Genomic DNA, 53,974 nt, shown 5'->3' with positions numbered 1-53,974 from the left:
GCCGCAGCCCTTGACGGGCGGAAGCAGTCTGCGCCGCAAGCGGTTCCGTAAAATCTGCGGGATTTTCTGCGGTAGCCTCATCCTTTTTTTACGTCTTGCAGCCCTTCTTGATGGAAATGGCAGCCGGCTGTGCGGTGTCGGCCTGTGCGCTCCAGGCGCCCAGGCCCGCCGCAGCGGCAGCCGGGCGGCCGGCCTGTCCGGTCCCGGCACGGGCTGTCGGCAAAAGACGTGAGTGAAAGCATGACTTCGAAGAAAAACGCCCTGGCGAAACGCAGGTTCCGGCTGTTTTCGAGCATCGGCGCCAAGATCACGCTGATCCTGATGGCGATGGGGGCAACGGCGGCTGTCGGCGGTGTTCTTGTCACCCTGGTTTTTGCCCAGACCGGCCGCCAGATGGAGGTGCTGACCGGCGAAAAGGTCCCGCAGCTTGAACTCAGCACTCGCATGGTCAACGCCGCAAGCCAGGCCAAGAACGCAATGATCGGCGTCCTGCAGGCCGGTTCGGTCGAGGAGCTGGCCGTGGCCGAGGAAGCCGCGGCAGCTGCCCTGGCGACGCTGGGCGGCAGCGTTTCGGAACTGCCCGCCGCAGAGCAGGCGGTGTTTGCACCGGAGGCGGACGCCGCAGCTGAGCGGCTCAGCAATTTGCTTGCCGCGCGCAAGGCCGCGTTCCGCAACCAGGCCTGGATCGACACGCAGACCGCCGACCTGCAGACCCTCAGCCAGACGGTGCAGGAAAAGCTCGTGCAGGTCGCCGCCGAGGCGCGCGACAGCCTGATGGATGGCGGCGAAGAGACAATCATCCAGGTCGACGAGGTGCTGAACAACCTGGTGGAACAGCAGTTCGGCAGCCTGCAGACCTTGCTGGAGGCGCGCGCCGATATCAGCATCCTCTCCGGCGCTGCGCTGGCGCTGGGGCATGTGCGTGATGTGCCCACCAAACGGGCGCTCAAAAAGATGGCAAATAACGCCCTGAAACGGCTGGAACCGGTGATGGGCCGCCTGGAGGATCTGGGCCTGGATGCGTTCCGCGCCAAGAAGGTACAGGAAGGGGTCGAGCTGTTCCGCTACACCCTGACCGCCAGCCGCAAGGAGCTGAAAGACAGCCGCAAGGAGGTGCTGAGCGCCCGCAACGCAAGCGTGCGCCCGCTGACCCAGGCGATGGAGCGGATGGTGTTCACCCTGTCAGTTGCCGCCACCCAGGCCAGCGCCGACAACCGCACCGCCATTCAGGGGCTGCTGGACAATCAGGTCGGTGTGCTGCTGCGGCTTCTGGAAATCAACAGCTGGATCAGCGCCTTCCAGGTGGCCGCGCTGGACATGGCGGCGGCGCATGGCATCGAGGCTGCCAATGCCGCTTCCGCACCGCTGCAGGAGGCCGCCGCCGCGCTGAAGGGCTTTGCCGGGTTCGGCGGCGGCGTATTCGCGCAGGAGCTGGAGGGCATGATCGCGCTGGCCGATCCAGCGCAGGGACTGCCCGCCTTCAAGGTCGCTTCGCTGGAGGCTGCTGCCGAGGCCGCAGCCGCGTCCGGGGCAACGGTGGCAGCGGTGCTGCAATTCGCCGGCCGCGCAACCGGGCTGGGCAACCAGAGCCAGCTAGAAATCGCGTCGATTGCCGACGGGCTGGCCGGTGACGTGACGGCGGCTCAGCGGCAGCTGCAGATCCTGGCGGCGGTGTCCGCCGGCGTGTTCGTCGCCGCCTTGATCCTGACCCGGATCTTGATCCTGCGGCCGCTGGCCAGCATCAGCGGCACAACCGAGCGCCTGGCCGCAGGCGACCTGCAGCCGGTCACCGGCTATGACCGCTCCAGCGACGAAATCCGCCGTATTGCCAATGCCTTGTCGGTGTTCCGCGACGGGCTGGTGGAAAAGGCGGAGGTCGAGGCCGCTGCGGCGGAGGAGCGCGATGCGCGGCTTGCCGAACAGGCCGCCGCGGTGACTGCGATCGGCGCCGGGCTGGAGCGGCTCTCGCAGGGCGATCTGACAGCACGCATCCGCGAGGAGATGGGCGAGGGCTATGCCAAGCTGCGCGACGATTTCAATGCGGCGCTGGAAAAGCTCGAGGCCTCGGTCCGCAGCCTGAGCGCCAACGGCCAGTCCATCGCCGGCGTCAGCAGCGAAATCTCCGCCGCCTCCCGCGACCTGTCGGAGCGCTCCGAGCGCACCGCGCAGACCCTGGCGGGCACCGCCGCTGCGGTGAACCAGCTCTCGGTCTCGATCACTGGCACTGCCCAGGCCTCGGGGGAGGCGTCCGCCTCGGTCGAGGCGGCACGGCGGAATGCCAGCGGCAGCATCGAAGTGGTCAAGCGGACCTATGGCGCCATGGAGGCGATCAAGGAAAGCTCCGAGAAAATTTCCCGCATAATCGGCATGATCGAGGCGATTGCCCAGCAAACCAACCTGCTGGCGCTGAATGCCGGCGTCGAAGCGGCCCGCGCCGGCACTGTCGGCAAGGGGTTTGCGGTGGTGGCTTCCGAGGTCCGCACCCTGGCGCACCGATCCAAGGAGGCCGCGACTGAGATTGCCGCGCTGGTGGATGAGGCCGGCCAGAATGTCGAGCTGGGCGCCGACCTGGTGGAGCAGACCCGCGCTGCCATCGGCGAGATTTCCGAGTCAGTCGCCAGCGCGGCCGATCTGATGAAAACCATTTCCCAGGCCTCCACCGAGCAGTCCGGCAGCCTGCAGGAGATCAACACGGCAATGGCCAACCTTGACGATGCCACCACCCGCAACGCCGGCCTGTTCGAAGAAGTCACCTCTTCCAGTCACGGGCTGTCCAAGGAGGCCCAGGCCATGGCCGGCGCGCTCGGCGCCTTCCGCACCAATGCGGCAGAGCCGGAGGCGTTTTCGGACGGCGGTTTCGAGCAGGACGAGCCTTGGCGCCTGCAGGCCTGACGGGCCTGCCCGCAGCTGCCCTGCGGGGCGGCTGGCACGGGCGCATGCAGGCTGGTGCAGCTGTTAAACGCTGCGTTTCAAAGCGGATTGTCGCGGCGCAACGCTGCCAGTGGCTGGCCTGTGCGGAACTGTTCAAGTGAAGATTTGGTGGACCGAATGGGAAAAGCTCGAACAAGCTTTTCAAGTTCTGGAAGCGCGGCAACGCCGTCCCGCATCCCTGAATGTTAAACGTCTGGGGGCGATAACGAGAATTCGCGCCATAACTTCAGCAAGATAGATGAGCCGGAGGCGGGTCAGCCGAAGCATCCGCCGCCTTTCTCGCTGCGCCTGACGTATGAGGAACCGGCGCGTCTGGATGCGGATCGGAACGATAAGTCCCTCGATGCATACGTCCGCCAGCGTTTTTTCGGCGATGATGCCTATCGCGTAAGAAGCGCAGCAATAGCCAAAACCTCGGTAAAGAAGCTCTTGGCCGCTCGGCAGGGGCATTCGGTCAGTCGCGCCTGATTTCGAAACTGAACCAGCTTGCCACGGCTGTGAATGAAAGCTCCCTGCCGCTCACGCCGGAGACTGAACAAAAAGCCACTCCGCTTCGATCAAATTAATAGAATATTATCAGAGACCCGTAAGTATCTGCGAAAAACAGTGTGTGCCGGTCCTGTCCAGTCGAAGACTGGGTGTGCGCGAAAGAAGGTAGGAGCCTCTTTTAATGAGCAGATATGAGAACATTCCTCGTTTAGGTGCCAACAAACACATCGGGGATCATGCGTTTCTTGCTGCTCCTGACCTTCCCTTGGAGCAACCGGGTTTCGAGCGTGTCGTGTCGAAGATCACTGCAGGAACTCCGTTTCTTTACTGTACGCTCCCCCCTGTCTTTTGGACGGAATTGGCTAAGAACCAACTGCCGCCTGCCACTCCTTCGCGCTTGAGCGGGGCGGATTGCAAAGAGAAGAGCGTGTTGCAAACTGTGCCGCTCGCTGGATTTTCCGAGCGTGATTTTGCCCGTGATATTCTGGATTGGTTCCAACGAACAGACGCGATCGATGACAGCCAGATTATCGTTCCCAACCGTGCCCCATGCCTGGGTTTGAAAGAGGCGGCCGCAACCTCATGGGAGGCCGCCCGCGTCTGCGAGGCGTTTGTTGCCCCGCGTTACATCCAACAGCTTGCATCGCTCGGATTCTCTGGCCATGAAATGACCGTTGCGATGATCACCGGCAAAATGCGCAAAATTCTGGACGCTTTGCGCCGCCGGACTGTGATAACCGTCACAGAGACCGGGCACGCTGCTTTTGTAAACGCCATCACCTGCGAAAATCACATCTCCATTCTCGTTGATGCGCCTGAAACAAATCATTCGGCAGATCTCGTTAAAGATCGCTTGCTTGAGGCTGTTTTTCGCTGTGAGCAAACGGACCGGCTGCCGCCCGTGGTCTTGTCGAGTGCTGGCGGAGCTCTTGCGACATGGCTAGGAGTGCAAGTTTGGAACAGCGGCGCCGATGTTCAGTACATCGATTTGGGAGAGGCGCTGCATCCATTTCAGAGCAAAACACAGTCCGCTGATTGGATAGTGCTGTTTCAACAGGAGCTGAGCAAAGGCCTGGCAAGGATCTTGGGCCCGGATCACGATGCAACCCGGTCTCTGCGCAGCACGACAGGTATTCGGCAGCCTGATTTTGTCTCATTGGCTGCGGCGCACGGCGTTCCGTTGCCGGTATCTGTCGACGAAATACCGGCCCCTATGCCTGAGCGCCCGGTTCCGTTTATCGAGAACAAAATCTACGATCATTCGCGGATCGATGATTACTTGTCGGTTTCCGTGAAGCGGAACCATCATGCAAATGGCGGACCGGTGTCCGCAGTCTTGGAGGAGATGGTAGCCGCTGCAATTAGTCTTCCCGAAAACCGGGAGGTCGTAGCTGTTTCAAATGGCACTTCCGCGCTCCAATTGGCGGCTGCAACACACGGGATGCACAAGCCGCAAATGCGCTGGGTTTCAAGCGCATTTAACTTCTTTTCCTGCGGTATTGGCCACCTCGCGAACACCCAGATCATTGATTGTGACGTTAACGGGCGTTTCGATTTGGATGCACTCAAGGCATTGCCGGAAGCATCCTATGACGGGGTGATTTACACGAACGTTTTTGCGCAGCAAACTGACTGGGATGCCGTCGCAGATTTTTGCAGAGATAATGGCAAAGCTTTTGTGGTCGACAACGCAACAGGTCTCCTTGACCGCCCTTCCAGTGCGTTAAGAAGTGACGCGCCGATCGAAGCGATTTCTGCCCACCACACGAAGCCCTGGGGGGTTGGCGAAGGAGGTTTTGTTATATGCAACAAAGAACAAGCGCACCTCATTCGCAAACTTGCGAACTTTGGCGCTTCTCTCTCTGCCGAAGCAACACCTTGGGCGGCAAACGCGAAACTGAGCGATCTCGCCGCTGCTGCTATCCTTGATCGGCTTGAGCGCTGTGAATATTGGTCGCGGTTTTACAAATACCAAGAGCGCAGAATGCACTTTATTGCCGAGGCATCAAATCGTGGGATTACAGAATTTGGTGACCCAACGCCTGTTCTCTCGCCAAGAGCGCATACGCCGTTTCTTGCACCGCACCCTGTCGATGTTTTGCACCCTAATGCAACCGGGCCGGTGACAATTGCAAAATACTACAAACCGATGCGGACGAATAAATCCAGTGCGGTGTCGACCCCAAATGCGGATGACCTATTCGCGCGAGTGTTCTGCCTGTCTAACGCTCCGGAAATGCGGACCGTTTCAAACGGGGAGATCATTGAACAGGTGCGCAGGCTGATAGATGCATTTTGATGTCGTGAGTGCGGTGAAATCTCTCAGCTCCTGGCTGAAATTTACAGCGCAAGCACATCGTTAAGGGCGTCTGCCTGCAATCTCAGTGAGTGTAACTGTCCAGCATCCCTTGAGATCAAATCCAGACGCAGTGGTAGCTCAGGGCAGGCTTCAACCAACGACTGCAGACTTGGGGTGGTCAAGCGTCGTTCACCATATCTTAAAAGCGAACATGCACAATTGAATAAAATCTCACTGCTTCACTAGGAAGGCTCATGCAACCTCCACGTCCTCATGAGAAAAACAGCGACCTCAACCAACGGTATTCCGCCCAGCGTTGTTTGCCGGTCCAGGCTCTTCCCCTGTCCAGCGCCAGCCGCTGTGCTGCAACCGGTCATAACCAAGTGGGTCTGAATTAGAAAATGGTATCTCGCTTTTCAGTTGCCGCCGATATGGGCATTTCAGGAAACCGCATCGCCTTTCTCATTCCGGGAGAGGTTACAGACGGTTTTCTTTCACAAGTTGCGATGTTCAATGTGACACTGCGCAGTCAAAAAGCTCCGTTATGCGATGCGCGGCTTATCGCATATCTGGGCTGCGAAGATGGTGTCGAAGTGCCTGAACGTTGGCGGCGTCATTTGAAGGACGTGGAATTTCGCTTGATCCGCAGACCTGAAAGCGAACGTCAAAAAATGGTTCAGGCTCCAATGCGTTTCATGATCGACGATCCTGATCTGGATTACGTTTTCTTGTGTGACGCGGATACTTTGCTGACGGGTGATTTGAGGGAAGTCCTTGCTCAGCTGGCCTGTGGGTTCCCTGTCGCCGGCGCGCTTGCTCACCTTCCTCCAAGGGGGATGGAGACGGCGGAAAGCTGGCAGGCATTGTCCACAGCAACGACGGGTCGGCCGATAGAGCTACGCTACAAATACACTCTGACACACCCGAATATCCCCCTTCGTGCGCCTTTCTATTTGAACCACGGTTTTATCGCCTTCAGAACCGATGCCTTGCGTGAGTTCCAGCAGCTCTACCCGGAGCTGCGCCAGAAAGCGGCGGACGTTCTCGAAATGCCCAACTTCGCCGGTCAAGTTGGCTTGTCTCTTACTGTCAACGCGCTGGGCTGGGAAGGCAGCGTGTTGCCACTGCGGTTCAATTTTCCCAACGACATAAGAGCTTACGCAATGCATCCCTACGAGGGATCAGACATTCGCCTCCTTCACTACCTGCGCGAGAATGCCTTCCGCAGATCGACGCTGTTTGCTGACAAATCAGCCTTTGATGCGTTTATGGGCGCTGCCCCGCAACAAAGCGACCAGCATTTTCATCAAGCGCTGATGAATTTAACAAACGGAGAGTATCCCTTTGCCACAGATGTCACCTAACTATTTCGTTGTGACTTGCCATGGCTGGAGCGCAAGCAATTGGCTGGCCCATGCCTTGCATAAACACAAGGACGTAACCTGTGCACATAGCAGCGCACTTATTCCTGCAAAAAATGCAAGCGTTTTTAATGGTCAGGGGCTGCAAAAACATATCCCTGATCTCCGAAAGGGATATGTTGAACGGCAAACACGTTCTCTGATGGACACATACGCTGACTTTTCAAAAGATCAGCAAACTGAATTCGTCGGCTCGGTGCACAGTTACAGACTGCGGGATCTGCCTGCTCAGACGAGATTGATTGGTACGACCGAGACAACAATTCCCGTTGTCAACCTGGTTCGCCACCCGTTGGATTTGGTCGTATCGGGGTATGGGCAATTCAAAGATCTCTTCCCGATCGACCTGAATGAGTTTTCCTGGACTTTGCGAAAGATTGTCGACCAAGGCCTGGACATCGCGGAAACCGTTTGCAAGCGGCACAGTATCAACCCAGGCGATTTTGACACGGTGTGTTTTCTGGGCGCCTGTGTCGTTTTAGGCAGCTTGCGCATGGATCTCGATGCGCTCAACGAGGTGTCTGAAAGCGATGCCGGTCCTTGGGATTACCGCGGTATTGTCCGCATGGAAGAGGTGACCAGAGACCGGAAAACATATGCTGAGTTGCTTGACCGGTTGAGCAACCACAAGCTTCAGGCAGACACGGAATATCTCGAATCTGTCTTTGAGGAAAAACGTGTGAATGTGCACAACCGCTCGGCTCCAGAAGGAACTGCGGCCAGGTGGCGGGCTTTGCAGCCATGGCAGCGGGAGGCTTTCAAAGCTTACCTAGCCTTATTCCAGCTGCAATCCGCATATGAAATCAACGGATACGACTTTAGCTTCCTGGAGGAGACGTAATGGCTGATGTGGTTCTATTTGGTGTCGGGCAATTTGCCGAGGTCGCACGGTTCTATCTTGAATGGGAGGGAAGCCACAATATCGTGGCGCATACCGTGAACCGGGAATATCTGACCACTGGTGAAAAAGACAATTTGCCCATTGTCGCATGGGAGGATCTGGAACAAGAATACCCGCCGGGCCAAGTTTCTCTCTTCTGCCCGCTCAGTTACCGTGGCATGAATTCTCACCGGCAGGAGATTTTCGAAGAGGGTCTGCGGCGCGGGTATGATTTCATTAGTTTTATCCACCCCAAGGCGGAATACTACGGAACGCCCGTGGGCAGAAACTGCATGATCCTGGAATCCAACGTGATCCAGCCTCATGTTGAAATTGGTGACAACTGCATTCTTTGGAGCGGCAACCATATTGGCCACCATACGCGTATAGAGTCACACTGCTTCTTGGCTTCTCATGTTGTGGTGTCAGGCAGCGTCACAATTGGGGAACGCAGCTTCTTGGGGGTAAATGCCACGATCCGCGACAACGTTGAGCTGGGCAAAGCCGTGGTGGTCGGAGCTGGTGCTCTTGTGACCAAAAGCTTGGAGGATTTCACCGTTGTTCCGGGTCCCAAATCGGCCGCCTCAAAGTTAAAGAGCCATCAACTGAAAGGCATCTAGCCAATGTCGAGCACCCCATTCCCATCGGTACCCGTTTGGCAACGCCAGGGGGTTATACTGCCTCCTGGGCTGCCGGGTGCCGGTTGGTCAAACCATTGCCAAATGCCAACGCCGCACCTGCTGCCAGGTGGTGAGATAATGCGAATGTTTTTTTGTGCACGCGATGAGAATAATCGCAGTCACGTTTTTTTCGTCGATCTCATGGCGCGGCCGCCTTGGACGCTGGTGAGCAAAAAGGCAACGCTTGTGCTAAGCCCGGGCCTGCCCGGAACTTTCGACGCCGTAGGCGTGATGCCGACATCCTTGGTTCGGCAGGGCAATGAGCTTTGGATGTACTACATCGGGTGGTCGCAGCGTTTGGATGTCCCTTATCATAATGCAATTGGGGTTGCCCGAAGCCTTGATAATGGTGCCACTTTTGAACGCTTTTTGCCCGGGCCGGTCGTCGGGACCGGCATCTACGAGCCCTATTTTTGCGGCACGGCAGATGTCGAACGGCGCACACAGGATGATTGGGTGATGTGGTATATGTCGGCGACAGAGTGGCGAATGGATGGGGAGCGCCCTGAGCCGCGTTACAACTTAAAACGCGCTGTTTCCCAGGATGGACTTCATTGGGACCATGGCCAAGAGGTGGCTATTGATTATCTGAATGAAGACGAGGGTGGTATCGCGCGCGCCACGGTTTTGCAAAAAGATGGAAGCCATTGGATGTGGTTCTGCTACCGTGGGGCGAAAGGTTATCGTGGCGAGGGCTCACAAGCGTACCGTCTTGGTGTCGCCTGGAGCCAAGACGGAGACACATGGGAGCGCCTTCCGGACCAGCCGGTTTTTGAATCTCAGCCAGGAGAGCAGGACTTTGACGCGCATATGCAATGCTATCCTATCGTGTTCGGAGCAGGCGCGGAGAGTTACCTATTCTACAATGGCTCCGATTTCGGCCAGACCGGCATAGGAGTGGCGCGTCTTGCTTGCTGATCCTGGCTTATCAGAGGGCGGGGGGCTCTGCGCATTTGGCTGCAGATGCTGGTTTGCAGCCTCCCGGGGCGTGCTGTTCCTGCCCTCCAAATCTTGTCTGAATACTGGATCTAAAGAACGGCGTGCCGCGTCGGCAGGGCAGGCGGGGCGATGAAAACCATCTGTGCGATGCAACCGTATCTGTTCCCCTACCTCCCATATTTTCAGCTGGCGAAGGAAGTTGAGACATTCTGGGTCTTGGATGATGTCCAATTTATCCGCAGGGGATGGATGAACAGAAACCGCATCCTGTTGAACGGCAATCCGCATCAGGTGACATTTCCTTTGGCGAAAGCGCCAAGGGATGCATTGGTAAGTGATATGCGTCTTGCCGATCAGTTCCACGAGACAATGGGGCGTTTGGGGCGCACTGTGGAGCACGCATATGGCAGCACCATTGGTTACAGCCGGGTCAAAGAACTGCTGGAGCCGCTTAAAAACCCTGCAAGCGACAGTTTTCTCGACGTGACGCTCCACAGCCTTCAAGCTTGCTTTGACATTTTGGGTCTCTCAACCAAACTCAGGCTGAGTTCGGAGCTCAATTTAAGCACGGAATTGCGCGGGCAGGACCGAATTGTGGAAATTTGCCAATCCGTAAAGGCGACCCGTTACGTGAACCCAATTGGCGGGCAATCACTTTATGATGCAGAAGCCTTTGCCGAGAAAGGTATTGAGCTGTTCTTCCTGAAAGGTGCGTTGGCACCTTATCCTCAAGTCGGATGTTCAGAGTTTCAGCCCGGACTGTCGATTCTGGACGTGTTCGCGCATCTCAAACCCAATGAAATCAGCTTAATGATGGACAGCTATGAGTTGATCACAAAGGGCAATCAACCCGTCTGCAATGAACCGCGGCCGCCTGAAACCTGCCGCGTAGTATGCTGAGGCCTCAAAACCAGCAGATGGCAGGAGCGGCGGGGGAGGTGGCTGACAGGAGGACCTTTGTGGACGTGCCGCGGTTTGAAGCTGATCCATTTGGCCCGCTTCACTCTATACCCCCTTAAACCTGCTCGCGCCCTGAAGGGCATGATGTGCGACCCAACGTGCACGTAGCTGTCAGCGATGTCTTTGGGGATGGCCGCATGGCGTTAGCAGGTGGCTCCACGGCGGAAAAGGCGGCGTGTTTGGGTGTGTCATCTGATGCCGCCACTGTAACACCTCACTGAAACAGTCCCGAGAAGCACCGCAATGATCTCTGGCGTGTGAAGCGAGATCAACGTGTTTTGGAGATTTGGTGGAGCCTAGCGGGATCGAACCGCTGACCTCCTGCATGCCATGCAGGCGCTCTCCCAGCTGAGCTAAGGCCCCAAACCTGTCCGCTTTTCAGTGTCCGTTCCGTTTCCGGTGCGGCCCGTCTCGCGGTGTGAGCGTCGTTTACGGGACGGCGGCGCGGGCTGCAAGCGGAAAATGCGCCGGGGTCCAATTTTTTTCCGGCACCTGCCGGAGCGCTGTCCGGGGAAGGCACAAGGCTTCCCCGAACAGCTTGAACTGCCTTAGGAATCGTCGTCCGGCGACGACATGTCGGCAATGTCGTCCAGCGAGACGTTGTCGTCATCATCGTCATCATCCAGGACATCATCGCCCAGATCGACATCGACGTCGTCGTCATCATCCAGGACCACGTCATCCGCGTCCAGGTTCTCTTTGGCCTTCAGGGTGGCCGCGTCTTCGGCATCTGCTTCGATCATCCGGGTCTTGCCGGTATCCAGCTCGACGACCTCGCCCGTGTAGGGGCTGACGATCGGGTCCTTGTTCAGGTCATAAAAGCGCTTGCCAGTGGTGGGGCAGACGCGCTTTACACCCCATTCTTCCTTGGGCATGTGGATCCCCTTGATTTACTGGTGAGTCGTATCGACGATTCCGGTGCCTTGCCATATGAGGGGGGCACTGTCAAAGCCAAAGCCTGGAAAGGGGCGCGCATGGCCGACTATCACCTGCCCGGAGACCCGCCGGTGCCGCTGACCCTGCGCCGGTCTGCGCGGGCGCGGCGGATCAGCCTGCGGATTTCCTCGCTGGACGGGCGGGTGACGCTGACCCTGCCGCAAAGCCTGCCGGAACGGACCGCTTTGGCCTTTGCCGAGGAAAAGGCGGACTGGATCCGCGCGCATTTGCAGAAGCATCCGCAGGCGGTTGAGGCGGCTTATGGCTCGGTGCTGCCCATCGACGGCCAGGACCGGGTGATCGAACGCGCAGAGGGGCGGCGCATCCAGCTGGATGCCGGCCGCGTCGCGGTGCCGGGGCCCAGCCCGGGGCGGCCGCTGCAGCGGTACTTGAAGGAGCTGGCGCGCAACCGGCTGGCCGAGGCGTCGGATTTCTATGCCGCCCGGTTGGGCCGGGGCTACAGCCGTCTGACCTTGCGCGACACCCGCTCGCGCTGGGGCTCTTGCACCGCCGACGGCGGGCTGATGTATTCCTGGCGGCTGATCCTGGCGCCGCCCGCGGTGCTGCGCTATGTCGCCGCCCACGAGGTGGCGCATCTTCAGGAAATGAACCACTCGCAAGCCTTCTGGGACACGGTGGAGCGCATCCATGGCCGCTGGCAGGACCAGCGCGCCTGGCTGCGCGAAAACGGCGCCAGCCTGCACCGCTACCGTTTCGGCGAATAGAATCAGTGCTTTGACCCTGCGGATGCCCGGGCTAAGCTGGCGCCAGTAGCTGTTGCCAGTTTCCCGGTCCAGAGGCCCGCCCCGTGTCAGACAAGCCGCAAAGACGCCTTGCCGCCATTTTCATGCTGGATGTCGCCGGCTTCAGCCGCATGATGGCCGAGGATGAGGCCGGCACGCTGAACCAGGTGCTGGCCCAGCAGCAGAGCCTGATCACCCCTGCCATCCGCAGCCACGGCGGCCGCATCATCAAGCTGATGGGCGACGGGGTGCTGGCGCTGTTTCCCAGTGTGATTTCTGCGGTGGAGGCGGCGGCGCATATCCAGGCGGACGCCGCGCGCACCCGGCATCTGCGGCTGCGGATCGGCATCAATCTGGGCGAGGTTCTGATCGCCCAGGGCGATGTGTTCGGCGACGAGGTGAATATCGCCGCCCGGCTCGAAAACCTTGCCCGTCCTGGCGGCGTGGCGCTGTCCGCTTCCGCCTATGACCAGGTCCGCAACCGCATCCCCTATGACTTCGAGGATTTCGGCCAGCATGAGGTCAAGAATATTCCGGACCCGGTGCAGGTCTATTTCCTGGGCGACGAGCTGACCTCGCTTCCATCCCTGCGCCGCAGTAGCCAGCCGCCGAAAGTGACAAAGCCCGCACCGTCCAGGGGCACGCGGCCTGCGGTGCTGCTGCTGGCGGTCTGCCTCGCAGCCGCCGCCGCGGGTGTCGGGCTTTGGGGCTGGCACTACGCCGCCCGCCAGTCCACTGCCGCTGCCCCGGGACCGGGCCGGCCTGCCGCCGCCGCGTTCGAGGGCAGCCCGGTGATTGCGGTTTTGCCCTTCACCGCGGCTGAGCTGCCGCCGGAAACCGCCGCCGCCCTGTCCGAGGAGGTGATCCGCAGCCTCGCAGCGGCCAGCGGTGTCCGCATCATCGCCCCCGCCAGCGCCCGCGCAGCGGCCGGCCTGCTGCCTGAGGAGGCGGCGGCGCTGCTGGGTGCGGACTTCGTGGTTGCCGGCCATCTGCCCGGGCCGCTGCAGCAGGGGGTGCGGCTGGACATCCTGCAGACCGGCCCCGGCGGCGGCAGCCAGGGCGGGGCGGAGCCGCACAGCATCCTGCCGCCGCAGCCGCAAGAGACCCTCTCCGGCGCCGCAGCCGGCCTGGCAGACCGCATCCTCCGCTACTTCGGCAAGCCGCCGCCGGAACCTGCCCGCCCGGAAATCGGTGACGGCGCCGTGCTGCAGCTGTCCGCCGCCCGCAGCCTGATGGCGCAGGGCAACCGCAACGGTGCGCAAGCGGCGCTGCGGCGGGCGCAAAAGCTGGCGCCGGGCTGGCCTGAGGCGCAGGCGCTTGCGGCCTGGTGGGAACTGGACCTGGTGACCGGCCCGGTGGCTGGCCTGCCGGGCCGGGCGGCGCAGGCCGCAGAGATGGCCGAGGGCCTGCCGCCGCAGCCCTTGGTGCTGCAGCTGCGGGCGCTGGCGGCGCAATTCGGCGGCCGCGCCGCCGAGGCGCAGCAGCTGGCCGGGGCGCTGGCCTCGGCGGCGCCTAACGATGCCCCGGCCCAGCTCATGCGCGCCTGGCTGCTGCATCTGGCCGGGCAGGGCGGGGCCGCCGAACAGGTGCTTGCCCATGTTCGCGTGCTTGAACCGGTGCCGCAGCCGATGGTCCTGACCGTGCAATCGGCTCTCCACCTGGCAGCCGGCCGCGAGGCGGAAGCCGCCGCCGCCGCCGCCGAGGCGCTGGCGCTCGAGCCCGGGGCGCAGCTGGCCTTGGTGCTGCACTGCGCCAGCCTGGCCGCACTGGGCGATTTCGACGCTGCTGCCGCTGCCTGCGCCCGGCTCGATGGGGCGCCGCTGACGGTGGATCAGGCCGCCGCGGGCTTTCCCTATTCCGCCTCCGCGCCGCTCAGGGGCCTGCGCACCGGCCTCAGCCTGGCGGGGCTTGCCGGCCGCCCCTGAGGGCGCGCGCAAATGCGCGGTTGACCGTGGCGGGATTTGTGATCACATGCCGGTATGACCGTTACAGCCCGCCCCGCCCAGGAAACCGCCGCCGCTCCGGCCCATGACCGCGTCTACCGGGCCTTGCGCACCCGTATCATGCATGGCGAAATCGCCCCCGGCGCCGCGCTCACCCTGCGCGGCATCGGCAGCGAATTTGCCGTTTCGATGACCCCCGCGCGCGAAGCGGTGCGCCGCCTGGCGGCAGAGGGCGCGCTGTTCCTGTCCTCCTCGGGCCGGGTGACCACGCCGGAGCTGACCAACGAGCGGATCGAGGAGCTGGCCGCCCTGCGCGCGCTCTTGGAGGTGGAACTGGCCAGCCGCGCCCTGCCGCGCGCCCACATGGCGCTGATCGACCGGCTGCAGACGATCAACTCCAACGTCGCTGAGATGGTCTCGAAACGCGACGCGGTGGGCTATATCCGCACCAACCTGGAGTTCCACCGCACCCTCTACCTGCGCGCCCAGGCGCCGGCCATGCTGGCAATGGCGGAAACCGTCTGGCTGCAGCTTGGCCCCACCATGCGCGCGCTTTACGGCCGCCTGCGCCGCACCGACCCGCCGCAAAACCACCGCCTGATCATTGCCGCGCTCAAGGCCGGCGACGAGCCCGGCCTGCGCCTGGCGGTGCGCTCTGACGTGACCCAGGGGCTGCGGCTGCTGGCGGGGTAGCGCCGGATTTGAATCAGGTTCCCAGGCGGCCGCGGAACTGGTACACTCCAAGCCTATGAAAAGCCGCTCAAATCGCCGCCTGGCAGCGATCCTGGCCGCTGACGTGGCGGGTTATTCCCGGCTGACCGCAGCGGATGAGGAGGGCACGGTGGCGGCGCTCCGCGCCATCCGCAGCGAAGTGGTGGAGCCGCTGACGGAGCGGCACGGCGGCCGGATCGCCAATACCGCGGGCGACAGTTTCCTGATCGAATTCCGCAGCGCCGTCGATGCGCTGCGCGCCGCGCTCAGCATCCAGGAGCGGCTGCTGGCCCGCAATGCCGGGGTTGAGGCGGACCGCGCCATCCTGCTGCGAATCGGCCTCAACGTCGGTGATGTCATCTCCAACGGCGATGACATCCTGGGCGACGGCGTCAATGTGGCGGCCCGGCTGGAGACCCTGGCGGAACCCGGCGGCATCACCGCCTCCCAGGCCGCCGTCAGCTATGCCCGCCGCAGCATTGCCGCGGACTACATCCCGATGGGGCCGCAGAAGGTCAAGAACATCCCGGAGCCGGTGAAGGCCTACCGCGTCCGCAAGGCAGGGGGGAAGCAGGGGCTGACCGCCCGCGCCACCGGCCCGCGGGTGCGGCTGGCGATTGCGTTTGGCGCCTTTGTTGCCGCAGCCGCCATTGGGGCGTTCCTGTGGACCGGGCCGCGGCCGCGGCTGCCGGATCTGGCCCCGAACCCGGAACAGGCGGTGCAGGCGCGCATGGCCTTTCCGCTGCCGGATCTGCCCTCCGTTGCGGTGCTGCCGATTGCCGATTCCACCGGCGACAGCGGCAACGCCATGCTGGCGGACGGCTTCTCAGAGGATCTGATCACCGACCTGTCGCGGATATCGGGCCTGTTCGTGATCTCCGGCAACAGCTCCTTTGCCTACCAGGGGCAGGAAATCACCGCCGCGCAATTCGCCGAGGAGCTGGGCGTGCGCTACGTGGTCGACGGCAGCCTGCGCCGCACCGGCGAGGCCTTCCGGGCCAATATCCGGCTAACTGACACCGCCAGCGGCCAGCTGGTCTGGGCGGAACGGTTCGACGGCGCGCTGGAGGACATCTTCTCGGTCCAGAACCGCATCGCTCTGGCCATCGCCCAGGCGCTGGAGCTGCCGCTGGACGCAGAAGAGCGCACCGGGATCGAGAAGCTGGACACCGCCACCATCGCCGCGCGCGAGGCTTTCCAGCAGGGCTGGGAACTCTACGCGCAGTTCAATGAGCAGGACAATCTGGCCGCGATTCCGTATTTCGAGCACGCGGTGGGTCTGGATCCCGGCTATGGCCGCGCCTGGGCTTTCCTGGCGATGGCGCATCTGCGCCCGCATATCCTCCACCACTGGCAAGGCTACACCGCAGAGACCGGCCAGACGCATATCGGTCATTTCTACAAATACCTGCGCGAGGCTTCCCGGCACGACACGCCGCTCAACCATGTTGTCCGGGCGATGGTGCTGCTGAACCTGCCGGACTGGGAGGGGGCGTACGGCGGCAGCCGGGGCACCAATGAGGCCCGGCAGGCGGCGGCCAAGGCGATTTCACTCCAGCCCAGCGACCCTGAGGCGCATCTGACCATGGGCTGGGCGCTGATTGCCGCGGGGGAGCCGGAGCAGGGACTGGCCTTTGTCCGCGCCGCCATGCGGCTCGATCCCAAGCATCCTAGCCACTATGCGCTGTTCGAAGCGGCGGCCCTTTTCGCGATGGAGGACCTGCCGCAGGCTTCCGCGGTTCTGCAGGCCGAGCTGAAGCGCAATCCCCAGGCCAAGGAGCTGATGCCGGTTGCGGCCTCGATCCTGGCGCTCAGTGGGGATCTTCGGGCCGCGCGCGCCATGGTCGAGCGCTGGCACAGCGGCAACAGCACCGCTGCGCTTCCGGCCGCGGTGCAGGATTATTTTTTCATCCTGCGCTGGACCGGCGCCAGCCAGCATCTGAACCGGCGGCTGACGGACGGGCTGCGGCTTGCGGCGCTGCCGCCGGGGACAACAGTGGCGGGCCTCAGGGCAGAGCTGTCGCTTGCCGACGCCAGCACCCAGCGGCAGGCCGCAAAGGCGCTCGGGCTGTTCGGCGCCGCCGCGGCCCCCGCGGTGCCTGAGCTGACCGCCCTGCTGGACAGCCCCTCGGCGTTTGTGCGCAAGGAGGCCGCCAACGCCCTGGGCAGCATCGGAGCTGCCGCGGCAGCGGCCCTGCCAGCGCTCGAGGCCCGGGCCGATGGATCCCTGGCCGGAAAAATCGCGGCCCGCGCCATCGGACAGATCCGCACGGAACTGGCGGAGCAGTGAAACCTGCCGCGCCGCCGCCCGTCCGCTGACGCCGCCTCGCGGCGGCCAGCGGCAGCGTCCGGCCCGCCGCTCAGGCGCCGCTGGCGGGATAATAGGGCGAGTTCATCGCCCGGCTGGCGGTCTCGGTGACCGAGGCGTCAAACACCCTTGTGTAAAAGGCGCAGCCCAAGTCTGCGGCGGCTTCCGGAAACATGTTTACCGCAAAATCCAGCGCATGATCCAACGTGTCAAAAGCATCGAAGCCGCCCAGCGTCTGCGTCTGCAGCCCGCTCAGCCAGACCTTGTTTTGCAGCCCCGGCAGCATCTTCAGCGCCTTGTTCCGGGCCTGCCAAGGCGCATCCTCGAACGGCGCCGACAATTGCAGTTCGGTATAGACAAAGGCGCCGGGCACCGCCGCCGCGCCACCGTATTGGACCGCGCCCATGTCCCGGCTGGCGGCCTCGGTCGCCTGCGCATCAAACACCCGTGTGTTGTGCGCCACGCCAAAGGCCCGAGGCTCCGACGGGAAATAGCCCGTCACGAATTTGCGTGCGTTTTCAATGCTGTCAAAGCCATAGAAGCCGCCCAGCGAGTTGTTGCCGTGGCCCGACAGCCAGGTCTTGTTCAGGAACCCGGGTTGCTGCCGGATCGCCTCGTTGATTTCCTGCCAGGGTGCCTGATCAAACGGAACGGAGATGGCAACTTCGGTATAGACAAAGGCTTTGGGGGTCATGGCAGGTTCCTGTGCTTTGGGAAGGGAGGGCAGCAGCAGCGCGCCCGCTGAGGCGGCCAGCAGCTGGCGGCGAGACAGCCGCGATCGTTCGCGGAACTCCGCGTTCTTGAGGGTATCAGTCATGGTCACTCCTGTAATGCTTGCGTTTTGCAAGTGGTTTAATGGCTTGCACGAGGACTTGCATTTTGCAAGTGAAAACTTTACGCAAGGGACATGACTCTATCGCGCAGCAAATACGACTCCGGATGTCCCGTTGCCTATGCGCTGGACATCTTCGGCGACCGCTGGAGCCTCCTGGTGATCCGCGACATGGCGGTGAAGGGCGCCCGCACCTATGGCGAGCTGCTGGCGGGGTGGGAGGGGATCTCCACCAACATCCTGGCGCAGCGGCTGAAGCAGCTGGAGGCGGCGGGCATCGTCACCAAGGCCAAGGACCCGGACAATGGCCGCAGCTATGTCTATGCGCTGACAGAAAAGGGCCGCGACCTGGCGCCGGTGCTGATCGAAATCGCCCTGTGGAGCGGGCGGCACAACCCCGCCGCCCATGCCATGACCGGATTCCTCGACAAGATCGAAGCCGACCGGCAAGGCGCCGAGGCCAGGATGCGGGCAGGGGAGCTGCCTTAGGAGCATGCCCGCTGGTGCGCGTTACAACGCCGGGGTTTAGTAATGCGCGCAGCGTGTTTCCTGGCGGCGTCTATGACACACCGCGCTGCAATTTGCGCAAGCGTCAGCCTTGGGCCCGGCTTTCATCCTGACGTGCTGATGCATCTTCAAGGCGCTCCCGAAGGCGGCCAATAACCCGTTGAGCTGTAGCGAGTTCTTCTGGTGAAAGACCGTTGGAAAGCTCGTTCACCCAGGGGATCTGCCTCGCAATAGCAGCATCATACAGGTCTTTTCCCTTCGGCGTCATGACAACCAGCTGAGCGCGCTTGTGGTGCGGATTTGGCCGGAACTCAACGATGCCTTCTTTCTCGAGTTCGTTGACGATCCTTTGAATGCCCTGCCTGTGGACCCCCATGGTCCGGGCATGCCAGGCGACAGACTCCGCATTGTCCGCATATGCAATGGCTCCAAGTATCTGCCATCGCGCACTTGTCAGCCCAAGTTCGGAAACCAGGCGGTCACCGGCAAGCTGCAACCGGCCATTGAGCCGGAACACATCCAGTATCAGCGCTGTCACCGCTTCTCCCGCTTCGCTTCGTTGTTTGTCTGGCATGCTGGCTCCTCTAAAAATTGACAATACGTTGTCAATGTGGTTTGTAACCCCATATATGACAACATGGCACCAAATTGAACGAACCTTCAAGGAGCATCCCTATGGTCAATTTCAAACCGCTCGATCCCGCGTTTCCCATCGACCAGCAATTGGGTGTGGAGGCCGGGCCAGTCGTTCTGGTCAATCTCTTCACGGTCGACCCCGCTGAGCAGGGCGCATTAGTTGGAGCGTGGAGAAATGACGCCCTCTGGATGAAGAAGCAGCCGGGTTACATCAGCACCCAGCTCCACAAGGCCGTCGGCGATGGCAGCATGTATATGAATTATGCCGTCTGGGATTCCGTTGCGGACTTCCGCGCGGCGTTCTCCAATCCGGAGTTTCAGCAGCAACTCAGCCACTACCCGTCCAGTGCTGTGGCGGCTCCCCATCTGTTCGAAAAAGTCGCCGTGCCTGATTGCTGCACATCCTGACGAACTTCAAAACGGCAAGACAAACTGGGAAAACACAATGAAAACAAGGGTTCATGCCTTCGCAGGCGGCATCGGGTTCCTGATGATCCTCCTATTCTGGACATCAACGGCCTTCAGTGAATTATTTGCAAGCCATGAGGCTATCGCGGCGGTCAAGGCGTTGATCCTGCGGGGCATGTTTGTCCTCATCCCGGCGATGATCATTGTTGGCGGCTCTGGTATGGCGATGGGGCGGCGGCGCAAGGATGCGCCGGCGAGAGCCAAGAAGAAACGCATGCCGGTTATCGCGCTGAATGGTTTGCTGATCCTCGTTCCGGCGGCATGGTTCCTGGCTGGAAAGGCTGCTGCCGGTGAATTTGATGGCACCTTTTATGCGGTCCAGGTGGTCGAGTTGATCGCCGGCGCAGGAAACCTGGCCATGATGGGAATGAATATACGGGATGGCCTGAAGATGACCGGCAGAATCCGGTGTTCCCGCTGAAGCGGCTGCAGACTTTCGAACCGGCCGGCTTCCGCATTTTCTTTTCAGGAGATGGCGGGAAGGACGCGTTGAACTCTCCGGTTGCTCCTAGTCCTGCCGCAAAGCGTTTTCAGTTGTCGGGCGCTCCGCTCAATACAAAAAAACCCGGCCTCTCAGCCGGGTTTTCCTGTCTTGTGCCAATGCCGAGGCTTACGCAGCCAGACCCTTGGAGCCGATCGCCAGGAACTTCTGGCGCCGGTCCTTGACCAGCGCAGCGGCGTCCATGTCCTTCAGCTCGTCCAGCATGTCCTGGATCGCGCCGCTGACCGATTTGATCGCCGCCTTGGGGTCGCGGTGGGCGCCGCCCAGCGGCTCCGGGATGATCCGGTCGTTGACGCCCAGCTTGTTCAGGTCCTGCGCGGTCAGGCGCAGCGCTTCCGCTGCCTCGCGCATCTTCTCGGCGTCCTTCCACAGGATCGAGGCGCAGCCCTCGGGGGAAATCACCGAATAGATCGAATGCTCCAGCATCGCCACACGGTTGGCAGTGGCAAAGGCCACCGCGCCGCCGGAGCCGCCTTCGCCGATGATCACCGAGATCAGCGGCACGCCGATCTTCAGGCACATCTCGGTCGAGCGCGCGATCGCCTCGGACTGGCCGCGCTCCTCGGCGCCCTTGCCGGGGTAGGCGCCTGCGGTGTCCACCAGGGTGATCACCGGCAGCTTGAAGCGGCTGGCCATTTCCATCAGCCGGATCGCCTTGCGGTAGCCCTCGGGGCGCGCCATGCCGAAGTTGCGCTCGATACGCGACTTGGTGTCCGAACCCTTCTCATGGCCGATCACCACCACAGGCTGGTCGTTGAAGCGGGCCAGGCCGCCCATCACCGCCAGGTCATCGGCAAAGTTCCGGTCGCCGGCCAGCGGCGTGTACTCGGTGAACAGCGCCTCGATATAGTCCTTGCAGTGGGGGCGCTCAGGATGGCGTGCCACCTGGCATTTGCGCCAGGGTGTCAGATTCTTGTAGAGGTCCTTCAGCAGCTGCTCCGCCTTGGCGTCCAGCGCCTTGGCCTCATCCGCCACATCCATTTCCTCATTCGCGCGCGCCAGCGCCCGCAGCTCCTCCGCCTTGCCCTCGATTTCGGCCAGCGGTTTTTCGAATTCCAGATACTGGGTCATGTTGCCTCTGCTCTGCAGGTTTGCAGCTATATGGCCTTAGCGGCGCCAAGATGCAACTCAGCAAGATTTGTGATCTAGGCTTATGCCATCACCTGAGGGCAGAGAGACACGAAGGAGACGCCGCAAATGGCCGCCAGCTACGAAGACCGGATCCTGCGGGTTCTGGCCTATATCCACGACAACACTGACGGCGACCTGTCGCTGGACAGGCTTGCCGATGTGGCGGCGATGTCGCGGTTCCACTGGCACCGGGTGTTCCGCGCCCTGACCGGTGAAACCTGCGCGCAAGCCGTGCGCCGGATCCGGCTGCACCGCGCCGCGGTCTGGCTGGTGATGGCGGACATGCCCATCGCTCAGGTGGCCGCCCGCGCAGGCTACCCGAACCAGAACAGCTTCTCCCGCGCGTTCTCTGAGTCCTATGGCAGCAGCCCAGCGGCCTTCCGCCGCGACGGCCAGGTGCGGCTGCCGAACCCAACCCTCAGAACAGGAAGCTATCCCATGTATGACGTGATCACCCGCACCGACCCCGCCCGCCGCCTGGCCGGCCTGCCGCACAAGGGCGCTTACCACGAGATCGGCAAGAGCTTTGAAGCCCTCGGGGCGATCTGCGAGAGCCGCCAGCTTTGGCCGCAGCTGGGCGCGGTGCTCGGGGTCTATTTCGACAGCCCGGACGAGGTGGACGAGGCCGAGCTGCGCAGCTTTGCAGGTGCGGAGTTCACCGGCGAGGCGCTGCCCGAGGGCATGGAAGAGGTAAGCCTGCCTGGCGGCCGTGCCGCGGTGCTCACCTACAAGGGGCCGTATTCCGGAATCCACGCTGCCTATCACAGCCTGTTCGGCAACTGGCTGCCTGCGTCGGGGGAGGAGCCGGCCGACCAGCCTTGCTATGAGGTCTATCTCAACAATCCCCGCGACACCGCGCCGGAGGATCTTCTGACAGAGATCTGCTTGCCGCTGAAATGATTTCCCGCCCGGCCCCTTGCGCGGGGGCGGGAGCTCAGCCCCTGCAGGCCGGGAGTGCAGCTTGCGTTATTGCGGCCAGATCACCGGATAGAGCGAGGCCACCAGCAGCGCCGCCATGGTCCAGTTGAACAGCACCAGACGCCGCGGGCTGGTCAGGAACCGCGCCATCTGCTGGCCCAGCACCGTCCAGGACCCGACCGAGGGCAGGTTGATCGCCCCGAAAATAACCCCCACCAGCAGGATCGCCACCAGCGTCTGATCCGGCGTGTAGGCGCTGATCGCCGTGAGGGCCATCGCCCAGGCCTTGGGGTTCACCCATTGAAACGCGGCGGCCTGCAAAAACGTCATCGGGTGCCCCTCAGCCCCCTTGGCCTGCACCGGCGCGGCATTGGCGATCTTCCAGGCCAGCCACAGCAGATACACAACCGACACCGCCTTCAGCACCGTGTAGCTGGCCGGGAAGGCATCAAACACCTGCACCAGCCCGGCGCCGACCAGCAGCACCATGAACACAAACCCCAAAGCCACCCCCAGCATATGCGGGATGGTGCGGCGGAAGCCGAAGTTGGCGCCCGAGGCCATCAGCATCAGGTTGTTCGGCCCCGGCGTGATCGAGGAGACAAAGGCGAAAAGCGCAAGGGCAGTGAGGAGTTCATAAGTCATGCGCAAAATCATTGCGCTAAATTGGCCAAATGAAATTGCGTTTTGCTGTGGCCTGTGCGTATTTTCGCAACCAGTGGCGAAAAATGACAAGATAAACCGGCAAATATTGCAAGAACTCAGCCGCGACGGCCGGATCAGCAACCTGGAACTGGCGGAGCGGGTGGGCCTGTCGCCCTCTGCCTGCCTGCGCAGGGTGCAGGAGCTGGAGCGCACAGGCGTCATCACCGGCTACCGGGCGGTCCTGGACAGGCAGAAGCTGGGGGTGGGCTTTGCCACCTATATCGGCGTCGGCCTGGGTGAGCACACCAAGGAGGCGCAGGAGGCGTTTGAGCGCGCCATGCAGGCGGCGCCGGAAGTGGTGGAGTGCCACAATATCACCGGCACCATCGAATACCTGCTGCGGGTCGAATGCGCCGACCTGCCCAGCTACAAGAAGTTCCACACCGATATCCTCGGCACCTCGCCCTATGTCACTGCGATCACCACCTATGTGGTGATGGGCTCGCCCAAGGATCTGCGGGCCTGAACCCTGGCTGAGGCTGGATTTTGAGTATTTGGGGAAAGATGAAAGACTGATGCGCTTCATCTTTCCCCAAATACTCACTGCGCTGCGTTGGCTTCAGACGCGCGGCTGCAGGTGTTGCGCACCCTGCGTACGCCGCTCTCACGGGATCTTAAGCCGCTTTTGGCAGTCTTGGCCCCGGTCGCGATCAACCGCCGGGGCTTGGCTCCCCGGCACATTTGGAACCGGACCCCTGCCTGGCAGCGGGGCCGTGCAGAGACAACGTTTAGCACGCGGGCGGATACGCCCGTCCATCTCCGCCACTCTGGCGGCGCCGCCAGTCCATAACACCTCCGCTGAAGCAGATCATGGATACAGGCAAAAACGGATCAGACACACCGGCAGGGCAGGAGCCTTGGCCGGGAAAAACGCATGCCGTGCCGCTGCTCGCCTCTCCTAGGTCAGGCGCCCGCCTTATGCTCCGCGAGCAAGGCCCGCACCGCAATCTCCGGCGAGGCCAGGACCGGCACCCGTGACTGCTCTCGCAGCAGCTCTGCCGCCCCGGCCATCGAGGCTTGCGCCAACACCACGCAGGCAAAATCCATTGCCGCCAGCGCCTCCGCCACATCCGCTGCGATTGCAGCTGCAAAACGCGCGCTGTCCCCAGCCTCGAACAGCGGCCAGTGCCGGCCCAGCTCCAGGCAGGTAAGCTCCGGCTCGCACGCGCCGAAGGCGCGGCGCAGCAGCGCTTCCGAAGGCCCGGCGGTGCTCTCCAGGCAATAGGCCATCAGCACCGGTCCGCCGGTGCGCGCCGCTTCCTGCATCATCGGCCAGTCGATGCGGATGGCGCCCGCGTCCTCCGCCGCCGGGCCAAGGGTGGTGCAGGTGCACAGGACCGGCCCGTCCGCCGCCGCAACGGCCGCGGCAATCTCTGCCCTGAGGCCCGCATCAATTCCGCCCTGTGCCCGCTCCAGCCAGTCGGCGCGCACCTGCTGATCCAGATCCGCCCCCGGCGCCAGCGCGCAAAAGGTTTCCACATGCACCTCAGCCGTATGCAGCAAGGTCAAATCCGGCATCTCTTCCTCCAATCAAAAAGGGCGCCCCTTGGGGACGCCCTTGAAACCTTCAATCACGGACCGGCGTCAGCTGCCCGCGATCAGTTCGGCCTGCGCCACAATCACCTCAGCCTGCTTGATCGAGGCGATATCGACCAGACGGCCCTTGTAGACGGTTGCGCCGGCGCCGGAGGCCTTGGCCTCCTCCATCGCCGCCAGGATTTCGCGGGCTTCCGCCACAGCCTCATCCGACGGGGTGAACACCTGATTGGCCAGCGCGATCTGGCTGGGGTGGATCGCCCATTTGCCGACCATGCCCAGGGTCGCGGAGCGCTTCGCCTGCGCGATATAGCCGTCCTCGTCGGAGAAGTCGCCGAACGGGCCATCGACCGGCAGGATGCCGTGGGTGCGGCAGGCCGCGACAATCGCCGCCTGCGCCCAGTGCCAGGGGTCGGACCAATGCTTCTGGCCCTCGCGGATCATGTAGTAGTTCTCCTGGGTGCCGCCGATGCCGGTGGTCTGCATTCCCATCGAGGCGGCGAAATCCGCAGCGCCCAGCGACATCGCCTGCAGCCGGGGAGAGGATTTGGCGATCTCCTCCACATGGGCGATGCCTGCCGCGGATTCGATGATCACCTCAAAGGAGACCGGCTTGGTGCGGCCCTTGGCGCGCTCGATGGCAGTGACCAGCGCGTCCACCGCATAGACATCCTCGGCGCAGCCCACCTTGGGGATCATGATCTGGTCGAGCCGGTCGCCGGCCTGCTCCAGAATGTCCACCACATCGCGGTACCAGTAGGGGGTGTCGAGCCCGTTGATCCGCACCGACAGGTATTTATTGCCCCAGTCCACATTGTTGATCGCCTCGATCACGTTGGCGCGGGCCTGGTCCTTGTCATCCGGCGCCACCGAATCCTCCAGGTCGAGGTTGATGACATCCGCCGCCGAGGCCGCCATTTTCTCGAACAGCTTCACTTTGGAGCCGGGGCCGAACAGCTGGCAGCGGTTGGGGCGCGCCGGGGCGGCGGGCTGGATGCGGAAGCTCATGGGGCAATCCTCCGGGTAATGACGTTTCAATTCTGCTGGGGTGAAGTGTTAGAAAGTTGCGCGGGCATGTGCAAGGAAATTTTGCAGATGCAGAAAGTGCCGCTGCGCTGCGGCGCCGGAAACTTTGCCGCAAACAGGCGCGCAAGCCCTGGCAGCCCGTGCGAGCAACCGGGCATGAGACGTGCATTCATTGAAAACTGGGCCCTGTTTCTGGGCATGCTGATGCTGATGGTGGCCAACGGCCTCTTGGTCACCTTGCTGACAATCCGGGGTGCGGGGCTTGGCTTCTCCGACCTCACCATTTCGATCATGCAGGCGGCCTATCCTGCCGGCGCCCTGCTGGGCACCGTGATGGCGCCGGGGATGGTGGCCAAGGTGGGCCACATCCGGGCGTTTTCGGCGCTGGCTTCGCTGGTGTCGATCTCGGCGATCCTGCACCTTCTGACCTCGGACCCCTATTCCTGGTCGGCGATGCGGTTCCTGGCCGGAGTCTGTTATCCCGGCATGTATGTGATCACCGAAAGCTGGCTGCAGGCAAAATCCGAAAACAGCAACCGGGCGCAGATCCTGTCGATCTACTTCATGATCTGGATGGCAGGCCCGGCCATCGGCACTGCGCTGGTGGCGCTGCCGGACCCCCGCGGCAACCTCTTGTTCGGGGCGGTGTCGATCCTGATCTCGCTGTCGATCGTGCCGCTCTTGCTGTCCGGCATCAAGGCGCCGGAGTATGAGGTGCCGGACCGGATGCCGGTCAGGAAACTCTACCGCGTGTCACCGATGGCGGTGCTGGGCAACCTGGTCAGTGCGACTGCGGTAGCGGGCTGGTTCATTGCGCTGCCGCTGTATGCGCTGTCGCGCGGGATGAGCCCGGCTGAGGCCTCCGGCGCGCTGGTGGTGGCGATGATCGTCGGCGCTGTGGTGCAGTACCCGGTGGGCTGGATCAGCGACAAGACCGACCGGCGGCTGGTGCTGATGGGGCTGGGCGTGATTGGCGCCGCGGCCTGCCTGTGGATGCTGGCGACCCCCACGCCGCAGGCGCTGGTGATCGGCTTTGCGGTGCTCGCGGGCGCCAGCCTGCCGATGTATGCGGTCTGCTCCGCCCATGCCAACGACCAGCTGAAACCGGCGCAGATCGTGCCGGCCAGCGGGGCGATGGTGTTCCTTTTGAACGTCGGCCAGTTCGGCGGCACGCTGGCGGCCCCAAATATGGTCAGCATTGCTGACGGAAATGGCCTGCTGATCCTGCTCGCAGCCCTGTGTTTTATGGTTGCAGGCGTTGCCGCGCTGCGGCGCACGCAGGCTGATGCGCCAGAGGAAACCGGCTCCCAGCAGGCGATTGCGGTGCTTGGCGCGCCCCAATCCGGGGTGCTTCAGGCCGAATCCTGGCTGGAGGAGGAAAATAATGTCAGTGATGGTGACATAACGCCGGAATCTCCTGTCAAATGATAAAAATGCAGGAGAATCTTGCGCCTCAGGGGCGTGCAGCGGCGGAATAGGTATGAACTTGTGCGGGAAACTCCGCAAACTCACCGGTAAGAGTGAAGAGGAAACCCGCCATGATCGAAACCCCTTATCTGCTGTTCCTGGGCGACGCGCCCGACATGCTGGCCGCCAAAGTTGCCATCGGCATCCGCGACTGGCGCCCCGACCACGCCGTCGGCCAGATTTCCCTGCCGGGCTGCGGCGCGGACCTGGGCCTCAAGGAAATGACCCTGGCCGAGGCCAAGGAAGCCGGCGCCAAGACCCTGGTGATCGGTGTCGCCAACCGCGGCGGCGTGATCTCGCCCGCGTGGAAAGAGGTGCTGATCGAGGCGCTGGAAATGGGTTATGACCTGGCGTCCGGCCTGCACAACCTGCTGCGCGACGAGGGCGATCTGGTGGCCGCGGCCCAGACCCACGGCGGCACCCTGCACGATGTGCGCGTCCCGACCGTCGGCTACCCGATTGCCAACGGAAAGAAGCGCACCGGCAAGCGCTGCCTGGCAGTCGGCACCGACTGCTCGGTCGGCAAGATGTACACCGCCCTGGCGATGGACGCCGAGATGCAGAAGCGCGGCATGAAGTCGACCTTCCGCGCCACCGGCCAGACCGGCATCCTGATCACCGGCCACGGCGTGCCGCTGGACGCGGTCATCGCCGACTTTATGGCGGGTTCGATCGAATACCTGACCCCGGACAACGACGATGACCACTGGGACCTGATCGAAGGCCAGGGCTCGCTGTTCCACATCTCCTACTCCGGCGTCACCATGGCGCTGGTGCACGGCGGCCAGCCGGATGCGCTGATCCTGTGCCACGAGCCGACCCGCACCCATATGCGCGGCCTGCCGGACTACGACGTGCCGACCCTGGAAGAGCTTCGCGAGGTGGCCCTGCCGCTGGCGCAGCGGTCCAACCCGGCGTGCCAGATCGTCGGCATCTCGGTCAACACCCAGCACCTGTCCGAGGATGAGGCGGTGAAATACCTGGCCGAGGTCGAAGAGCGCATGGGCCTGCCCGCCGTCGACCCCTACCGCCACGGCGCAGGCCGCCTGGTGGACGCGCTGGCCGCGGTCTGATCTAACACCCCCGCCGGAGGCGCGTGCCGACAGGGCAGGTGCCTCCGGCGGGAGTATTTATGGAAAGATGAAAAGGCAGGCGCCAGGAGTTTCCGGCGCCGTGCCAAGGCCCGCCGCGGCTCGCGCGCAGGGCCGCAGGAAAGGGCAGTTTCATGAACATCACCGTCACCCCGGACGTCTTCAAACTGGCGCAGGTCTTCACCATCTCGCGCGGCTCGCGCACCGAGGCCAAGGTGCTGACCGTGCGGGTGGAGAAGGACGGCGTCACCGGCTGGGGCGAATGCGTGCCCTACGCCCGCTATAACGAGACGCTGGACAGCGTGACCGCCGAGATCGAGGGGCTGCCTGCCGATTTCACCCGCGAGGAGCTGCAAGCGCTGCTGCCGGCCGGCGCCGCCCGCAATGCGGTCGACTGCGCGCTGTGGGATCTGGAGGCGAAACAGGCCGGTAAACGCGTCTGGGAACTGGCAGGCCTGCCGGAGCCGGGGCCTGAGATCACCGCCTACACGCTGTCGCTGGATACGCCCGAGAAGATGCAGGCGCAGGCGGCCGAGAACGCCCACCGGCCGCTCTTGAAAATCAAGCTCGGTACCCCCGATGACATGCCCCGCCTGGAAGCGGTGCGCGCCGGGGCACCCGATGCCAAGATCATCATCGACGCCAATGAGGGCTGGTCAGCAGAAGTTTACGCCGAGCTGGCGCCGCATCTGGTGCGCCTCGGCGTGGAACTGGTAGAGCAGCCCTTGCCCGCGGGTGAGGATGCGGCCCTCATTGGCATGGAGCGCCCGGTTCCGGTCTGTGCGGATGAGAGCTGCCACGACCGTGAGAGCCTGCCGAAGCTCAAGGGCAAGTATGACGTGGTCAACATCAAGCTGGACAAGACCGGCGGCCTGACCGAGGCGCTGAAGCTGCGCGAGCAGGCCCTGGCCGAGGGATACCAGGTGATGGTCGGCTGCATGGTCGGCTCGTCGCTGGCGATGGCGCCCGCGACGCTTGTGGCGCAGGGTGCGGCGGTTACGGATCTTGACGGGCCGCTGCTTCTGGCCGAAGACCGCGAGGAACCTTTGACATTTGATGCCGACGGCGTGCACCCGCCCGTGGCTGCCCTGTGGGGTTGAGGAGACAACAATGACCCGTACTGTTTATGTGAATGGCGAATACCTGCCCGAGGGTGAAGCCAAGGTTTCGATCTTTGACCGCGGCTTCCTGTTTGCCGATGCGGTTTATGAGGTGACTTCGGTCCTCGACGGCAAGCTGATCGATTTCGAAGGCCACGCGGTGCGTCTGGACCGTTCGCTGAAGGAGCTGGACATGGCGTCGCCGTGCTCCAAGGAGGAGCTGTTGGACATCCACCGCAAATTGGTGGAGCTGAACGGCATCGAAGAGGGCCTGGTGTACCTGCAGGTCTCCCGCGGTTCCGACGGCGACCGGGATTTCGTGTTCCCGTCCGCGGACACCCCGCCGTCGCTGGTGCTGTTCACCCAGAACAAGCCGGGCCTGGCCGACAGCCCTGCCGCCGCCAAGGGTGCCAAGGTGATCTCGATCGAGGACATCCGCTGGGGCCGCCGCGACATCAAGACCGTGCAGTTGCTGTACCCGTCGATGGGTAAGATGATGGCCAAGAAGGCGGGCGCCGACGACGCGTGGCTGATCGAGGACGGTTATGTGACCGAAGGCACCTCCAACAACGCCTATTACGTCAAGAACGGCAAGATCGTGACCCGGCCGCTCAGCAACGACATCCTGCACGGCATCACCCGCGCCGCGGTGCTGCGCCTGGCGGCGGAAGCGCAGATGGAGATCGAGGAGCGCCTGTTCACCATCGAGGAAGCCAAGGAGGCGGATGAGGCCTTCACCACCTCCGCCAGCGCTTTTGTGATGCCGGTTGTGGAAATCGACGGCGTGCAGCTGGGTGACGGCACCCCGGGCCCGATCGCCAAGCGCCTGCGCGAGATCTACCTGGAGGAAAGCCGCAAGAAAGCCGTCTGAGGCTGCTTGCCGGACCGGAACGAAAGGCCGCCCGTTCGGGCGGCTTTTTTCGTTCAAAAGAGAATCAATTCCGCTGTGCATGGCCGTGCAGAGGGGCCATAAGGCCCGGGTTCGAGAGCGAAGAAGCGGTGTATTATGCAGGCCGTGGCAACAATGGCTGCCGCTGTACCGGACTGTCCCGGAAAGCCCTGCTTCGGCTCGGAATTTTAACTAATTTTACACAAAATGCGCCCTTAGGCAGGGGAATGGGATAGTCTGGGTTCAGTTGATGGGGACGGGCCGGGGGGCCGCGAGCCAGAACTTCAGACCTTGGAGGTGCAAGATGGAACAGTGCTATCAGCCGGAGATTGGTGAGGCCGTGAACAGCCGGGCAGGGGAGCCCAGCGACGCGGAAATCCTGGCTGCTGTCCGTCAGGTGCTGACCGCCGAGGTGGTGGAGCATCCCGATTACGCTGAGGCGCCTGCCGGCCGGGGGTGGCTGGCTGGCAAGCTCCTGGCGCGGGAGCGTCCGGCATCGGGCGCGCTGGCGGCGCGGCTTTTGGGCCGGTTCCGCGGCTAGGCGCGCCATCCGGGGGGAGCGCACCCTGCTGCGGAACCGCAGCCTGGCAATTTTATCAAATGCATTTGTTGCGACGGCCGCCCAGAACGGGCGGCCTTTTTACGTTCTGCAGGAGGGCAGAAGCCGCGCCGTCGTTTGTTTGTGCTAGAGTTGGCAGCACAGAAGGCAGGGGAGGGGCGTTGATGCTGGGCTGGCTGAGGATGCAGGTTGCAATGGCGGCGGCGCTGTTTGCGGGGCCCGCGGTATCTTCGGGGGCGGCGGACTGCGGCGGTGAAACCCCCTGCAAAACCGAGAGCGGGGCGTATCACATGGCCCTGCCGGACGGCTGGCAGGGCGGGCCTGCGGTGATCTACCTGCATGGCTACGGCGGCAGCGGCGCCAAGGTTGTCGCGAACAAGGGCTTTATCGGGGCCTTCACCGCGCGGGGCTATGCGGTGATTGCTCCCAACGGGCTGCCCTGGCAGCCGGGCAAGCCCTCCGACTGGTCGGTGCGGGACGGCTGGAACACCTATCCGCGCAACGATGCGGCCTTCCTGCGCGAGGTGCTGGCGGATGCCGAAGCCCGCGCTGGGGTGGATCCGGGCCGGGTGCTGCTGGCGGGCTTTTCCCGCGGCGGCTCGATGGTGTGGGAGATGGCTTGCCTGGCGCCGGATTTTGCCGCCGGTTACGCGGCGGTGTCGGGCGGCTTCTGGCTGCCGATGTCCAGAACCTGCAAAGGCCCTGTGCATCTGCTCCACATCCACGGCTTTGCCGACAAGGTGGTGCCGCTGGAAGGCCGGGCGATCCAGGGCTCAGTAGCCGACATCGTGCAGGCCGACATCTGGGAGGGGCTGCAGCTGTGGCGGAGGCAAAACGGCTGCCCCAGCAACGCGGCGGGGCATGAGATGGAAGACCGGGTCTGGCGCAAGCGCTGGGACTGCGGAAGCGGCGGGCTGGAGCTGATCCTGCACAAGGGCGGGCACGGCTTGCCCAAGGGCTGGAGCGCCATGGCGCTGGACTGGTTCGAAAGCCGGGAGCGCTGAGGGGGCAGGGCCGGGCTGCCCCGCCGTCCCTTGCGGTCAGCTGCTCTCAGTCAGCCGCTGCCTGAAGAACCCGAGAATTTCATCCCGCGCTGCCAGAGTCGGGCTGCCTGCCTCATCCACCAGATGTGCGGTCACCACGCTGTGCGGGGAGGGGACGTGTTTGGCAAAGAACGGCGGCACCTCTGCGGCGGCGGCGCTGTCCGGCAGGGTGCGGGCGTCGAACCGCTCTCCCAGCGCCTCGGCATAAGCCGCAAAGCGCTGCGCCTGGCAGAAGGCGTCGCCCTGGAACCGGTAGGCGAGCACGGTGAGGTCCTCGCGCTCCAGCCGCGCGCGCACGGCGGCCAGTTCCTCGGGTGGGCTTTCGACCTCCGCAGGATTGTCCAGCGGCAGCGAGGGCTGCGCCAGCACGGGTGCCAGCATGGCGGGCTCCAGCATCATTGACAGGGCAAAATTGCCGGTGAAGCACATGCCGATGGCACCGGTGCCGGGGCCGCCGCATTCGCCGTGCGCCTGACGCGCCAGCGCCCGCAGCCACTGGGTGACCGGGCTGGCGCCGCCGCCGGCAAAGGCGCGGAACTCGGCGCTGACGCAGGCGCGGCGGAACACCTCTGCGCCGTCCTCCGCCGTGGCCACCGCACCATCGCGGCCGAACAGCGACGGCATGTAGACGGTAAACCCGGCATCCCGCACCCAGCGGGCAAAGCGGGCCACATGCGGGCTGATCCCCGGCATCTCCGCCATCACAATCACCGCCGGGCCTTGGCCGGAAACATGCACGGTTTTCTCCGTATCGTTGAGGGTGATCCGGCGCGGCTCGAAATCTTCGAGTGCATCGTCGCGGTCCATCGGGCGCTGGGTCATCGGGGCTGTCCTTTCGAATGCGAATCTGAGTCTAAATTTTGAACTCAGGTAGAAATCCCCTATCTGGGTCCACATGTCAAACCCAGCTTCTGATTCCCGTGAAACCCTGCCCGCCGTCCGCCGCCGCGCCCTGGTGCCCAAGGAGCAGTGCCCGATGGCGCTGGCCGCCGGGATCATCGGCGACCGCTGGACGCTGCTGATCCTGCGGGAGGCGTTTTACGGCGTCTGCCGCTATGACGACATGCGCGAAGACCTGAAGGCGCCGCGCTCTACCCTGACCGACCGGCTGAACATGCTGGTGGCGCGGGGGATACTGGAAAAACAGCCCTATCAGGAGGCGGGCGACCGGGTGCGCCGGGCCTATGTGCTGACCGAAGCCGGGCGCGGATTGGCGCTGACCTTCCTGGCGCTGGCGCAATGGGGGGAGGCGCATGTGACCGGCGGCGCGGCGCCGGTGGGGGCGGCGGACCGGGAGACCGGCGCACCGCTGCGCGTGGCATTGGTGGATGCGGACGGCGCGCCGGTTGATCTTGCGCGCGCCGCCTTGCGGCTGAGGGGCTAAGGCAGCGGCCAGCCCGCCTGATTTCACCTTTGGGCAAATACTCCAGGGTGAATTGGCCGCAAGGGCAAGAGGGGCAGAGCCCCTCTGTCCCGGTTCAGCGGAGCAGCCGCTTACTGCTTGTCGGTGACGTTTTCCTTGAAGGCGACTTCAAAAGCCGCCTGTTTCTCGGCGCTGGCCTCGGTCTGGTAGTTGGCTTTCCACTCTTCCATGGTCATGCCGTAGTAGATTTCGCGGGCCTCGGTCTTGCCCATTTCGATGCCGCGCTCGTTGGCGGCTTCCTGGTACCAGCGGGCCAGGCAGTTGCGGCAGAAGCCGGCCATGTTCATCAGGTCGATGTTCTGCACATCGGTGCGGTCTTCCATCAAGTGCATTTGCAGGCGGCGGAAGGCGGCGGCCTGGATTTCGATCTCGGTTTGCTTGTCCATTGCGGGTGTCCTGACTAAGTGCGGGGCGTTTGGGCACAGGCCTAGCAGCCGCGGCGGGGGCGGGCAATGGCGGGGTGCGGCGGGGTCAGATCAGCTGCAGCGCCAGCCACGGCCCCAGCGCGGTGGCAAAGATCACGATCTTGTAGGTGCCGAGCCAGCGGTAGACGGTGAGGCTGACATCCGCAGGCGCCAGCCCGAACATGCGGGCGTGCAGGCGGGCGGTCCAGTCCCGCAGCAGCATCAGAAGCACGGCGGAGAGGGTGAACAGGCCAATATGCAAAACGGTCAGCCAGCCGAAAAAGGCAGAGAGGGTCTCCTGGGTCATGACTGCTCCTTTCCCGGAAAATCCCGCGTTTCCGTTACAGATATGGGGGTGTGCCGCCGGTTCTGCAACGCGGGGTCGTTTTCCGGCGCGGAAATCGGCCAGGAAAAATTGATACTTCCCGGCCGGAATTCGCGCCGAAGTCCGGGTCAGAGACCGGAGGCCTCCAGCGCCTTGGGCAGGATGCGGGCGAGGCGTTCGGCCCAGGCGTGCTGGCCGGTGTGCTCGGCGATCAGATCGTTTCGCAGCTCGATCAGCGTGTTGGCGCGGCCCTGTTTGGTGGCGTGGGTTTCGATCGCGTCGCCGGGCAGAAAGCCGGTGTAGGGCTCGTTGACGCCGACGCACAGGCCGTCCTCGCGGGTAAGCTCGTCCACGACGAAGGGAGAGAACCGCTCGCCTTCGGGGAACAGGATGCCGATCTCCCAGGGCCGCGGCGGCCGTCCGCGCAGCTGGCGGGTGAAGCTGTGCACCGAGACGATCACCGTGCGCGGCCGTTCCGCCAGCCGCGCCAGCGCCCGGTGATAGGGGCGGTAGCAGTTCTCCAGCCGCTCCTTCAGTTCGGCCTCGCCCGCGTGGCGGTTGGCGGGGATGATGGTGCCGTCATAAAGCTTCATCAGCAGGGTCGGATCGTCCTCGCCGCGGTTGGGGTCGATCACCAGGCGGGAGAAGTTGGAGGCCACCACCGGCGCGTCCAGCATCTCGCCCAGGAGCTTGGACACCTCGTAGGCGCCGACGTCATAGGCGATGTGGCGCTCCATATCCTCGCGCGGGAGGCCCAGGTCGCCGCCGCCGGCAAAAGTCGGCACATGGTTGGTTGCGTGGTCGCAGGTGATCAGCCAGCGGGCGGGACGGTCTGCGCCGTGAACAAAAAAGGGAGTGTATGTCATGAGCCTGATATGTTTTGCCGCAATCTCTTTACGGGAGTTGCGCGGAAATGGGAATTGGGGGATAAGCACCCGAGCTGTTTGCGGTAACATAATTCAGGCCCGGAGGAGAGGACCCCAATGAAACGATCGCGCAATGTGAAGATTGTCGCCACTTTGGGGCCGGCGTCGGAGACCTATGAGACCATCCGGGCGCTGCATGAGGCGGGGGCTGATGTGTTCCGCCTGAACATGTCGCACGGCAGCCACCCGGAGATTGCCGAGAAGCACAAGATCATCCGCCAGGTGGAGCAGGATCTGGACAGCCCGATTGCGATTCTGGCCGACCTGCAGGGCCCGAAGCTGCGGGTGGGTGTGTTCGCCAACGGCGCCGAGGAGCTGGAGGAGGGCGCCAAGTTCCGCCTCGACCTGGATCCGGCGGAGGGCGATGTGTCCCGCGTGTGCCTGCCGCATCCGGAGATTTTCCAGGCGCTGGAGCCCGGCGCGCATCTCTTGGTCAATGACGGCAAGATCCGCCTGGTGGTGGATGCCTGCGGCCCGGATTTTGCCGACTGCACGGTGGAGACCGGCGGCACGATTTCCAACCGCAAGGGGGTCAATGTTCCGGACGTGGTGCTGCCGCTGGCCGCCTTGTCGGAAAAGGACCGGGCGGACTTGGAGTTTGTCTGCGCCCTGGGCGTCGACTGGCTGGCGCTGTCGTTTGTGCAGCGGGCCAAGGATGTCTATGAGGCGCGCGCGCTGGCCGACGGCCGCGCGGCGGTGCTGTCGAAGATCGAGAAGCCGCAGGCGGTGGAGGATTTCGAGGCCATCCTGGATGCCTCCGACGGCATCATGGTGGCGCGCGGCGATCTCGGCGTCGAGCTGCCGGTGGCGGCGGTGCCGCCGATCCAGAAACGGCTGGTGCGCAAGTGCCGGGCCGCGGCCAAGCCGGTGATCGTGGCGACCCAGATGCTGGAAAGCATGATCGAAAGCCCGATGCCGACCCGCGCCGAAGTCTCCGACGTGGCCACCGCGATCTATGAGGGCGCCGATGCGGTGATGCTGAGCGCCGAAAGCGCGGCCGGCCAGTATCCGGTGCAGGCGGTAAAGACCATGGACAAGGTCGCCATCGAGGTCGAGGCCGACCCGACCTATACCCAGATCATCACCGCCTCGCGCTCCGCCAAGGGCACAACGGTGGCCGACGGCATCGTCGCCGCGGCGCGGGAGATCGCGGAGAAGACCGAGATCAAGGCGATCTGCTGTTTCACCCAGTCCGGCACCACCGCGCTCCTGACCGCGCGGGAGCGTCCCGGCGTGCCGATCATCGCGATGACCCCGGTCAGCGCCACGGCGCGGCGGCTGTGCCTCAGCTGGGGCTGCAAATGCGTGATGACGCCGGAACTGGACCGCTTCAAGGGCGCGGTGGTCAGCGCCGCGCGGGCGGCGCGGTCGGGCGGCTATGCCTCCGAGGGCGACCAGATCGTGGTCACCGCGGGCGTGCCCTTCAACGTGCCGGGCACCACCAACATCCTGCGCATCGCCCCCTGCGACGAGCGGCTGATCTACAGCACCGATCCGGAGTGACCCGGTCCGCTGCCCCGGGCTGATGCGCCAGGGGCGGCGGCAGCCGCCAGATTGAAATCCCGCCGCAGGCGCCTACCATTTTCCCTAGGTTCGTTTTGTTCCGGGGGGGAAGGAATGGATACTGATCTGGCGCTTATCCTGGGGCTGGTGCTGGCAGGGCTTTCGGTGCCGGCGGCGCTGTCCGCGGCCAGCGAACAGCGGCCGCCGCGCTTTCCGGCAGTTGCCATACTGGCGGCCATCGGCCTGATCGGCTATGCCGTTGGAATGAACCCCGGCGGTTACAGCCTGGCTGATATCCCGGAGGCGTTTTTCCGGGTCGCCGGGCAGCTTTTCTAGAGAATCCGCTTGCCCATCCCGCCTGCATTGCTTAAAGGGCAGCTCTGTTCCGCGCGGCCGGCCTTTCTTAGGCATGCCGAGTCGCGCGTCTAGCGAACCTGCATTGAAGGAGACGGAAATGCCCAAGATGAAGACGAAGTCGAGCGCCAAGAAGCGCTTCAAGGTGACCGCGACCGGCAAGGTCATGGCTGGTCAGGCCGGCAAGCGCCACGGCATGATCAAACGCACCAAGAAATTTATCCGCGACGCCCGCGGCACCACCACCCTGTCCGCACCGGACGCAAAGATCGCTAAGGGCTTCATGCCCTACGACCGCTAAGAGGAGATCTGAGATATGTCCCGCGTAAAAGGTGGTACCACGACTCACGCCCGTCACAAGAAGGTCATCAAGGCAGCCAAAGGTTACTACGGCCGCCGCAAGAACACCTTCAAGGTTGCCCGTCAGGCCGTCGACAAGGCGAACCAGTACGCAACCCGCGACCGTAAGAACCGCAAGCGCAACTTCCGCGCGCTGTGGATCCAGCGTATCAACGCCGCTGTGCGTTCGCATGACGAAGCGCTGACCTACTCCCGCTTCATCAACGGCCTGAACCTGGCCGGCATCGAAGTGGACCGCAAGGTTCTGGCCGACCTGGCCGTGCACGAGCCCGAAGCCTTTGGTGCGATCGTGCGCCAGGCACAGGACGCGCTGGCAGCCTAAGGCTCCGGAGTTTTCGAATTCAGAAAAGGCCGCCCTGGTCGGGGCGGCCTTTTTTGCTGTTTGGGGGGCGCTATACGGGGCAGGCGAGCGTTGGATTGGCTGCAAGCGGCACCCGGCCTACATGCTGGATTGTCCGGGGAGGGCGGCTTGCCGCCTGAAATGCCGGCGCTAGTTAGCCTGTTCAGCACCGCAGGAGGTTGAAAATGCCATACTCTCAAAGCCAGCTGGACGATCTTGCTAAGCGCTACACCGAAGCTTGGAACTCACAAGTGCCTGAGCAGGTCGCGGCTTTCCATGCTCCGGACAGCAGTATCGTGATCAACCGTGGGGAGCCTTCGAGCGGTCACAGCGGCGTCACCGGGATGGCTGCGGGGTTTCATGCGGATGTGCCTGACCTGCATCTTACCTGCGATGGCATCCGCGGGGCCGGCGCCCACGTCTTGTACATGTGGACGTTCACAGGCCACCATGCCGGGACCGGCAATCCGCTTAAGGTAAGCGGCTGGGAAGAGTGGGAGCTGGACGGCGGCATGAAGATTACCTCCTCCCTGGGATGGTTCGACGCAGAGGACTACGAGCGCCAGGTCTCAAGGTAAGGTCTGGCAGGCGCGGCGGGGCAGGCCTGTTCACCCGTTCCGGCAGAATCCGCGCACCTGCACCGTTCAGCCCTGGCGCGGCATCCGCAGGCTGAAGACAGTCAGCCGTTCATCCGATTGCACCGACAGGAGGCCGCCGTGGCCCTTGGCGATCTGCTGGGCGATGAACAGCCCCAGCCCGAGGCCGTTCTGCGACTCCCGGGTTTCGGCGCGGGTGAAGGGTTCGAACAGCAGCGCCACGGTTTCCGGCGGGATCGGCGTGCCCTCATTGGCGACGGAGAGCACGAAATCGCCGCCCTCGTCACGGGCGCTGACCTGCACCGGCTTGCCGGGGGTGCCGTGCGTCACCGCGTTGGCCAAGAGGTTGGAGACCAGCTGCGCGATCCGGCCCGGGTCGCAGTCCAGCGGATCTGCGAAACTGTAGTCCTCCTGCAGCGGAGTGTCGGGGTTGGCCAGGCGGATCTCCTCCACCGTCTGCTGCAGAACCGGCAGAAGCGGCGCTTCGCGCGACCGGGCGATTTCGATCCCGTTGCCGAGGCGGGAGCGGGCGAAATCGAGGATATCGTTAATCAGCGCCGACATGCGGGTGACCGACTGGCGGCCCAGGGCGAGGATTTCCAGCGCCTTGGCCGATTGCGGCTCATTCTCCAAGAGCCGCAGTGCGGCGCCGACCGCAGACAGCGGGTTGCGCAGGTCGTGGCCCAGCACCGCGATGAACTGCTCGCGGAAATGGGCTTCCTGCTCGCGGTTTGCGAGGTGGGCCGCGTTTTTCTTGGCTTGGGTCACGTCACGGGCGTTGCAAATAAACCGGTCCCCTTCCGGCACCGCATTCCAGGACAGCCAGCGGTAGCTGCCGTCCTTGTGGCGGTAGCGGTTCTCGAACTGCAGCACCGGCTCCCCGTGCTTGAGCCGTTCAAAGGCGGCTTCGGTCCGGGACATGTCTTCGGGGTGCAGGAAGTCGAAGAATTGGCGGCTTTCGATTTCCGCGGGCAGCAGGCCGAGTGTTCGGAACCAGGCGGGGTTGGTATCGGTGAATATGCCGGAGGCATCGACCACGCCCAACAGGTCGGGCGTGACCTTCCAGGTCAGGCTGGTGCGGTCGATATGGGTGGGCATGGGCGCGGTTCCCGAGCAGCGTCAACGCGCCATTTTGCACATGCCGCAAAGTATCTGGCAAGCCTCAAGGTATTGGATCGGCAGGAAAACGCATCTTCCGCGTGCATCAGCCGCGCCCGGCGGCCCGCAGCCTGCAGCGGCGCCTACCACATCCTTGACTTGGCGTATTCCGCGTAGCCCGCGTCATAGGCGCCGGCCTCGAAATCCTGCTGCTGTTCCTGCAGGAACTGGCCTGCGGTGGGCACCGCGGGGCGGTCTGCCTCCGGGTCCCACAGGCGCGAGCGCATCAGCGCCTTGGCGCATTGGAAGTAAAGCTCTTCGATGGTGATCACTGCCACGGTGGCGGGCCGCAGGGACTTGCGGGCGAAATGCGCGCGCGTTTTCTCGTCTGCGGTCAGCACGGCGGTGCCGTTCACCCGCACCACGTTGTTGCAGCCCGGCACCATGAACATCAGGCTGACCCGCGGGTCGCGGACGATGTTGCGCAAGCTGTCGATGCGGTTGTTGCCGCGCCAGTCGGGCAGCCACAGGGTGCGGCTGTCCGCCATATGCACCACCGGGCCGTCATCGCCGCGGGGGCTTGCGTCGGTGCCTTCTGGACCGATGGTGGACAGGACCAGGAACCGCGCGGCACCGATCCAGTCGCGGTAAAGCGGCGTCAGATGGCTTGTGACCTTGGTCAGCGACTGCGGCACCGGGGCGCCGTAGATCTCCTCAAGCTCATTGGTGCTGGTGATTGTCTGCATGGTCCGGCCTCCTTTTGGTTGCGTTTTACCTTGCCCTTTCGTGGTGATGGGGCCAGTTTTTGCGCAAATGGGCCAGAATGCGGATATCCGGCGGCGGGGGTCGTCCTCGTCCGATGCGGTGCAGATGCTGCCGCATGGGGTGGCGTCCTACGCGCGCATCTACCCGGACGGCTATGTCTCCGCCTGGCATGACCACCCGCGCCATCAGCTGGTCTATGCGGTGGCCGGGCTGATGATGGCAGAGGCCGGCGGCACCACCTGGGCGGTGCCTGCGGGGGCGGGGCTGATCGTGCCGGCAGGGATGCTGCACGAGATCCGCATGGCGGGCGAGGTGCAGCTGCAGTCGCTCTATATCGATCCGGCGGAGCCGGGGGCGGAGATGATGGCGGAATGCCGGGCCGTGGCTATCTCCGCGCTGCTGGCCCGGCTGATCGCGGCGCTGTGCGCCATGAACAACCCCTGGCCGCTGCCGCCGCGGGCGCATCATCTGAGCCGGCTGATCCTGATCGAGCTGGGCACGGCGGAGAAATCAACCCTGGCGCTGCCGTATCCGGCGGATGCCCGGCTGCGGCGGGTTTGCGATGCGCTGATGGACAGCCCGGGCAGCGTGCAGACCATTGACCATTGGGCGGCGCTGGCGGGGATGAGCCGCCGCAGCTTCACCCGCCGGTTCCAGCAGCAGACGGGGCTGAGCTTCGGCGGCTGGCGCAACCGCCTGCGCTGCCAGATCGCGCTGCGGGCCGCAGCGCGCGGTGAGCGGATGGAGCAGGTGGCGCAAAGGCTGGGCTACGCCAGCCGCCAGTCCTTGCAGACGATGATGCGGCGGCTGGTTTGAACGCGGCCCGGCTGGTGTTACAGGCTCTTGCCATCGAAAATCTCCAATGGAAGGTGCAAAGTATCCACGCCGTCGATGCATCCCAGGTTGACGCGGAACGTGCCGGGCGACAGTCGCGGCTCCACAAAGGTATGGATGCCGCAGGTGCCGCAGAAGTGATGCTGCGCAGCCAGTGTACCGAAACGGTAGGTCTTCAGCGCGTCACCGGCTGCGGTGATCGTCATATCGTCCTTGGGCACCTTGAAGGGGCTCAGGAAGGCGGTCTTGCGGATGCAGATCGAGCAGTCGCATTGCATCGCGCTGGTGATTTTCGGCGCAAAGAAGGAAAAGCGGACAGCGCCGCAATGACAGCTGCCTGAATAGTTTCTCATAGCTTGCCTTAGCTGGTTAGGGGAACGCAGCAAGCTTGGCCGCGCCAGCGGTGTGCGGGCAAGCGGTTTATGCGGATTTGACGCTTTACCTCAGGCCGCGATCCCGTGCGGGCCGTGGCGGATGATGGCCCACTGGCCGTAGCTGTCGTCCAGATCCAGCTTGATCGCTGCGTCGGACTTGGTGGAGGCACTGCCGATCTCGGCCAGGGTGAATTCGATCCCGCCGGGGATGTCGATCCGGACCCGGTGCTCGCCGCCGCCATGCGGGGCCTGGATCGGGCGGCCGGTGGAGGTGACCAGCCCTTCGATGTCCAGCTTGGCGGTGCGGTTTTCGATGTCCACCTCGTAGTCGATCCGCTTGATCAGCGTCTCGTGCACGGTGTCGCACATGGCGCGGAACACCCACCAGTGGGTGGCTTCCTCATCGGTTTCGCCGCCAAGCATCACGGTTTCCAGCGCCGCGCGCTGGGCGTCGGTGGAGCGGTCGTCGATGATCGCCTGCAGCGCGCCCTTGCCCTCAAAAACTGGGCCGGGCCAGGCGTAGAACAGCGCGGCGCGGGTGCCGGCCAGGTCGGTATCGCCGAAATGGCCCTTGTCGATATGGATCACCTCGAACCCGGTGCAATGCCCGTGGGTGGGCAGATCCTCGAACTGGCAGGGGCAGCCGTAGTTGCAGTTGCAGTTCCCGAAGCTTGGGCCTTCGATATACCAATCCACATGTGCCATGGCTGTCCTCCGGTTGTTCTGCTGAATGGGATGCGCTGGGCCGCGCACCGCAAGTATAGCACAAAACCGGCAGCCATGCCGGGCCGCGGGTCAGGCGCGGCCGCTCTCCGCCGCGGCGACCGGGAACAGGCGGTCATAGGCGAGGGTGAAGCCGTAGGTGTAGACCACCACGAAGGAGGTCACCGTCAGGTCGGCGGCCAGCGCCTGCAACAGGCCCAGGTTCAGCCACCAGATATAGACCGGCAGCGAGGTGAGCAGCAGCGTCGCCTCGAACCCTGCGGCATGGAGCAGGCGGCCCAGCGGCGAGCGGTTGCTGGCGACCCGGCCCGCCCTGGCATCCGCGTGATCGAAGATCCAGTTGTAGAGGAGGTTCAACAGCATCGCCTTCACCGACAGGAAGGCGCCCAGCAGTCCGATGTCGCTGAGCGGCTTGTCGAAGAAAGCCGCGCCGACCGGCACCAGCATTGCCATCAGCAGGATTTCGAAGCTGATGGTGTAGCGCAGCCGGTCCTTCGCCGTGCGCATTGCAACTTTGCCTGCCATCCTGTGCCTCCTTTTTGCGGGTTTGGGCTGCGGGGTTGAGCGTTGCCTTTGTTCTATCCGCATTTCATGATGCATCCAGTCAGAATGTATCTGAAAACAAGATGGGTGAGCCATGATGTCCCCCGAAACCCTGCAGGCTTTTGTGCTGGCCGCCGAACTGGGCTCTTTCTCGGCAGCAGCCCGTAGGATGGGCAAGGCGCAGTCGGCGGTTTCCACTGCGATAGCCAATCTGGAGATCGACTGCGGGCTGCAGCTGTTTGACCGCAGCGGGCGGTCGCCGGTGCTGACAAGGGCGGGGCAGGAGATGCTGCCGCACGCGCGCGGGATCCTGTTGGGCCAGCGGGAGTTTACCGCCAAGGCGGCGTCGATGGCGGAAGGGGTGGAGGACAGCCTGTGCCTGGCGGTGGAGCAGGGGCTGAACCTGGCACCGCTGCTGGAGGCGTTGCGCGGCTTTGCTGAAGCCTATCCGCATGTGGCGCTGGAGATTTTGTCGGCAGGCCCCAACGGCACCGCGGCGCTGCTGAAGGAGGGGCGTGCCGATCTTGGGCTGATGACAGAGCAGGAAAGCTATCCGGAGGGCTTTCAGTTCCGCGGTGTCGGCCACACGGCGGTGGTGCCGGTCTGCGGGTGGGATCACCCGCTGGCCGCCCTTGGCCCGCTGGCCCACCGCGACCTGCGGGCGCACCGGCAGCTGGTGCTGCAAAGCCGCGCACAGGAAGCGCACTGGCTGATCGGGGAAACCCACAGCGCCACAATCTGGTCCGCGGAAAATCCAGCCATGATAGTCGAGCTGCTGCAGCAGGGGCTGGGCTGGGCCGAACTGCCGCTGCCCGCGGTGCTGCCGCATCTGGAAAGCGGCGCGCTGGTGCGGCTGCGCTTTGGCTTCCAGCAAAGCGATGCGCTGGCCGGGATCGACGTGGTCTGGACCGCGCAGCGGGTGCTGGGGCAGGCGGGGCAGTGGCTGCAGCAGCACCTCTTGAAGCTGCCGCAGGAGGCGTGGCGGTGCTGAGGGGCAGCTGCCGGTAAAAGACCGCAGCTAAAGGCCCGCCTGAAGCGAGAGGCGGCCAAGACTTGCCAGTGGCTCTGGCGTTTGCAAAGGCCTCGGGAAGAGCTGCGCGCAATTAAACCCTGGAACCGTTCACTCAACGAGGCCCAGATCACAAATCAGAACCTTAACAGGGCTGTCGCTTCGATTGTAAAACCAGTGGTCGGTTTCCGCATCTTCAACCAAGGCGGTTTCGGTGCCCTCTGGGTATTCCCGTTCACCGTCCGGCCGGCCTTCTATCCAAGTGCCTTCCAGCGTGTAGACAAGCCCGGGCCGAGTCTTGTGATCGTGCCGTGCGACCTGTCCTCCGGGTGCGACTGTCGCTAGCCGTAATTGCAAAAAGTAACCTTCGAGACCGGTCTGCCTTTTCATGGATTCCTCGGGGACAACGCCCAACTTGGAAACGCTGATCCCTTTGTGTTCCGTTGGAGGTGTTTCTTGGGCCGTCACGGCGATAACACCGAAGCTTCCCATCAAAGCTCCGGCCGCGAACAGCAGTGACCCTAGGATTGCAGGTTTCATGCTTCCCATCATGCTCTCCTGTTTGGCTTCGAATGGTTCCATATTAACAGAATTCTGCGGCCAATTCCTGAAACCGAAGGTGTCGCTTTGCCGGCACGTAAATGCGGGCGCGGTTCCGGCATTTTGAGCCATTGTGACGGGAGGGTGCATTGTTCGCAGGCTCGCATCATTTCCGCGCAGCACGCCCCCGCAACACAGACGCCCGCCATCCGTTCCCGCCCTCTTGCTTTCAGCGGCCCTTGTGGTAGCAGGGCACAAGCAGAATTCGAGGGGCCGTGATGGACGATCTTAAAGCCAAATACCTGGGTCAGATTGCAGAGGCCGCCGACGAGGCGGCGCTGGAGGCGATCCGCCTTGCCGCCGTCGGCAAGAAGGGCGAAGTGGCGCTGAAGATGCGCGAGCTGGGCAAGATGACCCCGGAAGAGCGCCAGGTGGCCGGCCCGGCGCTGAACGCGCTGAAGGATGAGATCAACTCGGCCCTTGCGGCCAAGAAGGCAGGCCTGGAAGATGCCGCGCTGGATGAGCGCCTGCGCACCGAGTGGCTGGACGTGACCCTGCCGTCGCGCCCTGCGCGCCAGGGCAGCCTGCATCCGATCAGCCAGGTGCAGGAAGAGATCACTGCGATCTTCGCCGAGCTGGGCTTCTCCGTTGCCGAAGGCCCGCGGATCGATACTGACTGGTACAACTTCGATGCGCTGAACATCCCCGGCCACCACCCGGCACGCGCCGAAATGGACACGTTCTATATGCACCGTGCCGAAGGCGACAACCGCCCGCCGCATGTGCTGCGCACCCATACCAGCCCGGTGCAGATCCGCTCGATGGAAAAGATGGGCGCGCCGCTGCGCATCATCTGCCCGGGCGGTGTTTACCGCGCCGACTACGACCAGACCCACACGCCGATGTTCCATCAGGTCGAAGGCCTGGCGCTGGACAAGGACATCTCGATGGCGAACCTCAAGTGGGTGCTGGAGGAATTCGTCAAATCCTTCTTTGAGGTGGACGATGTCGAGCTGCGCTTCCGCGCCTCGCATTTCCCCTTCACCGAGCCGTCGGCCGAGGTAGACATCCGCTGCTCCTGGGAGGGCGGCACGCTGAAGATCGGCGAGGGCGACGACTGGATGGAGATCCTCGGCTCCGGCATGGTGCACCCCAAGGTGATCGCGGCCGGCGGCATCGACCCGGAGATCTACCAGGGCTTTGCCTTCGGCATCGGCATCGACCGCCTGGCGATGCTGAAATACGGCATCCCCGACCTGCGCGCCTTCTTCGACAGCGACCTGCGCTGGCTGCGCCACTACGGCTTCCAGAGCCTGGACATGCCGGCGCTGCATGGCGGTTTGAGCCGGTAAACCCTCCAAAGGTTCAGAACTTTCGCCCGGCCGATAGGCCGGGCAGCGCCCGTCCCGTCCCCCACGGGCGGGCGCTGCCCTGCAAGTTTAGTCCTCAGCGCGGAATCAAGGCCGAGAGGCCGCCGCGCCATCGACTGACCGCCCGCACGGGCAGGCGATTTGGTGAGCCGAGCGCAACGGCTAGGGGTCGTACGGACTTGGCAGGGATAAACTGCCAAACACTGCTGTTGGATCGCCTCCCCGCGGTCAGGCGATGGCGCGGCTAACGGTCCTAATGCGCTTTCCTCAAGCAGGCGCCGCCGCGCCGGCTCCGGCCAGCCGCTCCCCCAGCGCCTTGATCTTGGAGACGCGGTTTTCCTTGTCGGGGATGATGAAGCCGCGGATCTTCCTGTTGACCATGCCGGCCATCAGCTTGCCCAGAAGCTTTGGCGAGCGTGTCTTGGCATAGCGCAGCTTGACCAGGGTGCCGCCGCCGACCTCCTCCATCTCGATGGTTTCATACATCTGCAGGCCCATCGCCAGATTGTAGCGGCCGGTGACATATTCGCCCGGGTTCCAGTCCACCACCTCGTAAGGGAACAGCGCGTCGCCGTGGTAGCAGTGATAAAGCGTGCCGGGCTCGATCTTGCCCTTGTTGGTGTTCAGCAGGTCCATCCGGTCAGCGCCCAGCCATTCCGTCCGCAGGTCCGGCCGGGTGCAGATGGTAAAGGCGATCTCGGGTGAAACCGGCAGCGGGATGATCCACTCGTCCAGCAGCAGGTCATCGGTGGCGCCGACAAAGCTGCGCTCGCTGGAGCGGCGGCGCTGCCAGGCGGCGCGCATGTCGCGGACCACATACTCGACCGGGCCGATATGTTCGATCTCCTCGCTGTGGAACTCGCTTTCATCAAAGAAATCGACCAGGTCCATTGCCCGCAGCGCGTCGCAGGACAGCAGCGTATAGGCGGTGAGGCCGGTGCGCTCGGTGACCGAGTTCTTCAGCAGCCGGAAGGCGGTGATCACGTCGGGGCCGGCCAATTCATGCCTGCCCTGGGTGTCCTGCAGGATGCATTCGCCGTGATGCACCACCAGTTTCAGCTCCAGGTCGCCGATCTTGCTGCAGGCATCGCAGGTGCAGCCGGTGTTGAGGATCATCTTCTCCTTTTCACGGGCGAAGATGCAGTAGAGGTGCTCGGCAAAATCGAGGATGAACTGCTTGGTCATCACCTCGTTTTCGATGGCATAGGCAAACACAGCGTCGCCCTGCAGGCCGGAGACCTGGAGCGGCGCCCGGATGGCGGGTAGCAGCGCGCCGAAGAGCGCATCCAGGATGCCCTTGGAATGCTCCAGCGGGGTGCCGGCCATGAATTTGGTGTAGCCCGACAGGTCGGCAATGACGAAGAAGGCTTTCTGGACTTCGGAATGCTGGGCCGTCATTGGCACCTCCCTGGCAATGTCAGGGCAGTATGCTCGAAGTTGGGGGGAATTCAAAACATAGCAGCTTGGGGGGGGTGAGGGCCAAGTTGCCGGTCATTGAACGTATCGCGGGGCTGACGCCCCGCCCCACAAACTTGTGACGTGACAGCTGCCCTGCGGTGGCTACCCTAGGGCGAATGATCCGCACCGCTCTTTCCCTCTCCGCCGCCCTGCTGTGGGCCTCTGCCGCTGCCGCCATGGGGCCGTCGAAATCCGCTAAGTGCCACGGGGAGATGCCCTGCGAACTGGGTGACCGCTCCTATCATGTGATGGAGCCTGCAGGCTGGGACGGGGTCTCGCCCCTGCCGGTGCTGCTGCATTTCCACGGCTGGTCGCGCACGGGGCGCCATGCGCAGCACAGCAACAGGGTGGGGGCATCCGCCAAGCGGCGGGGCATCCTGCTGGTGACGCCGAACGGGCGGCGCAAGACCTGGGATTTCTGGTCGGCGGAGACAGAGGATGTCGCCTTTGCCGATGCGGTGCTGGCGGACGTCGCCAGGCGCTATCCCGTTGACGCGGAACGGATCTATGTTTCGGGCTACTCCTACGGGTCGGCCATGGCCTGGCGCTATGTCTGCCACAGCGGCAATGATGTGGCGGCATTGCTGGCGGTGGCGGGCACTATCCAGCAGAGTGAAAACTGCCCCGAAGCCCCGCGCGAGGTGCGCCATGTGCATGGGCTGAAGGACACGGTAATGGATTTCCCCTACGGCCCCGGCGGCGAGCGGACCTATCCGGTGGCGCTGTGGCAGGCGCGGCTGGGATGCGGTGCAGCGCGGGTGCTGGGCCAGTGGCAGGCGGTGGAATGGCTGAAGCTGGAGCGCACGGTCTGGGCGGGCTGCACAGAAGGGAAGGTGGTGCTGGACACCCATCCCGGCGGCCATTTCATCCCGCACGGCTGGATCGGGCGGCAATTGGATGAGCTTTTGAACCTCACTCCCAGCTATCCTTGAGTGCGGGCGTGCTGAACCCTTGAACCTTGGCGCATTCTTTGCCATTGCCTCAGGTCAAACACGCATGTCTGCCAAGGGGTCCCCGACCGATGAAATTCACGCTTTCCTGGCTGAAAGACCACCTCGACACCGACGCCTCGGTGGAAGAGATCACTGACGCCCTGACCGATCTGGGCCTTGAGGTCGAAGGGGTCGTCAATCCGGCTGACGCGCTGAAGGACTTCACCCTCGGCTATGTGAAACACGCCGAGAAACACCCCGACGCCGACAAGCTGCGGGTCTGCAAGGTGGACACCGACGAGGGCGAGCTGCAGATCATCTGCGGCGCGCCGAACGCGCGTGAAGGCATCACCGTGGTGGTCTGCAAGCCGGGCATGTATATCCCCGGCCTCGACATCACCATCGGCGTCGGCAAGATCCGCGGCATCGAGAGCTTTGGCATGATGGCCTCCGAGCGCGAGCTGGAGCTGTCGGAAGAGCATGACGGCATCATCGAGCTGCCCTCCGGCGCGGTTGGCGACAAGTTCGTGGACTGGCTGGCGGAGAACGATCCGGCCAAGGTCGATCCGGTGATCGAGATCGCGATCACCCCGAACCGCCCCGATGCGCTGGGCGTCTACGGCATTGCCCGCGACCTGGCGGCACGCGGCCTCGGCACCCTCAAGACCCGCGCGTTCGAAGCGATCCCGGGTGACTTCGCAAGCCCGATCAAGGTCACAATCGACGCCGACACGCTGGACGGCTGCCCGCTGTTTGCAGGCCGGGTGATCAAGGGCGTGAAGAACGGCCCCAGCCCGCAGTGGCTGCAGGACCGGCTGAAGGCGATCGGCCTGCGCCCCATTTCGGCGCTGGTGGACATCACCAACTTCTTCACCTTCGACGAGAACCGCCCGTTGCATGTGTTTGACGCGGCCAAGGTCGCGGGCGACCTGCGGGTGCACCGCGCGGCTGGCGGCGAGACCCTGAAGGCGCTGGACGAGAAGGAATACACATTCGGCGCCGGCCAAATGGTGATTTCGGATGCCAACGGGCCGGAAAGCATCGGCGGCATCATGGGCGGCGAGGAGACCGGCTGCACCGAGGAAACCGTGGACGTGTTCCTGGAGAGCGCGTTCTGGAATCACGTGCAGATCGCCATGGCGGGCCGAGCGCTCAAGATCAACTCCGACGCGCGCTACCGCTTTGAGCGCGGCGTCGATCCGGAATACACCATCGAGGGCCTGCACCGGGCGACCCAGATGATCCTGGATCTGTGCGGCGGCGAGCCGTCGGAGGTGGTGATCGCGGGCGACGTGCCGGACCATTCCCGCGCCTACAAGCTGGATGCCGACCGGGTGCAGTCGCTGGTGGGGATGGAGATCCCGGAAAGCGATCAGCGCCAGACCCTGACCCGCCTGGGCTTCCGCCTGGAAGGCAGCATGGCGCATGTGCCGAGCTGGCGCCCGGACGTGCAGGGCGAGGCCGACCTGGTGGAAGAGGTCGCGCGGATCGCCTCGCTCACCAAGCTGGTGGGCAAGCCGCTGCCGCGGCTGACCGACGGCATCCCCAAGCCGGTGATGACCCCGCAGCAGCGCCGCCAGCAGATGGCGCGCCGCACCTGCGCCAGCCTCGGCTATAATGAGGTGGTGAGCTACAGCTTCATCGATCAGGCCTCCGCTGCGCTGTTCGGCGGCGGTGACGATGCCACCATGCTGGCCAACCCGATATCTTCCGAGATGTCGCACATGCGCCCCGATCTGCTGGCAGGCCTGTTGCAGGCTGCGGCCCGCAACCAGGCGCGCGGCTATATGGATCTGGCGCTGTTTGAGGCGGGTCCTGCCTTCACCGGCGGCGAGCCGGGCGAGCAGGTCACCCAGATCGCGGGCCTTTTGGTGGGGCGCACCGGGCCGAAGGACGTGCATGGCGCCTCGCGCGCGGTGGATCTCTATGATGCCAAGGCCGACATCGAGGCGGTGCTGGCCGCCATCGGCGCGCCGGCCAAAGTGCAGATCCTGCGCGAAGGCGCTGCCTGGTGGCACCCGGGCCGCCATGGCCGCATCTGCCTGGGCCCGAAAAAGACCCTCGGCGTCTTTGGCGAGCTGCACCCGAAGGTGCTGAAAGCGATGGGCATCAAGGGCGCAGCCGTGGCCTTCACCGTCTTCCCGGATGAGGTGCCGCTGCCGCGCAAGTCCGGCGCCACCCGCCCGGCGCTGGCGATCAGCGACCTGCAGGCGGTGGAGCGGGACTTTGCCTTTGTCGTCGACGACAGCGTCGAGGCGCTGACCCTGGTCAATGCCGCGGCCGGCGCCGACAAGGCGCTGATTGAGGATGTGCGTGTCTTTGACGAGTTCATCGGCGGCTCCCTGGGCGAGGGCAAGAAGTCGCTGGCGATCACTGTGCGGCTGCAGCCCAGCGACCAGACGCTGAAGGAAAAGGACATCGAAGCGGTGAGCGAGAAGATCATCGCCAAGGTCACCAAGGCAACCGGCGGCACCCTGCGCGGGTAACGGCGGTTCCAAGGCTTTTTTGAAAAGCCTTGGCAAAGGGTTTCAGAAAACTTTTGGGCAGCGCAACCTGCGGGGCGCTGCCCTTTTTCATATCATCTACCGGAAAAGAACTCCGCCAGCAGGTCGAACACCAGCCGGATGCGGCGGCTGGTGTGCAACTCGCGGTGGGTGGTGAGCCAGACCGGGAAGGTCATGGCGTCGCTGCCGGGCAGCAGCCGCTCCACCTCCGGCGCGGCGGCGGCGACCTCATCCGACATCGGGGTAATGCCGAACCCGTGCCGGACCAGCTCCCAGGCGACCAGGCCGCTATTGGAGCCGATGCGGAAATTGTCCGGCGTGATCGGGATACCCATCGGTTCCAAGTATTCGATCATCCGGCCGGCGTCGCCGAAGCCGACGAAATCATGATCCCCCAGATCATCCAGCGACGACGGGCGGCCGCGCCGGTCAAGATAGGACTTGGCGGCATAGAAATGCCCGGTGGCCTCCTGCACCAGGCGGGCAATCAGCTCGGGCTGCTCCGGGCGGACGTGGCGGATGGCAATGTCCGCCTCGCGCCGCATCAGGTCGCGGATGTCGTTTGCGGCCACCACATCGACGGTGAGGTTGGGGGCCCGCTGGCGCAGCTGCTGCAGCAGGGGCGGCAGCACATGGGCGGACATCACGTCGGAGGCGGTGATCCTTACAGTGCCTTCGATGGATTGCGCCTGGCCGCTGGCCGCCAGGGCCAGCGCGTCCGCGGCCGCGCCCATGCGGCGGCTGTGGGCGCGCAGCTCATGCCCGGCTTCGGTCAGGGCCAGCGAGCGGCCAAGGCGCTCGAACAGCAGCACGCCCAGCTCCGCCTCCAGCGCCGCGACCTGGCGCGACAGCGTCGGCTGGGTCAGGCCAAGCTGCCGCGCGGCGGCCGACAGCGAACCGGTTTCAGCGGTGGCAAGGAAAGCGCGGATATGGTTCCAGTCGGGCATTATCATGCAAATACGTATATCAGTCTTGCGGATTTCGGCAATTTATCCGTGGTTCCTGCATATGTAGGGTTTGGGCAACCAAGGAGACCCGCAATGACCGCCGACGCCCGCTTTTGGAACAAGATCGCCCCCAAATACGCCAAATCGCCGATCCGCGACATGGATGCCTACCGCTACACGCTGGAGCGGACACGGTCCTATCTCAAGGCGGATGATGCCGTTCTGGAACTGGGCTGCGGCACCGGTTCCACCGCCATCGAACTGGCTCCCGGCGTCGCCCGGATTGTCGCAACCGATCTGTCGGAGGCGATGCTGGAGGTCGGCCGCGAGCGGACCTGGGATGCAGGCGCGGCCAACATCGAATTCCACTGCTGCAGCGCCGGGCAGGCGCCTGAGGGGCCGTTTGACGCGGTGCTGGCGCATAACCTGCTGCATTTGCTGCCGGATCTGGAGCAGGTTTTGAATGGCGTGGCGGCGCGGCTGCGCCCCGGCGGGCTGTTCATCTCCAAGACGCCATGCCTGGGCGAGTCGCGGGGCAGCTGGAAGTACTGGCTGTTTTCGGCGGCCATCCCGCTGATGCGGCTGGCGGGCAGGGCGCCCAGCTATGTGGACTTCATGGACATCCGCAAGCTGGAGGCGGCAGTGCAGAAAACAGGCTTTGAGATCATCGAGACCGGCAACTACCCGGCGGACACGCCGGGGCGCTATCTGGTGGCGCGGCGGCGCTGAGCTTTGCCTTTGCCCCATCCGCGCTAGGTAACGGGGTGGAGGCTGACATGTTTGAGGACCGGATTTCTGCCGGGCTTCAGCTGGCCGAGAAACTGGCTGAACTGCCGATGACGGATCCCGTGGTGCTGGCGCTGCCGCGGGGCGGGGTTCCTGTAGCGCTGCCGATCGCGCAGAAACTGCAGGCCCCCATGGACCTGATCCTGATCCGCAAGATCGGCATGCCCTCCAATCCGGAGCTGGCTGCAGGCGCCCTGGCTGAGGGCAGCAATCCCATATTCAACGGCGCCCTGCTGCAGGCCACTGGCATGAAACCGGAGGATTTTGCTGCCCAGGTGGCCCAGGCGCGGGAAGAGAACGCCGCCCGCCGCGCCCGCTATCTGCAGGGGCATCCGCCGGTGGAGCTGGAAGGCCGCACGGTCATCGTGGTGGATGACGGGATTGCCACCGGCGCCACCTTCATGGCCGCGCATTTCTGGCTCAAGGAGCGCAAACCTGCGGAAGTGATCCTGGCGGTGCCGGTGGCGCCGCCGGAAGCGGTGGACGAACTGCGCCCCTTGGTGGATACTCTGGTCTGTTTGCTGAGCCCCAGGGAGTTCTGGGCGGTCGGCGCGCATTACAGGGATTTTAAGCAAACCAGCGATGACGAGGTCACGGCCGCCCTGGCCGCGGCCCCGCAGGCTGGCGCAGGAAAGGACAAGACGTGGCATTGAATGTTTATCTCTCGGGCGAGATCCACACCGACTGGCGGGAGCAGATCATCGAAGGCGCAAAGGGGCTGGAGGTGAGCTTCAGCGCGCCGGTAACGGATCACGACGCCAGCGACGATTGCGGGGTGGCGGTGCTGGGCGCCGAGGAAAACAAGTACTGGCACGACCACAAGGGCGCGATGGTCAACGCGATCCGCACCCGCAAGGGGATTGCCGACGCCGACGTGGTGGTCGTGCGCTTTGGCGACAAGTACAAGCAGTGGAACGCGGCCTTTGACGCGGGCTATGCCGCGGCGCTGGGCAAGTCGATCATCGTGCTCAGCCCGCCGGAGCATCAGCACGCGCTGAAAGAGGTCCACGCCGCCGCGCTGGCGGTGGCGGCGGAGCCGCGCCAGGTGGTCGAAATCCTCACCTATGTTCTGACCGGCAAGCTGCCTGCATGACGCCACCGGTGCTCGAGACGGAGCGGCTGATCCTGCGCCCGCACCGGGTGCAGGATTTTGATGATGTGGCCACGCTCTGGGCAGAGCCGGAGGTGGTGCGTTTCATCTCCGGCAAGCCTTCCACGCCGGAGGAAAGCTGGACCCGGCTGCTGCGCTATATCGGCCATTGGCAGGCGCTGGGGTACGGCTATTGGGCGGTCACCCTGCGCGGCAGCGGCCGGTTTGTCGGCGAGGTGGGCTTTGCCAACTACCAGCGCAGCATGGAGCCGCCGCTGGCGGATGTGCCGGAAGCGGGCTGGGTGCTGGCGCCCGGGGTGCACGGGCAGGGTATCGCCACCGAGGCGGTGGGCCGCATCCACCAATGGGCGGCAGAGATGACGGACTGGGCGGAGACCGCCTGCATCTTTGACCCGTCCCACACGGTGTCGCACAGGGTGGCGCGCAAGCTGGGCTATGCGCCTGCTGGCGAGGCCCTGTACCGGGGCAATCCCACGCTGGTCATGAAGCGGGCAATTTCCCGGCGGTGACGCCGGAGAGTGCAGGCGTACAACTGAAACTTGAATTTTTGCGGCGCTTTGCCTGGCCATAAGCTGTGGTGCGGGCGGTGCGGTTTGCAGGGCGGTTTGCAGCCCATTCAACGGTTCTTTAACGGGAGCGGCCTACATTCGTCCCGAGACTGGAACACTAAATAAGGCGCCGCACTGTTTTTCAGGGCGGTGTTTGAGCCCTCTTAATGACAAACCGCCGCAGACCTGCTTCGCAAATCACGCCGCTGATCGAGGACACGGGGCTGTTCAAGCGCGAGGTGCGCGATGTGCCGGTGGAGCTGGTGCCGGTGTTCAGCCGCAACAACCGCGGCGACCTGGTGGTGAAAGGCATTGTCCAGCCGGGCGCTGAGATCGAGGTGGTTTTCGCCGGCCGCCGCCTGCGCGAGGCCGCGAGCCTGGTCGAGCGGATGCGCAAGCTGCGGATGCAGGGAGCGCGGTCGGCGCTGAACGGCCATGAGGCGATGAACCAGATCAGCCGGCTGCGGCTGCCGGTGCAGGTGCGCGGCACTTGGCGGTTCCGCTTCCAGCCCGACGAGTCCGGCTGGGAAGTGAAGAGCTATCAGCTGATG

The 53,974-nt window shown here is 63.9% G+C and carries 57 protein-coding genes and 1 tRNA gene (1 of these 58 running past the window's edge); 38 read left to right on the top strand and 20 right to left on the bottom strand.

From position 1 onward, the window contains the following. Positions 1-240 precede the first annotated feature (240 nt). The 7 genes from LHL23_RS13900 to LHL23_RS13870 all read left to right on the top strand — a co-directional run bounded on the left by LHL23_RS13900 (position 241) and on the right by LHL23_RS13870 (position 10,539). Positions 241-2,892 carry a methyl-accepting chemotaxis protein gene (locus tag LHL23_RS13900; RefSeq protein ID WP_226430302.1) on the top strand — a complete coding sequence of 884 codons (2,652 nt, stop codon included), beginning with the start codon at positions 241-243 and terminating at the stop codon, positions 2,890-2,892. Positions 2,893-3,601: 709 nt separating this feature from the next. After that, complete coding sequence (locus LHL23_RS13895; RefSeq protein ID WP_226430301.1) at positions 3,602-5,719, top strand: DegT/DnrJ/EryC1/StrS family aminotransferase; 2,118 nt, start codon at positions 3,602-3,604, stop codon at positions 5,717-5,719. 401 nt (positions 5,720-6,120) lie between these two features. Then, positions 6,121-7,083 (top strand): hypothetical protein, encoded by a 963-nt coding sequence (locus tag LHL23_RS13890; RefSeq protein ID WP_226430300.1) that lies wholly within the window; start codon positions 6,121-6,123, stop codon positions 7,081-7,083. Then, positions 7,073-7,981, top strand: coding sequence for a hypothetical protein (locus LHL23_RS13885; RefSeq protein WP_226430299.1), 909 nt, complete (start codon positions 7,073-7,075; stop codon positions 7,979-7,981). Before LHL23_RS13890 ends, LHL23_RS13885 begins: the two co-directional genes overlap by 11 nt. Then, a complete protein-coding gene (locus LHL23_RS13880; RefSeq protein ID WP_226430298.1) occupies positions 7,981-8,640 on the top strand; it encodes an acetyltransferase in 660 nt (219 codons plus the stop codon). The genes LHL23_RS13885 and LHL23_RS13880 overlap by 1 nt, the downstream gene beginning before the upstream one ends. A 138-nt stretch (positions 8,641-8,778) precedes the next feature. Next, a complete protein-coding gene (locus tag LHL23_RS13875; RefSeq protein ID WP_226430297.1) occupies positions 8,779-9,618 on the top strand; it encodes a hypothetical protein in 840 nt (279 codons plus the stop codon). A 150-nt stretch (positions 9,619-9,768) separates the two neighbouring features. Next, positions 9,769-10,539: a WbqC family protein gene (locus LHL23_RS13870; RefSeq protein ID WP_226430296.1), complete on the top strand. Its 771-nt coding sequence runs from the start codon at positions 9,769-9,771 to the stop codon at positions 10,537-10,539. Positions 10,540-10,886: 347 nt separating this feature from the next. On the opposite strand, the gene LHL23_RS13865 is transcribed toward LHL23_RS13870, so the two are convergent. Beyond that, a tRNA-Ala gene (locus LHL23_RS13865) sits at positions 10,887-10,962 on the bottom strand. 185 nt (positions 10,963-11,147) lie between these two features. Next, on the bottom strand, positions 11,148-11,474 hold the full coding sequence (locus LHL23_RS13860) for a TIGR02300 family protein (RefSeq protein WP_222479983.1): 327 nt from the start codon (positions 11,472-11,474) through the stop codon (positions 11,148-11,150). A 99-nt stretch (positions 11,475-11,573) separates the two neighbouring features. Between LHL23_RS13860 and LHL23_RS13855 the strand changes: the two genes are divergently transcribed. The 4 genes from LHL23_RS13855 to LHL23_RS13840 all read left to right on the top strand — a co-directional run bounded on the left by LHL23_RS13855 (position 11,574) and on the right by LHL23_RS13840 (position 17,222). Beyond that, on the top strand, positions 11,574-12,260 hold the full coding sequence (locus tag LHL23_RS13855; protein WP_226430295.1) for a M48 family metallopeptidase: 687 nt from the start codon (positions 11,574-11,576) through the stop codon (positions 12,258-12,260). Between the two features lie 122 nt (positions 12,261-12,382). After that, a complete protein-coding gene (locus LHL23_RS13850) occupies positions 12,383-14,203 on the top strand; it encodes an adenylate/guanylate cyclase domain-containing protein (RefSeq protein WP_226430294.1) in 1,821 nt (606 codons plus the stop codon). A gap of 54 nt (positions 14,204-14,257) precedes the next feature. Continuing rightward, the gene (locus LHL23_RS13845; protein ID WP_222479977.1) at positions 14,258-14,914 is read left to right on the top strand and encodes a GntR family transcriptional regulator; all 657 of its coding nucleotides are present in this window, start codon (positions 14,258-14,260) and stop codon (positions 14,912-14,914) included. 55 nt (positions 14,915-14,969) lie between these two features. Beyond that, positions 14,970-17,222 carry a tetratricopeptide repeat protein gene (locus tag LHL23_RS13840; RefSeq protein WP_226430293.1) on the top strand — a complete coding sequence of 751 codons (2,253 nt, stop codon included), beginning with the start codon at positions 14,970-14,972 and terminating at the stop codon, positions 17,220-17,222. 70 nt (positions 17,223-17,292) lie between these two features. On the opposite strand, the gene LHL23_RS13835 is transcribed toward LHL23_RS13840, so the two are convergent. Then, positions 17,293-18,057 carry a YdhR family protein gene (locus LHL23_RS13835; RefSeq protein ID WP_226430292.1) on the bottom strand — a complete coding sequence of 255 codons (765 nt, stop codon included), beginning with the start codon at positions 18,055-18,057 and terminating at the stop codon, positions 17,293-17,295. Positions 18,058-18,147: 90 nt separating this feature from the next. Between LHL23_RS13835 and LHL23_RS13830 the strand changes: the two genes are divergently transcribed. After that, entirely contained in the window at positions 18,148-18,561 is a 414-nt protein-coding gene (locus tag LHL23_RS13830; RefSeq protein ID WP_226430291.1) for a winged helix-turn-helix transcriptional regulator, read from the top strand. Positions 18,562-18,664: 103 nt separating this feature from the next. Here the strand turns inward: LHL23_RS13830 and LHL23_RS13825 are convergent, their stop codons facing one another. Then, positions 18,665-19,153: a MarR family winged helix-turn-helix transcriptional regulator gene (locus tag LHL23_RS13825; protein WP_226430290.1), complete on the bottom strand. Its 489-nt coding sequence runs from the start codon at positions 19,151-19,153 to the stop codon at positions 18,665-18,667. Positions 19,154-19,254: 101 nt separating this feature from the next. On the opposite strand from LHL23_RS13825, the gene LHL23_RS13820 reads away from it, so the two are divergent. Together LHL23_RS13820 and LHL23_RS13815 are read left to right on the top strand one after the other, a co-directional pair. Beyond that, positions 19,255-19,623, top strand: coding sequence for an antibiotic biosynthesis monooxygenase family protein (locus LHL23_RS13820; RefSeq protein ID WP_226430289.1), 369 nt, complete (start codon positions 19,255-19,257; stop codon positions 19,621-19,623). A gap of 37 nt (positions 19,624-19,660) precedes the next feature. Beyond that, complete coding sequence (locus tag LHL23_RS13815; RefSeq protein ID WP_226430288.1) at positions 19,661-20,104, top strand: hypothetical protein; 444 nt, start codon at positions 19,661-19,663, stop codon at positions 20,102-20,104. Positions 20,105-20,293: 189 nt separating this feature from the next. Here the strand turns inward: LHL23_RS13815 and LHL23_RS13810 are convergent, their stop codons facing one another. After that, entirely contained in the window at positions 20,294-21,256 is a 963-nt protein-coding gene (locus tag LHL23_RS13810) for an acetyl-CoA carboxylase carboxyltransferase subunit alpha (protein WP_226430287.1), read from the bottom strand. A 126-nt stretch (positions 21,257-21,382) separates the two neighbouring features. On the opposite strand from LHL23_RS13810, the gene LHL23_RS13805 reads away from it, so the two are divergent. Then, on the top strand, positions 21,383-22,216 hold the full coding sequence (locus LHL23_RS13805; protein WP_226430286.1) for an AraC family transcriptional regulator: 834 nt from the start codon (positions 21,383-21,385) through the stop codon (positions 22,214-22,216). 66 nt (positions 22,217-22,282) lie between these two features. On the opposite strand, the gene LHL23_RS13800 is transcribed toward LHL23_RS13805, so the two are convergent. Further along, positions 22,283-22,879, bottom strand: a complete 597-nt coding sequence (locus LHL23_RS13800; protein WP_226430285.1) for a LysE family translocator — start codon at positions 22,877-22,879, stop codon at positions 22,283-22,285. 73 nt (positions 22,880-22,952) lie between these two features. Here LHL23_RS13800 and LHL23_RS13795 point away from each other — a divergent pair, with 73 nt between their 5' ends. Next, positions 22,953-23,405, top strand: coding sequence for an Lrp/AsnC family transcriptional regulator (locus LHL23_RS13795; protein WP_226430284.1), 453 nt, complete (start codon positions 22,953-22,955; stop codon positions 23,403-23,405). A gap of 437 nt (positions 23,406-23,842) precedes the next feature. Here LHL23_RS13795 and LHL23_RS13790 read toward each other — a convergent pair whose 3' ends face one another. Together LHL23_RS13790 and LHL23_RS13785 are read right to left on the bottom strand one after the other, a co-directional pair. Continuing rightward, complete coding sequence (locus LHL23_RS13790) at positions 23,843-24,457, bottom strand: hypothetical protein (RefSeq protein ID WP_226430283.1); 615 nt, start codon at positions 24,455-24,457, stop codon at positions 23,843-23,845. 66 nt (positions 24,458-24,523) lie between these two features. Beyond that, positions 24,524-25,483 (bottom strand): L-malyl-CoA/beta-methylmalyl-CoA lyase, encoded by a 960-nt coding sequence (locus tag LHL23_RS13785; RefSeq protein WP_226430282.1) that lies wholly within the window; start codon positions 25,481-25,483, stop codon positions 24,524-24,526. Positions 25,484-25,657: 174 nt separating this feature from the next. Between LHL23_RS13785 and LHL23_RS13780 the strand changes: the two genes are divergently transcribed. The 6 genes from LHL23_RS13780 (at position 25,658) to LHL23_RS13755 (ending at position 31,611) form a co-directional block, all read left to right on the top strand. Further along, entirely contained in the window at positions 25,658-26,929 is a 1,272-nt protein-coding gene (locus LHL23_RS13780; protein ID WP_226430281.1) for an MFS transporter, read from the top strand. 110 nt (positions 26,930-27,039) lie between these two features. After that, positions 27,040-28,041: an N-acetyltransferase DgcN gene (dgcN, locus tag LHL23_RS13775; RefSeq protein WP_226430280.1), complete on the top strand. Its 1,002-nt coding sequence runs from the start codon at positions 27,040-27,042 to the stop codon at positions 28,039-28,041. Between the two features lie 152 nt (positions 28,042-28,193). Beyond that, positions 28,194-29,159: an N-acetyl-D-Glu racemase DgcA gene (dgcA, locus tag LHL23_RS13770; protein WP_222479947.1), complete on the top strand. Its 966-nt coding sequence runs from the start codon at positions 28,194-28,196 to the stop codon at positions 29,157-29,159. Positions 29,160-29,169: 10 nt separating this feature from the next. Then, complete coding sequence (locus LHL23_RS13765; RefSeq protein ID WP_226430279.1) at positions 29,170-30,030, top strand: D-amino-acid transaminase; 861 nt, start codon at positions 29,170-29,172, stop codon at positions 30,028-30,030. Positions 30,031-30,352: 322 nt separating this feature from the next. After that, positions 30,353-30,589, top strand: a complete 237-nt coding sequence (locus LHL23_RS13760; RefSeq protein WP_222479943.1) for a hypothetical protein — start codon at positions 30,353-30,355, stop codon at positions 30,587-30,589. Between the two features lie 182 nt (positions 30,590-30,771). After that, entirely contained in the window at positions 30,772-31,611 is an 840-nt protein-coding gene (locus LHL23_RS13755) for an alpha/beta hydrolase family esterase (protein WP_226430278.1), read from the top strand. Between the two features lie 36 nt (positions 31,612-31,647). On the opposite strand, the gene LHL23_RS13750 is transcribed toward LHL23_RS13755, so the two are convergent. Beyond that, a complete protein-coding gene (locus LHL23_RS13750) occupies positions 31,648-32,472 on the bottom strand; it encodes a dienelactone hydrolase family protein (RefSeq protein ID WP_226430277.1) in 825 nt (274 codons plus the stop codon). Positions 32,473-32,545: 73 nt separating this feature from the next. Here LHL23_RS13750 and LHL23_RS13745 point away from each other — a divergent pair, with 73 nt between their 5' ends. Further along, positions 32,546-33,034, top strand: coding sequence for a winged helix-turn-helix transcriptional regulator (locus LHL23_RS13745; protein ID WP_226430276.1), 489 nt, complete (start codon positions 32,546-32,548; stop codon positions 33,032-33,034). Positions 33,035-33,144: 110 nt separating this feature from the next. Here LHL23_RS13745 and LHL23_RS13740 read toward each other — a convergent pair whose 3' ends face one another. The 3 genes from LHL23_RS13740 to LHL23_RS13730 all read right to left on the bottom strand — a co-directional run bounded on the left by LHL23_RS13740 (position 33,145) and on the right by LHL23_RS13730 (position 34,668). Then, positions 33,145-33,459: a DUF1244 domain-containing protein gene (locus tag LHL23_RS13740; protein WP_226430275.1), complete on the bottom strand. Its 315-nt coding sequence runs from the start codon at positions 33,457-33,459 to the stop codon at positions 33,145-33,147. Between the two features lie 85 nt (positions 33,460-33,544). After that, positions 33,545-33,784: a DUF6868 family protein gene (locus tag LHL23_RS13735; RefSeq protein WP_222479937.1), complete on the bottom strand. Its 240-nt coding sequence runs from the start codon at positions 33,782-33,784 to the stop codon at positions 33,545-33,547. A 146-nt stretch (positions 33,785-33,930) separates the two neighbouring features. Continuing rightward, complete coding sequence (locus tag LHL23_RS13730; RefSeq protein WP_226430274.1) at positions 33,931-34,668, bottom strand: N-formylglutamate amidohydrolase; 738 nt, start codon at positions 34,666-34,668, stop codon at positions 33,931-33,933. A 117-nt stretch (positions 34,669-34,785) separates the two neighbouring features. Here LHL23_RS13730 and pyk point away from each other — a divergent pair, with 117 nt between their 5' ends. The 5 genes from pyk (at position 34,786) to LHL23_RS13705 (ending at position 37,863) form a co-directional block, all read left to right on the top strand. Continuing rightward, positions 34,786-36,231, top strand: a complete 1,446-nt coding sequence (gene pyk / locus LHL23_RS13725) for a pyruvate kinase (RefSeq protein ID WP_226430273.1) — start codon at positions 34,786-34,788, stop codon at positions 36,229-36,231. Positions 36,232-36,345: 114 nt separating this feature from the next. After that, positions 36,346-36,567 (top strand): hypothetical protein, encoded by a 222-nt coding sequence (locus tag LHL23_RS13720; protein WP_222479931.1) that lies wholly within the window; start codon positions 36,346-36,348, stop codon positions 36,565-36,567. Between the two features lie 118 nt (positions 36,568-36,685). Further along, positions 36,686-36,886 carry a 50S ribosomal protein L35 gene (rpmI, locus tag LHL23_RS13715; RefSeq protein WP_222479928.1) on the top strand — a complete coding sequence of 67 codons (201 nt, stop codon included), beginning with the start codon at positions 36,686-36,688 and terminating at the stop codon, positions 36,884-36,886. A gap of 15 nt (positions 36,887-36,901) precedes the next feature. Beyond that, on the top strand, positions 36,902-37,267 hold the full coding sequence (gene rplT, locus LHL23_RS13710; RefSeq protein WP_008206278.1) for a 50S ribosomal protein L20: 366 nt from the start codon (positions 36,902-36,904) through the stop codon (positions 37,265-37,267). 203 nt (positions 37,268-37,470) lie between these two features. Further along, complete coding sequence (locus tag LHL23_RS13705; protein ID WP_226430272.1) at positions 37,471-37,863, top strand: ester cyclase; 393 nt, start codon at positions 37,471-37,473, stop codon at positions 37,861-37,863. A 66-nt stretch (positions 37,864-37,929) separates the two neighbouring features. Here the strand turns inward: LHL23_RS13705 and LHL23_RS13700 are convergent, their stop codons facing one another. Both LHL23_RS13700 and LHL23_RS13695 read right to left on the bottom strand, forming a co-directional pair. Further along, positions 37,930-38,979 (bottom strand): PAS domain-containing sensor histidine kinase, encoded by a 1,050-nt coding sequence (locus LHL23_RS13700; RefSeq protein WP_226430271.1) that lies wholly within the window; start codon positions 38,977-38,979, stop codon positions 37,930-37,932. Positions 38,980-39,122: 143 nt separating this feature from the next. Beyond that, a complete protein-coding gene (locus tag LHL23_RS13695; RefSeq protein WP_222479922.1) occupies positions 39,123-39,725 on the bottom strand; it encodes a pyridoxamine 5'-phosphate oxidase family protein in 603 nt (200 codons plus the stop codon). Between the two features lie 67 nt (positions 39,726-39,792). Between LHL23_RS13695 and LHL23_RS13690 the strand changes: the two genes are divergently transcribed. Continuing rightward, positions 39,793-40,560, top strand: coding sequence for an AraC family transcriptional regulator (locus LHL23_RS13690; protein ID WP_226430270.1), 768 nt, complete (start codon positions 39,793-39,795; stop codon positions 40,558-40,560). Positions 40,561-40,577: 17 nt separating this feature from the next. On the opposite strand, the gene LHL23_RS13685 is transcribed toward LHL23_RS13690, so the two are convergent. The 3 genes from LHL23_RS13685 to LHL23_RS13675 all read right to left on the bottom strand — a co-directional run bounded on the left by LHL23_RS13685 (position 40,578) and on the right by LHL23_RS13675 (position 42,200). After that, positions 40,578-40,931, bottom strand: coding sequence for a GFA family protein (locus LHL23_RS13685; RefSeq protein ID WP_226430269.1), 354 nt, complete (start codon positions 40,929-40,931; stop codon positions 40,578-40,580). 90 nt (positions 40,932-41,021) lie between these two features. After that, positions 41,022-41,657: a DUF1326 domain-containing protein gene (locus LHL23_RS13680; RefSeq protein ID WP_226430268.1), complete on the bottom strand. Its 636-nt coding sequence runs from the start codon at positions 41,655-41,657 to the stop codon at positions 41,022-41,024. 90 nt (positions 41,658-41,747) lie between these two features. Next, the gene (locus tag LHL23_RS13675) at positions 41,748-42,200 is read right to left on the bottom strand and encodes a PACE efflux transporter (RefSeq protein ID WP_226430267.1); all 453 of its coding nucleotides are present in this window, start codon (positions 42,198-42,200) and stop codon (positions 41,748-41,750) included. Between the two features lie 115 nt (positions 42,201-42,315). Here LHL23_RS13675 and LHL23_RS13670 point away from each other — a divergent pair, with 115 nt between their 5' ends. Further along, positions 42,316-43,209 carry a LysR family transcriptional regulator gene (locus tag LHL23_RS13670; protein WP_226430266.1) on the top strand — a complete coding sequence of 298 codons (894 nt, stop codon included), beginning with the start codon at positions 42,316-42,318 and terminating at the stop codon, positions 43,207-43,209. Positions 43,210-43,338: 129 nt separating this feature from the next. Here LHL23_RS13670 and LHL23_RS13665 read toward each other — a convergent pair whose 3' ends face one another. After that, positions 43,339-43,809 (bottom strand): cupin domain-containing protein, encoded by a 471-nt coding sequence (locus LHL23_RS13665; RefSeq protein ID WP_226430265.1) that lies wholly within the window; start codon positions 43,807-43,809, stop codon positions 43,339-43,341. 236 nt (positions 43,810-44,045) lie between these two features. On the opposite strand from LHL23_RS13665, the gene pheS reads away from it, so the two are divergent. Beyond that, complete coding sequence (gene pheS, locus LHL23_RS13660; protein WP_226430264.1) at positions 44,046-45,119, top strand: phenylalanine--tRNA ligase subunit alpha; 1,074 nt, start codon at positions 44,046-44,048, stop codon at positions 45,117-45,119. A gap of 285 nt (positions 45,120-45,404) precedes the next feature. Here pheS and LHL23_RS13655 read toward each other — a convergent pair whose 3' ends face one another. Continuing rightward, positions 45,405-46,535 carry a DUF2652 domain-containing protein gene (locus LHL23_RS13655; RefSeq protein ID WP_226430263.1) on the bottom strand — a complete coding sequence of 377 codons (1,131 nt, stop codon included), beginning with the start codon at positions 46,533-46,535 and terminating at the stop codon, positions 45,405-45,407. 176 nt (positions 46,536-46,711) lie between these two features. Here LHL23_RS13655 and LHL23_RS13650 point away from each other — a divergent pair, with 176 nt between their 5' ends. Continuing rightward, the gene (locus LHL23_RS13650) at positions 46,712-47,527 is read left to right on the top strand and encodes an alpha/beta hydrolase family esterase (protein ID WP_226430262.1); all 816 of its coding nucleotides are present in this window, start codon (positions 46,712-46,714) and stop codon (positions 47,525-47,527) included. Positions 47,528-47,616: 89 nt separating this feature from the next. Next, positions 47,617-50,013, top strand: a complete 2,397-nt coding sequence (pheT, locus tag LHL23_RS13645; protein WP_226430261.1) for a phenylalanine--tRNA ligase subunit beta — start codon at positions 47,617-47,619, stop codon at positions 50,011-50,013. 92 nt (positions 50,014-50,105) lie between these two features. Here pheT and LHL23_RS13640 read toward each other — a convergent pair whose 3' ends face one another. Next, positions 50,106-50,984: a LysR family transcriptional regulator gene (locus tag LHL23_RS13640; RefSeq protein WP_226430260.1), complete on the bottom strand. Its 879-nt coding sequence runs from the start codon at positions 50,982-50,984 to the stop codon at positions 50,106-50,108. A gap of 87 nt (positions 50,985-51,071) precedes the next feature. On the opposite strand from LHL23_RS13640, the gene LHL23_RS13635 reads away from it, so the two are divergent. The 5 genes from LHL23_RS13635 to LHL23_RS13615 form a co-directional block, all read left to right on the top strand. After that, complete coding sequence (locus LHL23_RS13635; RefSeq protein WP_226430259.1) at positions 51,072-51,707, top strand: class I SAM-dependent methyltransferase; 636 nt, start codon at positions 51,072-51,074, stop codon at positions 51,705-51,707. 47 nt (positions 51,708-51,754) lie between these two features. After that, the gene (locus tag LHL23_RS13630) at positions 51,755-52,417 is read left to right on the top strand and encodes a phosphoribosyltransferase (RefSeq protein ID WP_226430258.1); all 663 of its coding nucleotides are present in this window, start codon (positions 51,755-51,757) and stop codon (positions 52,415-52,417) included. Beyond that, on the top strand, positions 52,408-52,857 hold the full coding sequence (locus LHL23_RS13625; RefSeq protein ID WP_226430257.1) for a YtoQ family protein: 450 nt from the start codon (positions 52,408-52,410) through the stop codon (positions 52,855-52,857). Before LHL23_RS13630 ends, LHL23_RS13625 begins: the two co-directional genes overlap by 10 nt. Next, complete coding sequence (locus tag LHL23_RS13620) at positions 52,854-53,384, top strand: GNAT family N-acetyltransferase (protein WP_226430256.1); 531 nt, start codon at positions 52,854-52,856, stop codon at positions 53,382-53,384. The genes LHL23_RS13625 and LHL23_RS13620 overlap by 4 nt, the downstream gene beginning before the upstream one ends. A gap of 206 nt (positions 53,385-53,590) precedes the next feature. Further along, positions 53,591-53,974, top strand: the 5' portion of a protein-coding gene (locus LHL23_RS13615) for a hypothetical protein (RefSeq protein WP_226430255.1). The gene runs 162 nt beyond the window's last position; only the first 384 of its 546 coding nucleotides appear in the window; its start codon is at positions 53,591-53,593; its stop codon lies beyond the right edge, outside the window.

The organism is Leisingera sp. McT4-56 (assembly GCF_020514995.1).
Classification (GTDB): domain Bacteria; phylum Pseudomonadota; class Alphaproteobacteria; order Rhodobacterales; family Rhodobacteraceae; genus Leisingera; species Leisingera aquaemixtae_A.
The sequence above is the reverse complement of the archived record's forward strand: the minus strand, read 5'-3'. Positions and strand labels throughout refer to the sequence as shown.

Excerpts from the sequence above, each read along its gene's own strand:
- LHL23_RS13900 (WP_226430302.1), top strand. The coding sequence starts at position 241 with ATGACTTCGAAGAAAAACGCCCTGGCGAAACGCAGGTTCCGGCTGTTT.
- LHL23_RS13895 (WP_226430301.1), top strand. The coding sequence starts at position 3,602 with ATGAGCAGATATGAGAACATTCCTCGTTTAGGTGCCAACAAACACATC.
- LHL23_RS13890 (WP_226430300.1), top strand. The coding sequence starts at position 6,121 with ATGGTATCTCGCTTTTCAGTTGCCGCCGATATGGGCATTTCAGGAAAC.
- LHL23_RS13885 (WP_226430299.1), top strand. The coding sequence starts at position 7,073 with ATGTCACCTAACTATTTCGTTGTGACTTGCCATGGCTGGAGCGCAAGC.
- LHL23_RS13880 (WP_226430298.1), top strand. The coding sequence starts at position 7,981 with ATGGCTGATGTGGTTCTATTTGGTGTCGGGCAATTTGCCGAGGTCGCA.
- LHL23_RS13875 (WP_226430297.1), top strand. The coding sequence starts at position 8,779 with ATGCGAATGTTTTTTTGTGCACGCGATGAGAATAATCGCAGTCACGTT.
- LHL23_RS13870 (WP_226430296.1), top strand. The coding sequence starts at position 9,769 with ATGAAAACCATCTGTGCGATGCAACCGTATCTGTTCCCCTACCTCCCA.
- LHL23_RS13860 (WP_222479983.1), bottom strand. The coding sequence starts at position 11,474 with ATGCCCAAGGAAGAATGGGGTGTAAAGCGCGTCTGCCCCACCACTGGC.
- LHL23_RS13855 (WP_226430295.1), top strand. The coding sequence starts at position 11,574 with ATGGCCGACTATCACCTGCCCGGAGACCCGCCGGTGCCGCTGACCCTG.
- LHL23_RS13850 (WP_226430294.1), top strand. The coding sequence starts at position 12,383 with ATGCTGGATGTCGCCGGCTTCAGCCGCATGATGGCCGAGGATGAGGCC.
- LHL23_RS13845 (WP_222479977.1), top strand. The coding sequence starts at position 14,258 with ATGACCGTTACAGCCCGCCCCGCCCAGGAAACCGCCGCCGCTCCGGCC.
- LHL23_RS13840 (WP_226430293.1), top strand. The coding sequence starts at position 14,970 with ATGAAAAGCCGCTCAAATCGCCGCCTGGCAGCGATCCTGGCCGCTGAC.
- LHL23_RS13835 (WP_226430292.1), bottom strand. The coding sequence starts at position 18,057 with ATGACTGATACCCTCAAGAACGCGGAGTTCCGCGAACGATCGCGGCTG.
- LHL23_RS13830 (WP_226430291.1), top strand. The coding sequence starts at position 18,148 with ATGACTCTATCGCGCAGCAAATACGACTCCGGATGTCCCGTTGCCTAT.
- LHL23_RS13825 (WP_226430290.1), bottom strand. The coding sequence starts at position 19,153 with ATGCCAGACAAACAACGAAGCGAAGCGGGAGAAGCGGTGACAGCGCTG.
- LHL23_RS13820 (WP_226430289.1), top strand. The coding sequence starts at position 19,255 with ATGGTCAATTTCAAACCGCTCGATCCCGCGTTTCCCATCGACCAGCAA.
- LHL23_RS13815 (WP_226430288.1), top strand. The coding sequence starts at position 19,661 with ATGAAAACAAGGGTTCATGCCTTCGCAGGCGGCATCGGGTTCCTGATG.
- LHL23_RS13810 (WP_226430287.1), bottom strand. The coding sequence starts at position 21,256 with ATGACCCAGTATCTGGAATTCGAAAAACCGCTGGCCGAAATCGAGGGC.
- LHL23_RS13805 (WP_226430286.1), top strand. The coding sequence starts at position 21,383 with ATGGCCGCCAGCTACGAAGACCGGATCCTGCGGGTTCTGGCCTATATC.
- LHL23_RS13800 (WP_226430285.1), bottom strand. The coding sequence starts at position 22,879 with ATGACTTATGAACTCCTCACTGCCCTTGCGCTTTTCGCCTTTGTCTCC.
- LHL23_RS13790 (WP_226430283.1), bottom strand. The coding sequence starts at position 24,457 with ATGCCGGATTTGACCTTGCTGCATACGGCTGAGGTGCATGTGGAAACC.
- LHL23_RS13785 (WP_226430282.1), bottom strand. The coding sequence starts at position 25,483 with ATGAGCTTCCGCATCCAGCCCGCCGCCCCGGCGCGCCCCAACCGCTGC.
- LHL23_RS13780 (WP_226430281.1), top strand. The coding sequence starts at position 25,658 with ATGAGACGTGCATTCATTGAAAACTGGGCCCTGTTTCTGGGCATGCTG.
- dgcN (WP_226430280.1), top strand. The coding sequence starts at position 27,040 with ATGATCGAAACCCCTTATCTGCTGTTCCTGGGCGACGCGCCCGACATG.
- dgcA (WP_222479947.1), top strand. The coding sequence starts at position 28,194 with ATGAACATCACCGTCACCCCGGACGTCTTCAAACTGGCGCAGGTCTTC.
- LHL23_RS13765 (WP_226430279.1), top strand. The coding sequence starts at position 29,170 with ATGACCCGTACTGTTTATGTGAATGGCGAATACCTGCCCGAGGGTGAA.
- LHL23_RS13760 (WP_222479943.1), top strand. The coding sequence starts at position 30,353 with ATGGAACAGTGCTATCAGCCGGAGATTGGTGAGGCCGTGAACAGCCGG.
- LHL23_RS13755 (WP_226430278.1), top strand. The coding sequence starts at position 30,772 with ATGCTGGGCTGGCTGAGGATGCAGGTTGCAATGGCGGCGGCGCTGTTT.
- LHL23_RS13750 (WP_226430277.1), bottom strand. The coding sequence starts at position 32,472 with ATGACCCAGCGCCCGATGGACCGCGACGATGCACTCGAAGATTTCGAG.
- LHL23_RS13745 (WP_226430276.1), top strand. The coding sequence starts at position 32,546 with ATGTCAAACCCAGCTTCTGATTCCCGTGAAACCCTGCCCGCCGTCCGC.
- LHL23_RS13740 (WP_226430275.1), bottom strand. The coding sequence starts at position 33,459 with ATGGACAAGCAAACCGAGATCGAAATCCAGGCCGCCGCCTTCCGCCGC.
- LHL23_RS13735 (WP_222479937.1), bottom strand. The coding sequence starts at position 33,784 with ATGACCCAGGAGACCCTCTCTGCCTTTTTCGGCTGGCTGACCGTTTTG.
- LHL23_RS13730 (WP_226430274.1), bottom strand. The coding sequence starts at position 34,668 with ATGACATACACTCCCTTTTTTGTTCACGGCGCAGACCGTCCCGCCCGC.
- pyk (WP_226430273.1), top strand. The coding sequence starts at position 34,786 with ATGAAACGATCGCGCAATGTGAAGATTGTCGCCACTTTGGGGCCGGCG.
- LHL23_RS13720 (WP_222479931.1), top strand. The coding sequence starts at position 36,346 with ATGGATACTGATCTGGCGCTTATCCTGGGGCTGGTGCTGGCAGGGCTT.
- rpmI (WP_222479928.1), top strand. The coding sequence starts at position 36,686 with ATGCCCAAGATGAAGACGAAGTCGAGCGCCAAGAAGCGCTTCAAGGTG.
- rplT (WP_008206278.1), top strand. The coding sequence starts at position 36,902 with ATGTCCCGCGTAAAAGGTGGTACCACGACTCACGCCCGTCACAAGAAG.
- LHL23_RS13705 (WP_226430272.1), top strand. The coding sequence starts at position 37,471 with ATGCCATACTCTCAAAGCCAGCTGGACGATCTTGCTAAGCGCTACACC.
- LHL23_RS13700 (WP_226430271.1), bottom strand. The coding sequence starts at position 38,979 with ATGCCCACCCATATCGACCGCACCAGCCTGACCTGGAAGGTCACGCCC.
- LHL23_RS13695 (WP_222479922.1), bottom strand. The coding sequence starts at position 39,725 with ATGCAGACAATCACCAGCACCAATGAGCTTGAGGAGATCTACGGCGCC.
- LHL23_RS13690 (WP_226430270.1), top strand. The coding sequence starts at position 39,793 with ATGGGCCAGAATGCGGATATCCGGCGGCGGGGGTCGTCCTCGTCCGAT.
- LHL23_RS13685 (WP_226430269.1), bottom strand. The coding sequence starts at position 40,931 with ATGAGAAACTATTCAGGCAGCTGTCATTGCGGCGCTGTCCGCTTTTCC.
- LHL23_RS13680 (WP_226430268.1), bottom strand. The coding sequence starts at position 41,657 with ATGGCACATGTGGATTGGTATATCGAAGGCCCAAGCTTCGGGAACTGC.
- LHL23_RS13675 (WP_226430267.1), bottom strand. The coding sequence starts at position 42,200 with ATGGCAGGCAAAGTTGCAATGCGCACGGCGAAGGACCGGCTGCGCTAC.
- LHL23_RS13670 (WP_226430266.1), top strand. The coding sequence starts at position 42,316 with ATGTCCCCCGAAACCCTGCAGGCTTTTGTGCTGGCCGCCGAACTGGGC.
- LHL23_RS13665 (WP_226430265.1), bottom strand. The coding sequence starts at position 43,809 with ATGGAACCATTCGAAGCCAAACAGGAGAGCATGATGGGAAGCATGAAA.
- pheS (WP_226430264.1), top strand. The coding sequence starts at position 44,046 with ATGGACGATCTTAAAGCCAAATACCTGGGTCAGATTGCAGAGGCCGCC.
- LHL23_RS13655 (WP_226430263.1), bottom strand. The coding sequence starts at position 46,535 with ATGACGGCCCAGCATTCCGAAGTCCAGAAAGCCTTCTTCGTCATTGCC.
- LHL23_RS13650 (WP_226430262.1), top strand. The coding sequence starts at position 46,712 with ATGATCCGCACCGCTCTTTCCCTCTCCGCCGCCCTGCTGTGGGCCTCT.
- pheT (WP_226430261.1), top strand. The coding sequence starts at position 47,617 with ATGAAATTCACGCTTTCCTGGCTGAAAGACCACCTCGACACCGACGCC.
- LHL23_RS13640 (WP_226430260.1), bottom strand. The coding sequence starts at position 50,984 with ATGATAATGCCCGACTGGAACCATATCCGCGCTTTCCTTGCCACCGCT.
- LHL23_RS13635 (WP_226430259.1), top strand. The coding sequence starts at position 51,072 with ATGACCGCCGACGCCCGCTTTTGGAACAAGATCGCCCCCAAATACGCC.
- LHL23_RS13630 (WP_226430258.1), top strand. The coding sequence starts at position 51,755 with ATGTTTGAGGACCGGATTTCTGCCGGGCTTCAGCTGGCCGAGAAACTG.
- LHL23_RS13620 (WP_226430256.1), top strand. The coding sequence starts at position 52,854 with ATGACGCCACCGGTGCTCGAGACGGAGCGGCTGATCCTGCGCCCGCAC.